General features: G+C 65.1%; 50 protein-coding genes and 1 pseudogene (2 of these 51 cut by a window edge). 18 read left to right on the forward strand and 33 right to left on the reverse strand.

The genetic code is table 11. The features are described from left to right. On the forward strand, positions 1-178 hold the end of the coding sequence (locus AAHK21_RS16840; protein ID WP_046854025.1) for an AI-2E family transporter. It extends 830 nt beyond the left edge of the window; only the last 178 of its 1008 coding nucleotides appear in the window; its start codon lies beyond the left edge, outside the window; the stop codon is at positions 176-178. Between the two features lie 122 nt (positions 179-300). Here AAHK21_RS16840 and AAHK21_RS16845 read toward each other — a convergent pair whose 3' ends face one another. Next, positions 301-1572: an Hsp70 family protein gene (locus tag AAHK21_RS16845; RefSeq protein ID WP_046854026.1), complete on the reverse strand. Its 1272-nt coding sequence runs from the start codon at positions 1570-1572 to the stop codon at positions 301-303. Positions 1573-1734: 162 nt separating this feature from the next. Here AAHK21_RS16845 and cbpA point away from each other — a divergent pair, with 162 nt between their 5' ends. The 3 genes from cbpA to AAHK21_RS16860 all read left to right on the forward strand — a co-directional run bounded on the left by cbpA (position 1735) and on the right by AAHK21_RS16860 (position 3422). Beyond that, positions 1735-2700, forward strand: coding sequence for a curved DNA-binding protein (gene cbpA, locus AAHK21_RS16850; protein WP_046854027.1), 966 nt, complete (start codon positions 1735-1737; stop codon positions 2698-2700). 2 nt (positions 2701-2702) lie between these two features. After that, positions 2703-3008, forward strand: a complete 306-nt coding sequence (locus tag AAHK21_RS16855; RefSeq protein WP_367857835.1) for a chaperone modulator CbpM — start codon at positions 2703-2705, stop codon at positions 3006-3008. An 84-nt stretch (positions 3009-3092) separates the two neighbouring features. Then, entirely contained in the window at positions 3093-3422 is a 330-nt protein-coding gene (locus tag AAHK21_RS16860) for a thioredoxin family protein (protein ID WP_367857836.1), read from the forward strand. Here AAHK21_RS16860 and AAHK21_RS16865 read toward each other — a convergent pair. The 7 genes and pseudogenes from AAHK21_RS16865 to urtA form a co-directional block, all read right to left on the reverse strand. Then, a pseudogene (locus AAHK21_RS16865) lies at positions 3374-3630 on the reverse strand (hypothetical protein); the annotation flags it as partial. The gene AAHK21_RS16860 and the pseudogene AAHK21_RS16865 overlap by 49 nt on opposite strands. Further along, complete coding sequence (locus AAHK21_RS16870) at positions 3630-4154, reverse strand: N-acetyltransferase family protein (RefSeq protein ID WP_367857837.1); 525 nt, start codon at positions 4152-4154, stop codon at positions 3630-3632. The pseudogene AAHK21_RS16865 and the gene AAHK21_RS16870, both read right to left, overlap by 1 nt. A gap of 31 nt (positions 4155-4185) precedes the next feature. Next, positions 4186-4884 carry an urea ABC transporter ATP-binding subunit UrtE gene (urtE, locus tag AAHK21_RS16875; RefSeq protein ID WP_367857838.1) on the reverse strand — a complete coding sequence of 233 codons (699 nt, stop codon included), beginning with the start codon at positions 4882-4884 and terminating at the stop codon, positions 4186-4188. A gap of 133 nt (positions 4885-5017) precedes the next feature. After that, positions 5018-5875, reverse strand: a complete 858-nt coding sequence (urtD, locus tag AAHK21_RS16880) for an urea ABC transporter ATP-binding protein UrtD (protein WP_367857839.1) — start codon at positions 5873-5875, stop codon at positions 5018-5020. Next, positions 5872-6951, reverse strand: coding sequence for an urea ABC transporter permease subunit UrtC (urtC, locus tag AAHK21_RS16885; RefSeq protein WP_367857840.1), 1080 nt, complete (start codon positions 6949-6951; stop codon positions 5872-5874). The genes urtD and urtC overlap by 4 nt, the downstream gene beginning before the upstream one ends. Continuing rightward, a complete protein-coding gene (gene urtB, locus AAHK21_RS16890; protein WP_367857841.1) occupies positions 6951-8438 on the reverse strand; it encodes an urea ABC transporter permease subunit UrtB in 1488 nt (495 codons plus the stop codon). Before urtB ends, urtC begins: the two co-directional genes overlap by 1 nt. 140 nt (positions 8439-8578) lie before the next feature. Continuing rightward, the gene (gene urtA / locus AAHK21_RS16895; protein WP_046854033.1) at positions 8579-9844 is read right to left on the reverse strand and encodes an urea ABC transporter substrate-binding protein; all 1266 of its coding nucleotides are present in this window, start codon (positions 9842-9844) and stop codon (positions 8579-8581) included. A gap of 516 nt (positions 9845-10360) precedes the next feature. Between urtA and AAHK21_RS16900 the strand changes: the two genes are divergently transcribed. Continuing rightward, on the forward strand, positions 10361-10660 hold the full coding sequence (locus AAHK21_RS16900) for a hypothetical protein (RefSeq protein WP_046854034.1): 300 nt from the start codon (positions 10361-10363) through the stop codon (positions 10658-10660). Positions 10661-10781: 121 nt separating this feature from the next. On the opposite strand, the gene cycA is transcribed toward AAHK21_RS16900, so the two are convergent. The 11 genes from cycA to cbiE all read right to left on the reverse strand — a co-directional run bounded on the left by cycA (position 10782) and on the right by cbiE (position 22033). Then, on the reverse strand, positions 10782-12197 hold the full coding sequence (cycA, locus tag AAHK21_RS16905) for a D-serine/D-alanine/glycine transporter (RefSeq protein WP_198755609.1): 1416 nt from the start codon (positions 12195-12197) through the stop codon (positions 10782-10784). A 246-nt stretch (positions 12198-12443) separates the two neighbouring features. Beyond that, positions 12444-13808: a PepSY-associated TM helix domain-containing protein gene (locus AAHK21_RS16910; protein WP_367857842.1), complete on the reverse strand. Its 1365-nt coding sequence runs from the start codon at positions 13806-13808 to the stop codon at positions 12444-12446. Between the two features lie 58 nt (positions 13809-13866). Next, the gene (locus tag AAHK21_RS16915) at positions 13867-15927 is read right to left on the reverse strand and encodes a TonB-dependent copper receptor (RefSeq protein ID WP_367857843.1); all 2061 of its coding nucleotides are present in this window, start codon (positions 15925-15927) and stop codon (positions 13867-13869) included. Positions 15928-15996: 69 nt separating this feature from the next. Continuing rightward, on the reverse strand, positions 15997-16428 hold the full coding sequence (locus AAHK21_RS16920; protein WP_367857844.1) for a DUF2946 domain-containing protein: 432 nt from the start codon (positions 16426-16428) through the stop codon (positions 15997-15999). 20 nt (positions 16429-16448) lie between these two features. Continuing rightward, the gene (locus AAHK21_RS16925) at positions 16449-16934 is read right to left on the reverse strand and encodes a copper chaperone PCu(A)C (RefSeq protein ID WP_046854039.1); all 486 of its coding nucleotides are present in this window, start codon (positions 16932-16934) and stop codon (positions 16449-16451) included. Between the two features lie 47 nt (positions 16935-16981). Further along, positions 16982-17371, reverse strand: a complete 390-nt coding sequence (locus AAHK21_RS16930; protein WP_367857845.1) for a DUF2946 domain-containing protein — start codon at positions 17369-17371, stop codon at positions 16982-16984. A 210-nt stretch (positions 17372-17581) separates the two neighbouring features. Beyond that, positions 17582-18436, reverse strand: a complete 855-nt coding sequence (locus AAHK21_RS16935) for an SPFH domain-containing protein (RefSeq protein ID WP_023631114.1) — start codon at positions 18434-18436, stop codon at positions 17582-17584. A 26-nt stretch (positions 18437-18462) separates the two neighbouring features. Continuing rightward, positions 18463-18900, reverse strand: a complete 438-nt coding sequence (locus AAHK21_RS16940) for an NfeD family protein (protein ID WP_102683977.1) — start codon at positions 18898-18900, stop codon at positions 18463-18465. Positions 18901-19018: 118 nt separating this feature from the next. Then, on the reverse strand, positions 19019-19738 hold the full coding sequence (locus tag AAHK21_RS16945; RefSeq protein ID WP_367857846.1) for a cobalt-precorrin-6A reductase: 720 nt from the start codon (positions 19736-19738) through the stop codon (positions 19019-19021). Further along, positions 19735-20829 (reverse strand): cobalt-precorrin-5B (C(1))-methyltransferase, encoded by a 1095-nt coding sequence (locus AAHK21_RS16950; RefSeq protein WP_367857847.1) that lies wholly within the window; start codon positions 20827-20829, stop codon positions 19735-19737. Before AAHK21_RS16950 ends, AAHK21_RS16945 begins: the two co-directional genes overlap by 4 nt. Then, the gene (gene cbiE / locus AAHK21_RS16955) at positions 20822-22033 is read right to left on the reverse strand and encodes a precorrin-6y C5,15-methyltransferase (decarboxylating) subunit CbiE (protein ID WP_367858999.1); all 1212 of its coding nucleotides are present in this window, start codon (positions 22031-22033) and stop codon (positions 20822-20824) included. Before cbiE ends, AAHK21_RS16950 begins: the two co-directional genes overlap by 8 nt. A gap of 111 nt (positions 22034-22144) precedes the next feature. On the opposite strand from cbiE, the gene cobG reads away from it, so the two are divergent. From cobG to cobJ, 4 genes are read left to right on the forward strand one after another with little or no spacing between them, the layout of a single operon-like run. Next, positions 22145-23470 (forward strand): precorrin-3B synthase, encoded by a 1326-nt coding sequence (cobG, locus tag AAHK21_RS16960; RefSeq protein WP_367857848.1) that lies wholly within the window; start codon positions 22145-22147, stop codon positions 23468-23470. Continuing rightward, positions 23463-24089: a precorrin-8X methylmutase gene (locus AAHK21_RS16965; RefSeq protein ID WP_046854044.1), complete on the forward strand. Its 627-nt coding sequence runs from the start codon at positions 23463-23465 to the stop codon at positions 24087-24089. The genes cobG and AAHK21_RS16965 overlap by 8 nt, the downstream gene beginning before the upstream one ends. Continuing rightward, a complete protein-coding gene (locus AAHK21_RS16970) occupies positions 24086-24820 on the forward strand; it encodes a precorrin-2 C(20)-methyltransferase (RefSeq protein ID WP_102683173.1) in 735 nt (244 codons plus the stop codon). Before AAHK21_RS16965 ends, AAHK21_RS16970 begins: the two co-directional genes overlap by 4 nt. Further along, positions 24808-26508 carry a precorrin-3B C(17)-methyltransferase gene (cobJ, locus tag AAHK21_RS16975; protein ID WP_367857849.1) on the forward strand — a complete coding sequence of 567 codons (1701 nt, stop codon included), beginning with the start codon at positions 24808-24810 and terminating at the stop codon, positions 26506-26508. The genes AAHK21_RS16970 and cobJ overlap by 13 nt, the downstream gene beginning before the upstream one ends. Before the next feature lie 12 nt (positions 26509-26520). Here the strand turns inward: cobJ and AAHK21_RS16980 are convergent, their stop codons facing one another. From AAHK21_RS16980 to AAHK21_RS17030, 11 genes are all read right to left on the reverse strand, one after another. Continuing rightward, positions 26521-27117, reverse strand: coding sequence for a MarC family protein (locus AAHK21_RS16980; RefSeq protein WP_023633040.1), 597 nt, complete (start codon positions 27115-27117; stop codon positions 26521-26523). Between the two features lie 129 nt (positions 27118-27246). Next, complete coding sequence (locus tag AAHK21_RS16985) at positions 27247-30021, reverse strand: hybrid sensor histidine kinase/response regulator (protein WP_046854048.1); 2775 nt, start codon at positions 30019-30021, stop codon at positions 27247-27249. 136 nt (positions 30022-30157) lie between these two features. Next, positions 30158-31450: a phosphoribosylamine--glycine ligase gene (gene purD / locus AAHK21_RS16990; protein ID WP_038706875.1), complete on the reverse strand. Its 1293-nt coding sequence runs from the start codon at positions 31448-31450 to the stop codon at positions 30158-30160. 181 nt (positions 31451-31631) lie between these two features. After that, positions 31632-33239 (reverse strand): bifunctional phosphoribosylaminoimidazolecarboxamide formyltransferase/IMP cyclohydrolase, encoded by a 1608-nt coding sequence (gene purH, locus AAHK21_RS16995; protein WP_367857850.1) that lies wholly within the window; start codon positions 33237-33239, stop codon positions 31632-31634. A 78-nt stretch (positions 33240-33317) separates the two neighbouring features. Beyond that, a complete protein-coding gene (gene fis, locus AAHK21_RS17000; RefSeq protein WP_011535876.1) occupies positions 33318-33638 on the reverse strand; it encodes a DNA-binding transcriptional regulator Fis in 321 nt (106 codons plus the stop codon). Continuing rightward, on the reverse strand, positions 33635-34648 hold the full coding sequence (gene dusB, locus AAHK21_RS17005; protein ID WP_217867308.1) for a tRNA dihydrouridine synthase DusB: 1014 nt from the start codon (positions 34646-34648) through the stop codon (positions 33635-33637). The genes fis and dusB overlap by 4 nt, the downstream gene beginning before the upstream one ends. Positions 34649-34853: 205 nt before the next feature. After that, positions 34854-36185 carry a DUF3426 domain-containing protein gene (locus AAHK21_RS17010; RefSeq protein ID WP_367857851.1) on the reverse strand — a complete coding sequence of 444 codons (1332 nt, stop codon included), beginning with the start codon at positions 36183-36185 and terminating at the stop codon, positions 34854-34856. A 43-nt stretch (positions 36186-36228) separates the two neighbouring features. After that, a complete protein-coding gene (gene prmA, locus AAHK21_RS17015; RefSeq protein WP_046854052.1) occupies positions 36229-37107 on the reverse strand; it encodes a 50S ribosomal protein L11 methyltransferase in 879 nt (292 codons plus the stop codon). A 256-nt stretch (positions 37108-37363) separates the two neighbouring features. Further along, positions 37364-40174, reverse strand: a complete 2811-nt coding sequence (locus AAHK21_RS17020; protein WP_367857852.1) for an FAD-binding and (Fe-S)-binding domain-containing protein — start codon at positions 40172-40174, stop codon at positions 37364-37366. 71 nt (positions 40175-40245) lie between these two features. Further along, positions 40246-41391, reverse strand: coding sequence for an FMN-dependent L-lactate dehydrogenase LldD (gene lldD, locus AAHK21_RS17025; protein WP_367857853.1), 1146 nt, complete (start codon positions 41389-41391; stop codon positions 40246-40248). Between the two features lie 63 nt (positions 41392-41454). Continuing rightward, positions 41455-43125 (reverse strand): lactate permease LctP family transporter, encoded by a 1671-nt coding sequence (locus AAHK21_RS17030; RefSeq protein WP_102683181.1) that lies wholly within the window; start codon positions 43123-43125, stop codon positions 41455-41457. A gap of 260 nt (positions 43126-43385) precedes the next feature. Between AAHK21_RS17030 and AAHK21_RS17035 the strand changes: the two genes are divergently transcribed. Next, positions 43386-44153 (forward strand): FCD domain-containing protein, encoded by a 768-nt coding sequence (locus AAHK21_RS17035; protein WP_367857854.1) that lies wholly within the window; start codon positions 43386-43388, stop codon positions 44151-44153. A gap of 98 nt (positions 44154-44251) precedes the next feature. Here the strand turns inward: AAHK21_RS17035 and smpB are convergent, their stop codons facing one another. Next, positions 44252-44734 carry an SsrA-binding protein SmpB gene (gene smpB / locus AAHK21_RS17040; RefSeq protein ID WP_023629355.1) on the reverse strand — a complete coding sequence of 161 codons (483 nt, stop codon included), beginning with the start codon at positions 44732-44734 and terminating at the stop codon, positions 44252-44254. 161 nt (positions 44735-44895) lie between these two features. Between smpB and AAHK21_RS17045 the strand changes: the two genes are divergently transcribed. Next, entirely contained in the window at positions 44896-45330 is a 435-nt protein-coding gene (locus tag AAHK21_RS17045) for a type II toxin-antitoxin system RatA family toxin (RefSeq protein WP_046854056.1), read from the forward strand. An 88-nt stretch (positions 45331-45418) separates the two neighbouring features. Here AAHK21_RS17045 and AAHK21_RS17050 read toward each other — a convergent pair whose 3' ends face one another. After that, a complete protein-coding gene (locus tag AAHK21_RS17050; RefSeq protein WP_046854057.1) occupies positions 45419-45937 on the reverse strand; it encodes an outer membrane protein assembly factor BamE in 519 nt (172 codons plus the stop codon). A 97-nt stretch (positions 45938-46034) separates the two neighbouring features. On the opposite strand from AAHK21_RS17050, the gene fur reads away from it, so the two are divergent. Further along, positions 46035-46439: a ferric iron uptake transcriptional regulator gene (gene fur, locus AAHK21_RS17055; protein WP_028691268.1), complete on the forward strand. Its 405-nt coding sequence runs from the start codon at positions 46035-46037 to the stop codon at positions 46437-46439. A gap of 77 nt (positions 46440-46516) precedes the next feature. Here fur and recN read toward each other — a convergent pair whose 3' ends face one another. Continuing rightward, positions 46517-48190: a DNA repair protein RecN gene (recN, locus tag AAHK21_RS17060; RefSeq protein WP_367857855.1), complete on the reverse strand. Its 1674-nt coding sequence runs from the start codon at positions 48188-48190 to the stop codon at positions 46517-46519. A gap of 183 nt (positions 48191-48373) precedes the next feature. Between recN and grpE the strand changes: the two genes are divergently transcribed. The 6 genes from grpE to carB form a co-directional block, all read left to right on the forward strand. After that, positions 48374-48928, forward strand: coding sequence for a nucleotide exchange factor GrpE (gene grpE / locus AAHK21_RS17065; RefSeq protein WP_023629352.1), 555 nt, complete (start codon positions 48374-48376; stop codon positions 48926-48928). Positions 48929-49029: 101 nt separating this feature from the next. After that, a complete protein-coding gene (gene dnaK / locus AAHK21_RS17070; protein WP_217867301.1) occupies positions 49030-50955 on the forward strand; it encodes a molecular chaperone DnaK in 1926 nt (641 codons plus the stop codon). 212 nt (positions 50956-51167) lie between these two features. Then, a complete protein-coding gene (gene dnaJ / locus AAHK21_RS17075; RefSeq protein ID WP_028691264.1) occupies positions 51168-52292 on the forward strand; it encodes a molecular chaperone DnaJ in 1125 nt (374 codons plus the stop codon). A 13-nt stretch (positions 52293-52305) separates the two neighbouring features. After that, positions 52306-53112 carry a 4-hydroxy-tetrahydrodipicolinate reductase gene (gene dapB, locus AAHK21_RS17080; RefSeq protein WP_038706867.1) on the forward strand — a complete coding sequence of 269 codons (807 nt, stop codon included), beginning with the start codon at positions 52306-52308 and terminating at the stop codon, positions 53110-53112. A 226-nt stretch (positions 53113-53338) separates the two neighbouring features. Continuing rightward, positions 53339-54475, forward strand: coding sequence for a glutamine-hydrolyzing carbamoyl-phosphate synthase small subunit (gene carA / locus AAHK21_RS17085; protein WP_023629348.1), 1137 nt, complete (start codon positions 53339-53341; stop codon positions 54473-54475). A 105-nt stretch (positions 54476-54580) separates the two neighbouring features. Next, positions 54581-56951, forward strand: the 5' portion of a protein-coding gene (gene carB, locus AAHK21_RS17090; protein ID WP_367857856.1) for a carbamoyl-phosphate synthase large subunit. Its footprint extends 851 nt past the window's final position; 2371 of the gene's 3222 nt are visible here — the first part of the coding sequence; it begins with the start codon at positions 54581-54583; its stop codon lies beyond the right edge, outside the window.

Consider the following 56951-nt stretch of genomic DNA (forward strand, 5'->3'; position numbering starts at 1 on the left):
CAAGGTCGAGTACTTCCTCAACGCGCGGATCGTCGGCGGGCAGATCAGTGCCAAGGCCTGGGAGCTGTTGCTGGCGATGCTGGTGTTCGAGGCGGCGTTCGGCCTGCCGGGGGTGGTGGCGGGGCCGATTTATTACGCCTACTTGAAGAGCGAGTTGAAGCGGGCTGAGCTGGTCTGAGGATCACCGGGGCCGCTTTGCGGCCCTTTCGCTGGCAAGCCAGCTCCCACAGGAGAGGTGCGTACCAGCTTTTGTGGGAGCCGGCTTGCCGGCGAAAGGGCCGCAAAGCGGCCCCAAATCGATCAGAGCACGCCGTAGCGCTTGCGCGCCTCGATCGCCAGGCCGCTACCAATGCTGCCGAAGATATTGCCTTCCACATGCCGCGCATTGGGCAGCATCGCCGCCACGCTGTTGCGCAGCGCCGGAATGCCGCTGGAACCGCCGGTGAAGAACACCGTGTCCACCTGGCTCTCGCTCACGCCGGCCTTGGCCAGCAGTTCGCTCACACTGCCGCGCACGCGCTCGAGCAGACCGTCAATTGCATCTTCGAACAGTGCCCGGGTCAGCTCGGCCGAGAGCTGCGGTTCGATCCGGCCAAAGTCGATGCTCCGGCTGTCGCGCTCGGTCAGCTCGATCTTGCTGGCTTCCACCTCCATCGCCAGCCAGTGCCCGGCGCGCTGCTCGATCAGCTTGAACAGGCGGTCGATGCCGAGGGTGTCCTCGATGTCGTAGCGCATGCTGCCCAGGGCCAGCTGCGACTTCTGCGCATACAGGGCGTTAATGGTGTGCCAGGTGGCCAGGTTGAGGTGATAGCTGGTGGGCATCAACGCGCCGCTCTTCATCCGGCTGCCGTAGCCGAACAGTGGCATCACGCCCTGCAGGCTCAGCTGCTTGTCGAAGTCGGTACCGCCGATGTGCACGCCGCCGGTGGCGAGGATGTCGTCCTGGCGCTCGGCCACCAGGTGGCGCTCGGGCGACAGGCGGATCAGGGTAAAGTCCGAGGTACCACCGCCGATATCGACAATCAGTACCAGCTCTTCACGGCTGATGCCCGACTCGTAGTCGAAGGCCGCGGCGATCGGTTCGTACTGGAACGACACGTCCTTGAAGCCGATCTTGCGCGCAACTTCCGCCAGGGTATCCTCGGCTTCCTGGTCGGCGGCCGGGTCTTCGTCGACGAAGAATACCGGGCGGCCCAGCACCACCTGGTCGAATTCACGGCCGGCATCGGCTTCGGCGCGCTTTTTCAGTTCGCCGATGAACATGCCCAGCAGGTCCTTGAACGGCAGGGCACTGCCCAGCACGCTGGTGTCGTGCTTGATCAGCTTGGAGCCCAGCAGGCTCTTGAGCGAGCGCATCAGGCGGCCTTCGTAGCCCTCCAGGTACTCGTGCAGGGCCAGGCGGCCATACACTGGGCGACGTTCCTCGATGTTGAAGAAGACCACCGACGGCAGGGTGATCTTGCCGTCTTCCAGGGCGATCAGCGATTCGGCGCCAGGGCGGTGCCAGCCGACCGTGGAGTTGGAGGTGCCGAAGTCGATGCCGAGGGCACGGGCCGGGGATACGTCAGACATGGAGAAAGCTTCCGGAGGCAAAACGGCCGCGCAGTTTATGCCGTTCTGCGGCTAAATCAAGACCGGTCGTCTGCGATAGCTCAACCCCGGATGAACCTTGAAAGGCTATGCTTGACCCCAATCTTCAGTAGCAATACGTACATTCACATCGGTGATCCATAGATGGACTTCAAAGACTATTACAAGATACTCGGCGTCGAGGCGAGCGCGGACGAGAAGGCGATCAAGGCCGCGTACCGCAAGCTCGCGCGCAAGTATCACCCCGACGTCAGCAAGGAGCGTGACGCCGAGGACAAGTTCAAGGAGGCCAACGAGGCCTACGAAGTGCTTGGCGACAAGGACAAGCGCGCCGAGTACGACGAGATCCGCAAGTATGGCGGCCAGCATGGCCGGCCGTTCCAGGCACCGCCTGGCTGGCAGTCCCGTGGCGGCAATGGCGGCGGCGGTGGCTTCGAGGGCGGCGATTTTTCCGATTTCTTCAGCTCGATCTTCGGCGCCCGGGGTGGCAACCCCTTCGGTGGCGGCGGTGGCCGGCAACAACGCAGTGCCGGCAGGCGAGGGCAGGACGTGGAACTGGAACTGGCGGTGTTCCTCGAGGAAACCCTGAACAAGGAATCCAAGCAGATCAGCTTCCAGGTGCCGCAGACCAACGCTGCCGGCCAGCGCACCGGGTTCACCACCAAGACCCTGAACGTGAAGATCCCTGCTGGGGTGACCGACGGCGAGCGCATCCGTCTCAAGGGCCAGGGCGCGCCGGGCGTGGGCGGTGGCGCCAATGGCGACCTGTTCCTGACCATCCGCATGGCACCGCACCCGCTGTTCGATGTCGAAGGTCATGACCTGATCATCACCGTGCCGCTGGCACCGTGGGAGGCAGCGCTCGGCGCCAAGGTGGCCGTGCCGACCCTGACCGGCAAGATCAACCTGACCATCCGCCCCGACAGCCAGAGCGGCCAGCGCCTGCGGGTCAAGGGCATGGGCCTGCTGAACAAGCAGGGCGAGCGCGGCGACCTGTACGCCCAGCTCAAAGTCGTGATGCCCGCCCAATCCGATGACGCAACGCGCGCACTGTGGACCCAGCTCTCCGAGAAAGCCGCGTTCAATCCGAGGACTCAATGGAGTAAGTGATCATGAGCAGCACCCTGATCGTTCAACTGGACATGCGTACCCTTTGCCAGGAAGCCGACCTCACGGCCGATTGTGTGATCGAGATCGTCGAGCACGGCATTGTTGAACCTTCGGGGCGAACGCCGGAGGAATGGGTGTTCGACGACCGCGCGCCGGTCACCCTCAAGCGCGCGGTGAAGCTGCATGATCAGCTGGAGCTCGAATGGGAAGGGGTGGCCCTGGCGCTGGAGTTGCTGGACGAAGTGCAGCAGTTGCGCAGCGAGAACCACATGCTGCGCCAACGGTTGGGGAGGTTCGTGCAGGGGTGACGCCAACCTGACCTGGTAATTTTGCCAGTAGACGCTGTTTGGTGAGCGCTCTAGCTGCGGATCCACCTATGCAGGAGCGTCGACATGGCTGTGCAGCAAATCACCGAGGCGCAATTCGAGGAAAAGGTCCTGAAGGCTAAGAAGCCTGTGGTAGTCGAGTTCTTCAAGTACAAGCCCGACGGTAGCGAGAACGCTAGCAAGCGTATGAGCAAGGTGCTGGATGGCTGGGCATCCTCGGAGGCAGGTGCGGAATTCTTCCGCATGCCTTTGGCTGATAGCCCGGAGGTGGCTGGAAAGTACGACGTGCAATCTGCTCCGACTCTGTTGTATTTCTCCAAGGGCAGCAAAGTTGAAGAACTCATCGGTTACAGCGAGGAACGCCCCAAGACCTTGCTGGCACGCCATTTGTCATGAGACGTGGCGCACTCGAGCGCTAGCCTGAACTTGTAGTACAACGCCGTGGCCCGGTAGTTTGCTTCCGGGCCGCAGGCATAGTCAGGAAACTCGCCTGCCGTGCTGTACCCCAGCGACTGATAGAGGGCCTCGGCTCCAGCCCACGCCGCTGCGCATCGCTGTGCGCCAGCAGCTTTTGCACCTTCGCCCGGTTCAGCCCATTGGGCTTCAGTTCCTTGAAGGGGGGAGGGTGTCTTCATCCAGATAAAGCTGCATGAAGGTCAGGTCCAACCAGCGTCCGAATTTCACGCCCACCTGCGGCATCTGCCCGGTGATGCTAAAGCCCAGCCGTTCGTGCAGGCGGATCGACGCGGCATTGCCGCTCTCGATGGCGGCGACCATCACATGTTTGTCGCAAAGACGCGCTCGTTCGATCAGCGCTTCCATAAGGACGGGCCCTAGGCCCTTGCCGCGCTGGCCACCACGGATGTACACCGAATGCTCGACGGTATGGCGAAAGCCCTCGAATGGCCGCCAGTCGCCGAACGAGGCATAACCCAGCACGCCGCTGTCATCCACCGCCACCAGGATTGGATAGCCCTGCTGCGCGCGGGCCTCGAACCAGGCCAGGCGATTGGCCAGGTCCACCGGGGTTTCGTTCCAGATCGCCGTGGTGTTGGCCACGGCGTCGTTGTAGATGTCGAGGATGCCCGGCACGTCGTCGATCAGGGCGTCGCGGATCTGGTAACTCATGACAGCGTCTCGCAAGGGAAGTGGTTGCAGATTAAATGGTAACCAGGCCGCGCACACCTTCGGCCTGCATGTTTTCGCCGCGTCCGCGCTGGACGATCTCGCCGCGGGCCATGACCAGGTACTGGTCGGCCAGTTCCTCGGCGAAGTCGTAGAACTGCTCCACCAGCAGGATGGCCATGTCGCCCCGGCCGGCGAGCTTGCGGATCACCGCGCCGATCTCCTTGATCACCGACGGCTGGATGCCTTCGGTGGGTTCGTCGAGGATCAGCAGGCGCGGGCGGCTGGCCAAGGCGCGGCCGATGGCCAGCTGTTGCTGCTGGCCGCCCGAGAGGTCGCCCCCTCGGCGTTGTTTCATCTGCTCCAGCACCGGGAACAGTTCGTAGATGAATGCCGGCACATCCCGTGCCTCGCGGGCGGGGAAGCGCGACAGGCCCATCAGCAGGTTTTCCTCCACGGTCAGGCGCGGGAAGATCTCGCGGCCCTGGGGTACGTAGGCGATGCCGGCCTGCACTCGTTGTTGTGGCTTGAGTGTGGTGATCGCTTTGCCTTCCCATTCCACACGACCCTCGCGGGCCGGCAGCAGGCCCATCAGGCAGCGCAGCAGGGTGGTCTTGCCCACGCCGTTGCGGCCCAGCAGGCAGGTGACCTCGCCGACTTTGGCCTCGAAGGACAGGCCGCGCAGGATGTGACTGCCGCCGTAGTATTGGTGCAGGGTGTCGATCTTGAGCATGTGTTGTCCTTGTCGAATCGGCTTTGTGTGTTCGGGCCTCATCGCCGGCAAGCCGGCTGCCACAGGATTTGTGCAACTACCGCCCTTGTGGGAGCCGGCTTGCCGGCGATGAGGCCGGTGCAGATAACGAAGATCAGCGGCCCAGATAAACCTCGACCACCCGCTCATCCTCCTGCACCTGCTCCAGCGATCCTTCCGCCAGCACTCTCCCCTGATGCAGCACCGTCACATGGTCGGCAATGCTGCCCACAAAGCCCATGTCATGCTCCACCACCATCAGCGAATGCCTGCCCGCCAACGAGCGGAACAGCTCGGCGGTGAACTCGGTCTCGGCATCGGTCATCCCCGCCACCGGCTCATCGAGCAGCAGCAGCTTCGGCTCCTGCACCAGCAGCATGCCGATCTCCAGAAACTGCTTCTGCCCGTGGGACAACAACCCCGCCTGGCGCTGGGCCAGGGGCAGCAGCCGCAAGGTGGTCAGCACCTCATCGATGCGCTGGCGCTGCTCGCCGCTCAACCGCGCCAACAGGCTGGCCCACACCGACTTGTCGGCCTTGAGCGCCAGCTCCAGGTTCTCGAACACCGTCAACGCCTCGAACACCGTGGGCTTCTGGAACTTGCGGCCGATGCCGGCCTGGGCGATCTGGCATTCGCTCATGCGGGTCAGGTCGAGGGTGTCGCCGAAAAACGCGGCACCCGAATCGGGGCGGGTCTTGCCGGTGATCACGTCCATCATCGTGGTCTTGCCGGCGCCGTTGGGGCCAATGATGCAGCGCAGCTCGCCGACGCCGATGTACAGGTTCAGGTCGTTGAGCGCCTTGAAGCCATCGAAACTGACACTGATCCCTTCCAGGCTCAGCACCGTGCCGTGGCGGGTGTCGAGCCCGGCCTCGCGACGCCGGCCCAGGCCGATGGCCTCGCGACCGCTGCCGACCTGGTCGAAGATCGGTTCGAGCATGAATTCCGGATGCACCGGGGGCACGCTTCTCATGGCTGGCTCCTTTTCTTCACAAGGCCGACCACGCCCTTGGGCAGGTACAGGGTGACGAGGATGAACAGCGCGCCGAGGAAGAACAGCCAGAACTCGGGAAACGCCACGGTGAACCAGCTCTTCATGCCATTGACCAAGCCGGCGCCCAGCAGCGGGCCGATCAGCGTGCCGCGGCCGCCCAAGGCCACCCATACGGCGGCCTCGATGGAGTTGGTCGGTGACATCTCGCTGGGGTTGATGATGCCCACCTGCGGCACGTACAGCGCCCCGGCCAGGCCGCACAGCACGGCGCTGAGCACCCACACCAGCAGCTTGAAGCCGCGTGGGTCGTAGCCGCAGAACATCAGCCTGTTCTCGGCGTCGCGCACGGCGGTGAGCAGGCGCCCGAACTTGCTCTGGGTCAGGCGCCAGCACAGGAACAGGCTGCCCAGCAGCAGGCTCACCGTGAGCAGGAACAGCACGGCCCGGGTGCCCTGGGCGGTGATGTCGAAACCTAGGATGGTGCGGAAATTGGTGAAGCCGTTGTTGCCGCCAAAGCCCGTTTCGTTGCGGAAGAACAGCAGCATCCCGGCGAAGGTCAGGGCCTGGGTCATGATCGAGAAATACACGCCCTTGATCCGCGAGCGGAAGGCGAAGAAGCCGAACACCAGCGCCAGCAACCCCGGCGCCAGCACCACCAGGCACAGCGCCCAGGCGAAGTGCTGGGTGCCGGCCCAGTACCAGGGCAGCTCGCTCCACGACAGAAAGGTCATGAAGCCCGGCAGGCCGTCACCGGCCGCCTGGCGCATCAGGTACATGCCCATGGCATAGCCGCCAAGGGCGAAGAACAGGCCGTGGCCCAGCGACAGCAACCCGGCGTAGCCCCACACCAGGTCCAGGGCCAGGGCGACGATGGCGTAGCAGAGGATCTTGCCGACCAGGGTCAGGGTATAGGCCGAGACCTGTAGCCTGTGCCCATCGGGCAGCAGTGACAGCAGCGGCAGGGCCAGCAGCACCAGGACGACAACGGCGCCGACGGCCAGCGACACCCGGGTGCCGGCCTTGCGCGTGGCAGTGACAATCAATGGCTGGTTCATCAGTCGATTACCCGTCCCTTGAGGGCGAACAGGCCTTGCGGGCGCTTCTGGATGAACAGAATGATCAGCGCAAGGATGAGGATCTTGCCCAGCACCGCACCGATCTGCGGCTCCAGCAGTTTGTTGGCGATGCCCAGCCCGAAGGCCGCCCACAGGCTGCCGGCCAACTGCCCGACGCCGCCGAGCACCACCACCAGGAACGAGTCGATGATGTAGCTCTGGCCCAGGTCCGGGCCGACGTTGCCGACCTGGCTCAAGGCCACGCCACCAAGCCCGGCGATGCCCGAGCCGAGGCCGAAGGCGAGCATGTCGACGCGCCCGGTGGACACCCCGCAGCAGGCCGCCATGTTGCGGTTCTGGGTGACCGCGCGCACGTTCAGGCCCAGCCGCGTGCGGTTGAGCAGTAGCCAGGTGAGCAGCACCACGGCGAGGACGAAGCCGATGATCACCAGGCGGTTGTACGGCAGCACCAGGTTGGGCAGCACCTGGATGCCGCCGGACAGCCAGGCCGGGTTGCTTACCTCGACGTTCTGCGCGCCGAAGAGCAGGCGCACGGCCTGGATCAGGATCAGGCTGATGCCCCAGGTGGCCAGCAGGGTTTCCAGCGGGCGGCCATACAGATGGCGGATCACCGTGCGCTCCAGGGCCATGCCGACCCCGGCGCTGACGGCGAAGGCCACCGGCAGGGCAATCAGCGGGTAGAGCTCGATGGCGCCCGGGGCGTAGCGCTGCAGCAGCACCTGGACCATGTAGGTGCTGTAGGCGCCGAGCATCAGCATCTCGCCGTGGGCCATGTTGATCACCCCGAGCAGGCCGAAGGTGATCGCCAGGCCCAGTGCCGCCAGCAGCAGGATCGAGCCCAGCGACAGGCCGCTAAAGGCCTGGCCGAGCAGCTCGCCGACCAGCAGCTTGCGCTGCACCTGGGCCAGGCTGGTTTCGGCGGCGGTGCGCACGGCGGCGTCGGTTTCGGCGTCGGGTTGTAGTAGCGCTTCAAGGCGGGTGCGGGCCAGCGGGTCGCCGGTTTCGCCGAGCAGGCGCACGGCGGCGAGGCGTACTGCGGGGTCGTTGGCGCCCAGTTGCAGGTTGGCCAGGGCCAGGCCGAGGGCGGCGTGCACGGCGGCGTCGGGTTCGGCGGCGAAACGCCGGTCGAGGAAGGCCATCTGCGCCGGCTGGGCGCTTTTCTGCAACTGCTGGGCGGCGGCCAGGCGGGTTGCGCTGTTGTCGCTGAGCAGCTGGTGGCTGGCCAGGGCGTTGTCGATCAGGCCGCGCAGGCGGTTGTTCAGGCGCAGTTTGCGGCTGTCGCTTTCGGCGATGCGGCCCTGGCGCAGGTTGTCCAGTAGCGGCAGGCGGGCGGCATCGGGTTGCGCGGCCCAGGTTTCGAGCAGGCGCGCCTGTTCGGCGGGCTTGGCGCTAAGGAAGAATTCGCCTTCGCTGGCTTGGGTTGCCAGGGGCAGCAACAGGAGGAGGGTGAGCAGGAATCTGAACATGCGGGCAGTCCTGAAAAATCGGCGGTGGATTCATCGCCGGCAAGCCGGCTCCCACAGGTCCAACAAAGAATTCGGAAGCTGTGCTGTACCTGTGGGAGCTGGCTTGCCAGCGATAGGGCTGCGCAGCAGCCCCAGTGCACTCAGTTACCCTTCACCGCATAATCCGGCCGCTTGTCATTACCCGGAATGAACGGGCTCCACGGCTGCGCCCGCAGCGGCTGCTCGGTTTCCCATACCACACTGAACTGCCCGTCATCCTGGATCTCGCCGATCATTACCGGCTTGTGCAGGTGGTGGTTGCTCTTGTCCATGGTCAGGGTGAAGCCCGACGGTGCCTTGAAGCTCTGCCCGGCTAATGCTTCACGCACTTTGTCGACGTCTGTGGACTTGGCTTTCTCGGCGGCCTGCGCCCACATGTGAATGCCTACATAGGTGGCCTCCATCGGGTCATTGGTCACCGCCTTGTCGGCGCCCGGCAGGCCCTTGGCCTTGGCGTAGGCCTTCCAGTCCGCGACGAACTTCTGGTTCACCGGGTTATCCACCGACTCGAAGTAGTTCCACGCCGCCAGGTGCCCCACCAGCGGCTTGGTGTCGATGCCGCGCAGCTCTTCTTCACCCACCGAGAAGGCCACCACCGGTACATCGGTGGCCTTCAGCCCCTGGTTGGCCAGTTCCTTGTAGAACGGCACGTTGGAGTCGCCGTTGACCGTGGAGATCACCGCCGTCTTGCCGCCCGCCGAGAATTTCTTGATGTTGGCGACGATGGTCTGGTAATCGCTGTGGCCGAACGGCGTGTACACCTCCTCGATATCCTTGTCGGCCACGCCCTTGCTGTGCAGGAAGGCGCGCAGGATCTTGTTGGTGGTGCGCGGGTAGACGTAGTCGGTGCCCAGCAGGAAGAAGCGCTTGGCGCCGCCACCGTCCTCGCTCATCAGGTATTCCACCGCAGGGATCGCCTGCTGGTTGGGCGCCGCGCCGGTGTAGAACACGTTCGGCGACATTTCTTCACCTTCGTATTGCACCGGGTAGAACAGCAGCCCGTTGAGTTCCTCGAACACCGGCAGCACCGACTTGCGCGACACCGAGGTCCAGCAGCCGAACACCACCGCCACCTTGTCCTGGGTCAGCAGCTGGCGGCTCTTCTCGGCGAACAGCGGCCAGTTGGACGCCGGGTCCACCACCACCGCCTCGAGCTGCTTGCCGTTGACCCCGCCCTTGGCGTTGATCTCGTCGATGGTCATCAGCGCCATGTCCTTGAGCGAGGTCTCGGAAATGGCCATGGTCCCGGACAGCGAATGCAGGATGCCGACCTTGATGGTCTCGGCGGCCTGGATGCTCCAGCTCAGGCCCATCGCCGCAATCGATGCGCTGAGGGTGAAGGCCTTGATCAGACTGCGTCGCTTCATGTGCTCACTCCGATGTGATGGTGGGTGTTGGCCATATCGGAGATTGCAAAGGCTGTGCCGGGCGTTGGAATGTGCGTGATAGAGCGGTTGTGCGACGAATCGGGGCGCGGGGTGGAGCCAGGATGGTGCTTGCTGCACAGGCCTGCACAGGATTGGGGCCGGGGGCGATGAACACTTTTGACACATAAGCGGTACTTGAGTACCGTGCCGCACCGCAGTAGTTTCTGCGGTTCGGGATTGGCGTCCCGCTGTCAGAACCGGGCACATCGCACTTGCGATAGCGTGTCCTGCATGGTTGCACCCGTTATGGGCGGAGCCGTGTGTGGGAGCCTTCGGGCTCACCGGACCTTCTGACCGGCAACGCCAACCCGCACGGCTCCGTCCACCCATATTGGCGTATGGGCACGGAGATACACTTCAGAAGGCTGCAAGGAGTAGCACCATGCTCAAGAAGATCGTTCCCGATCCACCGTTCGCATTTATCGAGATCGCCACCTTTCATCGAGAGGTGCAGCCATGAACCAGGAATCGCTGGTCAACCTCACCCCGCGCAAATCACGTCCGGTCACCGCCAGTTCCCACTTTGGCACCTGCAATCACGCCCATGCGCCGATGCTCTCGGTGCAGGCCGGGGTCGATAGCGAGGATGCGCTGGTGTGCGCCGTGGCGGCGTTGAAGGCAGCCTATGAGACCAATGCCGCAGCATTGGAGAAGGCCGGGGAGCCGTTACGCAGTTTGCTGACGGCGACGGAGAATTCGCTGGAGAAGGGGTTGGCGTTGGCTGAGGCTGTGCTTGAAGGGTTGGAGCACGGCTGACAATCGCCGGGGCCGCTGTGCGGCCCAATCGCCGGCAAGCCGGCTCCCACAGGTACTGCGCAATCCTGACCCTGTGGGAGCTGGCTTGCCAGCGAAAGGGCTGCGCAGCAGCCCCCTGCGATCAGCGGCTCGACGCGCCTCTCACCGCATTGCGCGGCTGGCGCCTGCTACGCACGAACTGATAGGTCACCGCCAGGATCACAAACCAGATCGGCGTCACCACCAGCGCCGAGCGCGTATCGGCCTCCAGGCTCAACAGCACCAGGATGCCGGCGAAGAACACCAGGCACACGTAGCACATGAAGCGCCCGCCGGGCATCTTGTAGGTGGATTGCTCATGCAGCGCCGCACGTTGCTTGCGGTAGCTCAGGTACGACAGCAGGATCAGTGTCCAGACGAACATGAACAGCACCGCCGACACCGTCGTCACCAGGGTGAAGGCTTCGATCACATTGGGTACCAGGTAGATCAGCACCGCGCCCAGCAGCAGGCAGGTGCAGGAGAAGTACAGGCCGTTGGCCGGCACCGCGCGGCGCGAGAGTTTCTCGAACGCCTTGGGCGCATCGCCCTCCTGGGCCAGGCCGAACAGCATGCGGCTGGTGGAGAACACGCCGCTGTTGGCCGACGAGGCCGCCGAGGTCAGTACCACGAAGTTGATGATGCTCGCCGCCGCCGGCAGGCCGGCCAGCACGAACAGCTCGACGAACGGGCTCTTGCCCGGCACCACGTCGCGCCATGGGGTCACGGCCATGATGGCGATCAGCGCCAGTACGTAGAACACGATTATACGGATCGGGATCGAGTTGATCGCCCGCGGCAGGGTGCGCTCGGGGTTCTTCGCTTCGGCGGCGGTGGTGCCGACTAGTTCGATGCCGACGAAGGCGAATACGGCGATCTGGAAGCCGGCGAAGAAGCCCAGCAGGCCGTTGGGGAACATGCCGCCGTCATTCCACAGGTTGGTCAAGGTGGCGGTGTGCCCACTCGGCGACTGGAAGCCGGTGATGACCATGTACAGGCCGGTGGCGACCAGGCCCATGATGGCGATGATCTTGATCAGGGCGAACCAGAACTCCATCTCGCCGAACATCTTCACCGTGACCAGGTTCAGCGACAGCAGCAGGGCCACGCAGCTCAGCGCCGGTATCCACTGCGGAAGGTCGGGGAACCAGAATTGTGTGTAGGCGGCAATCGCCACCACGTCGGCGATGCCGGTGACCACCCAGCAGAACCAGTAGGTCCAGCCGGTGAAGTAGCCGGCCCAGGGGCCGAGCAGGTCGGCGGAGAAATCGATGAACGACTTGTAGTTGAGGTTCGACAGCAGCAGCTCGCCCATGGCGCGCATGACGAAGAACAGCATGAAGCCGATGATCATGTAGACGAAGATGATCGACGGGCCGGCCAGGCTGATGGTCTTGCCCGAGCCCATGAACAGGCCGGTGCCGATGGCGCCGCCAATGGCGATGAGCTGGATGTGACGGTTGGTCAGGTTGCGTTGCAGGTGCTGCTCTTCGGAGGGTGTCTGGGAGGTCCGGGTCATAGGCTGCATTCCATTGAGGGTCAGTCTTTTTGTGAGCGAAAGCCGCGTAGGCTATCACGTCGCGTTCCAATCGCGGGTGTGGCAGATCGGCACGATCTTGGCGGTACAGCGCGGTGCTCGACATGACTGGAGTCAATGGTTGCATGGGCTGGCCTCATCGCCGGCAAGCCGGCTCCCACAGGGATCGCATCCACCTTTGTGGGAGCCGGCTCGCCGGCGATCAGGCCGGAACAGCCAAGCAAGGTCTCAGGCCCGGGCCAAGGCCCGCTGCCGCACCACCAGGCTATCCACCACCCACATCACCACCATGGACAACCCCACCAGCGGGAAGGCGATGCCCAGCACCAGCATCACCGCCACTGCTGTCTTCCAGCGCGGCAGGTCATGACGCAGTGGCGGCACTCCGAGCCCACCGGCCGGCTTGCGCTTCCACCACATCACCAGCCCGCTCACCGAACCCAGCAGGATCATCAGGCACACCAGCAGGATGACGAGCTGGTTCAACGCCCCGAACATCTTGCCTTCGTGCAGCATCACCCCCAGCTCCGTGGCGCGGGCCACCGGGCTGTAGTCCTGCCAGCGCACGTCGGCCAGCACCTGCCCGGTGTACTGGTCGACATGCAGGGTGGCGTCGTTGCGCGGGTCGTCGGCGAACACCGCGATGGTGAACACGCCCTCGGCACTGGTCGGCAGGGTGATGCTGTAGCCCGGCTCGACCTTGCGCAGGGTGGCGACGTCCTCGACCTGCTGCAGGCTCACCTGCGGCGCGGCTGGTGCGTGATCCATCATGTGGTGCCCGGCATGCTCGGCATGGGCGCCGGACACTGGCATCGGCGTGTTCTCCATGGCCCAGGGCACGGTCTGGCGATGGGCGCTGTTGAGGTCGCGCGCTTCTTTATCGGACTTGGGCACATCGTTCCACATGGCCGCCGGGAAGCGGTTCCACAGGTCGGCGTACTGCTTGCCCCACAGCCCGGTCCAGGTCATGCCGCTGAGCAGCATCAACAGCAGCAGGGCCGAGCCCCAGAAACCGGTGACGGCATGCAGGTCGCGCCACAGCAAGCGGCCGCGCGCGCTGAAACGTGGCCACAGCACGCCCGCGCTGCTGCGCCCGCGTGGCCACCAGAGATAGAGCCCGGACACCACCAGGACAATGCCCCAGCCCGCCGCCAGTTCCACCAGTCGGTCACCGACCGTGCCGACCATCAGTTCGCCATGCAGGGAGCGGGCGATGGCCTGCAGGTTCTGCTTGCCATCCTGCTCGCCCAGCACCTTGCCGCTGTACGGGTCGATGAAGACATTCAGCTCGCGACCGCCGTCATATACCACGAACTGCGCGCTACGCTCGGCGCTGATCGCGGGCAGGTACTGGCCCACCTGCCCCTGTGGATAAGCTTGGCGCACGTTGGCCAGCAGGGTGTCGGCGCTTTGCCGGTGATGACCGGCCTCGACCACCATCAGTTCGCGGTACATCAATGGGTCGAGCTGCGGCTTGAACAGGTAGACGATCCCGGTAAGCGCCAGCAGGATCATGAACGGCGCCACGAACAGCCCGGCATAGAAATGCCAGCGCCACGCCAGGTTGTAGAAGGAAACGTTTGGTTTGCTCATGGGAGCCTCCCGTAGACCTTGTGTGGGCGCGGTCAGGCCCCGCGCCCGTTTGTTGTTGTCAGAAGCTGAAGTCGACCTTGGTCCAGAAGGTCCTGCCTGGCTCGTTCACCGGCTGGGTACTGTTGGCCGGGTAGCCGAACCCGGCGTTCCCGGCCAGGTTCAGGTGCTCGGCGTAGGCCTTGTCGAACAGGTTGTCGACGCCCGCGCTGAGCTTGAGGTTGTTGTTCACCTTGTAGGCACCGTTGAGCGAGAACACACCGAAGCCGGCACTTTTGTCGTAGTCCTTGCCGACCACGTTGCCCTGGTTCTGGGCGATGCGGTTCTGCTCGGCCACCAGGCGCCATAGGGCACCGACGCTCCAGGTGTCGCGGCTGTAGGTCAGGCCCAGGCGGCTTTCCAGCGGTGGCATTTGCGGTAGCGCCTTGCCATCACTGCTGTTCTTGCCCCAAGCGTAGGCGAGCGTGGCGTCGGCCTTCCAGTTCTCGGTCAGCTTGTAGGCCGCGCCCAGTTCGCCGCCCATGATGCGGGCGTCGATGTTCTGCGCCTGGGAAACGAGTCGGCTGCCCATACCGCCCATGCCAGGCACGTAGTCGAACAGGATGTAGTCGCGGATCTGGCCGACGTAGCCCGAAGCCCAGGCCTCCAGGCGTTCGTCGCGGTACTGGATGCCGAAGTCGAGCTGGGTGGTCTTCTCCGGCTTGATACCGTCGAAGGCGTTCACCGAACCGGTTGGGGCCAGGGTGGGCGAGAACAGCTCCCAGTAGTCCGGGAAGCGCTGAGTGTGGCCAAGGCCTATGTAGGTGGTGGCCGGTACGGCGGCCAGGTCGTGCTCATAGCGCACAAAGCCACTGGGCAAGGTATCGGCCCGGGTGTCACCGCTGGTGGCGATGTCCTTGCGGAAATCGCGGGCTGAGGCCCGGTCCAGGCGCGCACCAGTGATCAATCGGTCCTCGCCGGTGGCGTACCAGGTCAGTTCACCGAAAACGCCGTAGTTGTGGAAGTCGGCGTCCTTGTCCCAGGGCTTGGCCTTGTACGTGTCGATACCCATGCCATTGCGCTTGCGGTGCTCGTTGGTTTGCGCATCGATGCCGCTGATCAGCTGTACATCGGCCCAGCGCCAGGTCGCCTTGATCCGTGCGCCGAGGGTGCGGCGATCGACGTTGCTGGCCATCGGCATCCCGACGGTCGAGCGCAGGGTGTAGTTGTCCATCACGTGGTCGGCGTAGTTGTAGTAGACCTGCGCCTCGACCTTGTCGAGCACTTCACCGAGGTTGGACTTCTCGAAGCGCAGCCCTAGGCTTTCACGCTTGAACTGCGAACCGTCCATGCCACGCCCGGCGGAGCGTGCCTCGCCATCGCCCTTGCCGGCGGTCAGTTCGAGCAGGGTGTCGGCGTCCGGGGTCCAGCCGAGGCTGACATCGCCGTTCCACTTGTCCCAGCGCGACGGCACGGTGTCACCGTTGCCGTCTTCGAAGTCATCCGAGTGCGACTGGTTGCCGACGAAGCGCACATAGCCGAGCTGGTTGCCGGCGGCAGCGTCGAGCACCTTGTCGAAGCGGCCGTTGGAGCCGGCCAGCACGCTGCCGTTGACCCGGCTGCCGAGCTCGCCGAATTTCTCCGGGTCACGCTCGAAGAGGATGGTGCCAGCCGAACCGCCCGGGCCCCAGATCACGCTCTGCGGGCCCTTGATCACGGTGAGGCGGTCGTAGGTTTCCGGGGAGATGTACGAGGTCGGGGCGTCCATGCGGCCCGGGCAGGCGCCGAGCATCATGCCGCCGTTGGTGAGGATGTTCAGCCGCGAGCCGAACATGCCGCGCAGTACCGGGTCGCCGTTGGTGCCGCCAGCGCGGATCACCGAGAACCCAGGGATAGTCTTGAGGTAGTCGCCGCCGTCGCTGGCTGGCGCGGGCTGGCGCGGGTCCTTGGGGTTGGTGACCACGGTCAGCGGCGAGCTCGGGGCGATGGCGGTGATCACCGTCGGGCTCAGCTCGGCAGTGTCGTGGATGTGGCCTTCGTGGCCGGTTTCGGCGGCAAAGGCCAGTGGCGCGAGCAGCGAGCCGCACAGTACGGCGATGGTCCCACGCAGGGAAAGGGCAAAAACAGGGGTGCAGCCGGACATAATGATTCCAGTCGATCAGTCATGAGTCAGCGCGAAGCCTCCTGGCTTCGGGCGTTTATCGCGTTGTGTTCAGGCGACGATCGAACGGGGTGGCGCGCGGCTGCGGGCGCCGGGGAATACAGCCTGCCGGGCATGGCCCTGGCGCGTGGCATTGGCCAGGTGGACAGGGGGGATCTGGCTGCCCGCAGTCAGCGGGCTGAGGGTCTGGGGCAGGGCGGGGCAGTTGAACAGCAGGCTGCAATAGCCGCACTTCTCCCACATGACATGCAGCTGGCCATCGTTGCCGTGGCCATGGTGCTCGTCGTGAGCGTGGGCCATGGGCATGCTCATCGACATGTCCATGGGCATGGCCATGCCGGCGTGGTGCTCCATCGGCATCGACTGGGAAACCAGCGGGCCGATGAAGATCATCCACATGGCGAACAGGCTCAGCCAGCCTCCACCGACGCGCCTGCGATCAGGGCGGGTGCTGCGGGCGGAGCTGTAGCGCGGCAGGCTCATGGCGAGCGCCTGTCAGTCGGTCAGTGCGTGTGTTCGTGCGCTGCGGCTTGTTCGGCCGGCGGCTGCTTCTGCACCGCGACGTCGACCGTGACGTCACCGGCTTTCTCGAAGTGCAGGGTCAGCGGGAAGCGCTTGCCGTCGGTGAGCAGGCTGCGGTCCTTGGGCTGCATGATCATCACGTGGTAGGCGCTGGGGGCGAATACCACATCCTTGCCGGCCGGGACCAACACGCTAGGTACATGTTGCATCTTCATGGCGCCGGCGGCGCTCATCACATGCTCGTGCAACTGGGCGTCGTCGGTGATGGGGCTTTTCACCGAAAGCAGGCGGTCATCGGCCTTGCCGTTGTTGTGCACGACAAAGTAGGCCGCCACGTTAGGCGCGTTCGGCGGCAGCTCCAGCGACCAGGGGTGGGCGATGTGCAGGTCGCCGACGCTGTACTCGTGGGCGTTGGCGTAGGCGCCGGGCAGCAGCAGGGCGGCCAGGACGAGGGCTTGCTTGAGCATGGGTGAGTCTCCGGTCTGTTCAGGTTCTGAAGGACAGCGTAGTGAACTCAGACCAGCGGAGAGGCACGGGGATTGAGCGCGGGCCAGAGCTGGCGCGGCGTGGGTTGGTAGTCGGCGAGGTGCGGCAGGTGCCCGGCGATCAGAAGCGGCGGGTTGTGCAACTGGGGCGGGTAGCTGGGCAAGGCCAGCAGTGGCGCTGCACCCAGGCAGCACCAGCAGTTCATCATGCTGGCGCTGTCGTCGCTTTGCGGCCCCAGGTCGATCTTGGCCAGGGCCTGGACATCGACCTTGGCCTTGTTGGCCATGCTGGAGCAGAAAGCCCCCCACAGCAGCTGCTCGGCCGGGCCCTTGGGCGCGGCAGAAGACAGCGGCATGGCCAGCAGGTTGAACAGCACTGCAAGGCAGGCTATCCAGGCAATGTGCCGACGTGGGGGCATGGAGAGATCCGGTCAGGAATCGTGATGGCTATTGTACGGCGGAGTATAGGTAAAAAAGCCGGGGTGCGGTGAAGTGCCGCACCTGGGGCTGCACAGCAGCCCTTTCGCTGGCAAGCCAGCTCCCACAGGTGTTGCGGCGAACCCTGTGGGAGCTGGCTTGTCGTGGCGACGAACCGCAGCGAAAGAGGCGCAAAGCACCCCCCGACGATATCAAGCCTTGCCGCGGCCCATCAGGCCGCGCACGGTTTCCTGCAGGTCCGCCGGCAGTACCACGACTTTCGAGTTGTCGCTGGCCGCCAGGTTCTCCATCGCGCCAATGTAACGCTCACCCAGCAGGTACATGGCCGGCACGGTCTCGCTGCCCACCGCTTCCTTGACCAGGGTGATCGCCCGCGCCGACGCTTCGGCCAGGTTCACCTGGGCCTCGGCATCCAGCTTGGCCGCCTGCAGCCGCGCTTCGGCCTCGAGAATCGCCGCCTGCTTGTTGCCTTCGGCACGGGTCACATCGGCTTTACGCTCACGCTCGGCGGCCGCCTGGCGCTCCATGGCGGTCTGCATGCTCGGCGATGGCTTGATGTCCTGGATCTCCACCGAGCGCACGGTCACGCCCCAGTCTTCGGTCTGCTCGGACATCGCCTCGCGCAGACGTGCCTTGATCTGCTCGCGGCTGGACAGCGCCTCGTCCAGGTCCATGGCGCCGACGATGGCGCGCAGCGAGGTCATGGTCAGGCTGGTGACGGCGAACGAGAAGTTCTGCACGCCGTACGAGGCCTTCTGCGGATCGACCACCTTGGCGAAGCACAGGGCGTTGGCGACGATCACCGCGTTGTCCTTGGTGATGATTTCCTGCTGCTGCACGTCGAGGATGATGTCCTTGGTCGGCAGGCGGTAGGCGACCACGTCCATGTACGGAATGACGATGTTCAGGCCCGGCTTGAGGGTGCTGTGGTAGCGGCCCAGGCGCTCGACGATCCATTCCTCGCCCTGGGGCACGATGCGCACGCCCTTGAACACGGTGATGAGGACGAATACAGCGAGGGTGGCGACGACGATGAGGCTGGTCATGGTGCGAACTTCCTTTTAGTGCGGATTCAGGCCCGGGTAACCCGGGCGGTGTTGCCTTCGATGGCGGCCAGGCGCACACGCTCGCCGGCGGGGATGTCGCTGTCGGCGACGCAGGTCCATTCCTCGTTGCCGAGGATCGGCTTCTGGAAGCGCACGCGGCCTTTCTGGAACTGCGACACGGCGCTGGTCAGCAGGCCGACCTCACCGATCACGCTGTCGGCGGTCCAGCGCACGTCCGGCTTCTTGCGCCGGAACACCTTGAACCAGAGGGCGGTGGTAATCGATGAGAGCACCACCCACAGCAGGCCCTGCATATCGAGTTGCAGGCCGGGAGCAAGCAGCGAAATGAACGACACCAGTACGGCACCGATGCCGAACCAGAGAATGAAGAAGGTGGGGAGCACCAGTTCCAGCAGGATCAGGGCCACGCCGAAGACGAGCCAGATCCACCATTGCATTTCCATATGAGCAGGGCCTTCCAGGGGGAGGGGTCAGAGTTTACGGCAGTGGAGAGGCAAATGGCCATTTGGTGAGAAGGTTGAAGCGTCTGAGACTCCGGTCAGGCCAAGGGGACCATCGAAGTCAGCGCGTAAGTGCCGATACCAGTTCAGTCACAGAGCTGAACAACCGATCGACCTCGGGAAGCTCGGGGCGTTTGAGAATCAACACCGGAGTACCTCGCTCCCTTGCCACTTCCAGCTTCGGCTCGGTGGCCGTGCTGCCACTGTTCTTGCTCACCAGCACATCGATCCGTCGACGTTCGAACAGGGTACGCTCATCGTCGATGAGGAATGGTCCGCGCGCACCGATCACCTCGCAGCGTTCATTGCCTGGACACGCTTCGAGGGCGCGCAGGGTCCAGAACTGGTGTGGGGGGATTTCGTCCAGATGTTGCAGGGGTTCGCGGCCAAGGGTGAACAAGGGGCGCTCGAACGGGGCCAGCGCCTCGATCAGCCCGGCCCAGTCCTCGACTTCGCGCCAGTCATCGCCAGGCTGTGCCTGCCATGCCGGGCGGCGCAGGGCCCAGCAGGGAATGCCAGCGCTGCGTGCGGCGAGGGCGGCGTTGCGGCTGATCTGCGCGGCATAGGGATGGGTGGCGTCGATCAGCAGGTCGATGCCTTCGACACGCAGGTACTCGGCCAGGCCTTCGGCGCCGCCATAGCCGCCGACCCGTACCTGGCAGGCCAGGTCCTGGGGAATACGGCCGATGCCGGCGAGGCTGTAGACATGCTGCGGCCCGAGTGTACGGGCGATGGCCAGGGCCTCGGTAACGCCGCCCAGCAGCAGGATGCGCCCGTTCATTGCACACCCGCCTTGCCGACGATACCGCCCTGGCGGTCGATGGCGAACACCTCCACCTGGACCTGGGCCGGCACCACGCTACGGGCGAAGTTCAGCGCATGGCGGCAGACTTCGTCGCCCAAGGCGATACCGGCGGCATGGGCCAGGGCGAGGGCCTGCTGGCTGGTGTTGGCGCCGACGATCGCCGCTTGCAACGCTGAGTCGGCGCCAATGTCGGCAGCCCAGCCCGCCAGCTGCGGCAGGTCGATGCTCGAATGGCGGCTGTGCAGGTCCATGTGCCCGGCCGCCAGCTTGCTGATCTTGCCGAAGCCACCGCATAGCGTGAGGCGCGGCACCGGCACCTTGCGCAGGTGCTTGAGCACGGCGCCGACGAAGTCGCCCATCTCGATCAGGGCGATCTCCGGCAGGCCGTAGACCCGGCGCATGGTGTCTTCGCTGGCGTTGCCGGTGCAGGCGGCGATGTGCGTGTAGCCATTGGTGTGGGCGACGTCGATGCCCTGGTGGATCGAGGCGATGTAGGCCGAGCAGGAAAACGGCCGGACGATGCCGCTGGTACCGAGGATCGACAGCCCGCCGAGGATGCCCAGGCGCGGGTTCATGGTCTTCAGGGCCAGCGACTCGCCGTCCTGGACATTGACCGTGACTTCAAAACCGCCGCCATAGCCGCATTCGCTGGCCAACTGTTGCAAGTGGTCGCCGATCATCCTGCGCGGTACCGGGTTGATCGCCGGCTCGCCGACGCCCAGCACCAGCCCCGGGCGGGTAACGGTCCCCACGCCTTGCCCGGCGACAAAGCGAATGCCGGGCTCGGCCAGCAGGCGCACCTGGCTGTAGAGCAGGGCGCCATGGGTGACATCGGGGTCGTCGCCGGCATCTTTCAGGGTGCCGGCTTCGGCGGCTTCGCCTTTGAGATGGCAGAACTCCAGGCGCATCTCTACCACCTTGCCCTTGGGCAGGGTGATGTGCACCGCGTCATTGTGCTGGCCGGTCAGCAGCAGGCGCGCCGCCGCCAGGCTGGTGGCGGTGGCGCAGCTGCCGGTGGTCAGGCCGCTGCGCAGGGGCGCGGGCTGTTCGCGGGTTTCTTCACGCATCGACGGGTTTCACCACGTCGAGCAACGTGATCGGCAGGGCCTGGCGCCAGGTGTCGAAACTGCCCAGCGGCTGGGTGTGGGCGATATGGATACGGGTCAGCTCGCCGCCATGCTGGTCGCGAAACTGCGCCAGGGCGACCTCGCTTTGCAGCGTGACGGCGTTGGCAACCAGGCGCCCGCCCGGCAGCAGGCGCTCCCAGCACAGGTTGAGCACGCCTTCGCGGGTGACGCCACCGCCGATGAAGATCACGTCCGGACGTTCCAGCCCAGCCAACGCCTCGGGTGCCTTGCCGCGGATCAGTTGCAGGCCGGGCACGCCGAGGGTGTCGCGGTTGTGTTCGATATAGCCCTGGCGGCCTTCGTCTGCCTCGATCGCAAGGGTGCGGCAGCTGGGGTGGGCGCGCATCCATTCGATGCCGATGGAGCCGCAACCGGCGCCTACGTCCCACAGCAGTTCGCCCGGTTGCGGTGCCAGGCGGGCCAGGGTAATCGCTCGCACGTCGCGCTTGGTCAGCTGGCCGTCGTGACGGAAGGCGCTGTCGGGCAGGCCGGCCACGCGAGGCAGGCGCGGCGCATCAAGCGAGGCCTGGCATTCGATGGCGACCAGGTTGAGCGGGGCGATGTCGGTGTGTGGCCAGTCGTCGGCGGTGCCGCTCAGCGTTCTTTCCTGCGGGCCGCCGAGGTGTTCGAACACCTGGAGACGGCTGGGGCCGAAGCCACGTTCGCGCAGTTGCGCGGCAATGGCCGCCGGGCTGCTTTCGTCGTTGCTCAGCACCAGCAGGCGCATGCCGCTGTACAGGTGGGCATTGAGCGCCGCCAGCGGGCGGGCGACCACCGAGACCACCTGCACGTCCTGCAGCGGCCAACCCAGGCGGGCGGCGGCCAGGGCGCAGGAGGAGGGCATCGACAGCACCTGCAGTTCCTCGGCGGGCAGCTGGCGCGCCAGGCTGGCGCCGACGCCGTAGAACATCGGATCGCCGCTGGCCAATACGCATACCGGCTCGCCGCGCAGGGCCAGCACCGGGGCCAGGGAGAAGGGGCTGGGCCAGTGCAGTTGCTCGGCGGTGACGCAGCGGGGCAGCAGGGCCAGCTGGCGCGGGGCACCGATGATGCGCGTGGCCGCTAGCAGGGCGCGCCGGGCCTGTTTGCCCAGGCCGCTGAAGCCGTCTTCGCCGATGCCTATTACTGTCAGCCAGGGGGCCATCTGTTCCTCGTACCGTTCATTGATCGCGGGGCGTTCGACCACCGGTTTTTCATGCCGCCGGACAAAGCAGGCATAATACCGCGCCTTCTACACTGAAGCGCACTTTCACGATTGCCGGATGCCCCCTTGACGCCGCCCCTGCCCCCCGAAGTTTCGCCCCGTCCCTCGGCCTGCCCGGGGTTGTGGCGCATCGTCGCCGCGCGCGATGGCGGCATCTGCCGGATCAAGCTGCCCGGTGGCCTGCTGCTGGCCGACCAGGCCGATGCCGTGGCCGACGCCGGCGAGCGTTTTGCCGGAGGCGTGATCGAGGCGACCAACCGGGCCAATCTGCAGATTCGCGGCATCGGTGATGATCACCGGGGCCTGGTCGAGCATCTGCTGGCTGCCGGGCTCGGCCCGCGTGACGCGGCCGGTGATGATGTGCGCAACCTCATGGTCAGCCCATTGGCTGGGCTCGATCCGGCCATGGTGTTCGACACCCGACCGTTGGCCGGGCAGATTCTCAACCTGCTGGAAAGTACACCCAGGTTCCACAAGCTGTCGGCCAAGTTCGCCGTGCAACTCGATGGCGGCGAAGCGCTGGCGATGCTCGAGCACGCCCATGACCTGTGGCTGTCCGCGATGCAACGCGAAGGACGCATCTGGTTGCGGTTCGGGCTCGCCAGCAGCCTGTCGACTGGCCAGGCGCTGGGCGCGGTGCCGGTGGAGCAGGGGCTGGCGTTGGTGCGTGCAGTGCTGGAGCGCTTCCTCGACCTGGCGACGCCCGAGCAGTCGCGCATGCGTCAATTGCTGCAGGTGTGCCCGGTGGAGCACTTCCTTGAAGGGCTGCCCCTGCAAATCGACACCTCATCGCTGGCTTGGCAGCGCCCGGCAACGACAAGTGCCTGGCTTGGCGTGCTGCCCCAGCGCCAGGGCGTGGCCCTCGGCGTCGCGCCACCCCTTGGTCGCCTGACCTCGGCCATGCTGCGCGGCGCCGCCCATGTCGTCCGCCAATGGGGCGATGGCAGCTTGCGCCTGACGCCTTGGCAGAGCCTGGTACTGACCAACCTGAACCCGGCCCATGTGCAGCCTGCCCGCGAACACCTTGCAGCCATGGGCCTGCTGTGTCACAGCGAGCACCCGCTGGCGCGGGTCGTCGCCTGCACCGGCTCCAGCGGCTGCGCCAAGGGCCAGGCCGACACCAAGGCCGATGCCGTGACCCTGGCCGGCTTGCTGCACCACGGCGCCCCAGGCAGCGTGCACCTGTCCGCCTGCCCACGTTCCTGTGCCATGGCCCACACGGCCCCGGCCACCCTGCTGGCCCGCGCCCCGGGCCGCTATGACCTTTACTTGCGCGATGCGCGCCAGCCGGGCTTCGGCAGGCTGCGCGGCGCCGACCTCACCCCAGAAGAAGCAGGCGCCATGCTCGACCTGCCGACGGAGCACCTTGATGATTGACTACATCCGCGATGGTCAGGAGATCTATCGCAATTCCTTCCGCATCATCCGCGAGGAAGCCCGGCTCGAGCGGATCCCCGCCGATCTTGAAAAGCTCGCCGTGCGCGTGATCCATGCCTGCGGCATGGTCGAGGCCATCGATGGCCTGCAGTTCTCCGAAGGCGCCGGCAGTGCCGGTCGCGAGGCCCTGGCCAAGGGCGCGCCGATTCTTTGCGACGCGCACATGGTCGCCGAAGGCATCACCCGCGCCCGTCTGCCGGCCAACAACCCGGTGATCTGCACCCTGCGCGACCCGAGCGTGCCGGACCTGGCCAAGGCCGAAGGCAACACCCGTTCCGCCGTGGCCCTGGAGCTGTGGCGTCCGCACCTGGAAGGCAGCGTGGTGGTGATCGGCAACGCGCCGACCGCGCTGTTCTACCTGCTGGAAATGCTCGATGCCGGCGCACCGAAGCCGGCGTTGATCCTCGGCTTCCCGGTCGGCTTCGTCGGCGCCGCCGAATCCAAGGCGATGCTCGCCGCCGACAGCCGCGGCGTGCCGTTCGTGATCATGCAGGGCCGCTTGGGCGGCAGCGCGATGGCCGCCGCGGCAGTCAACGCCCTGGCCACGGAGGTGGAATGATGCAGGCACGCGGACGACTGCTGGGCCTGGGCGTGGGCCCGGGCGACCCTGAGCTGATAACGGTCAAGGCCTTGCGCCTGCTGCGCGAGGCGCCGGTGGTGGCGTACTTCGTCGCCAAGGGCAAGCGCGGCAATGCCTTCGGCATCATCGAAGCGCACCTGCAAGCCGAACAGACCCTGTTGCCGCTGGTGTACCCGGTGACCACCGAGGCGCTGCCGGCACCGCTGTCCTATGAACAGGTGATCAGCGACTTCTACGACGAAGCCAGCGTGCAGGTGGCCGAACACCTGGATGCCGGCCGTGACGTGGCGGTGATCTGCGAGGGCGACCCGTTCTTCTACGGCTCATACATGTACCTGCACGACCGCCTGGCCTCGCGCTACGAGGCCCAGGTGATCCCGGGCGTGTGCTCGATGCTCGGCGGCGCCTCGGTGCTCGGCGCGCCGCTGGTGTATCGCAACCAGACCCTCACCGTGCTATCCGGTGTGTTGCCCCATGAGGAGCTCAAGCGCCGTCTGGCCGATGCCGACGCCGCAGTGATCATGAAACTGGGACGCAACTTCCCCAAGGTGCGCCAGGTGCTCGCCGAGCTGGGCATGGATAGCCGTGCGCTGTACGTGGAGCGGGCGACCATGGCCAACCAGAAGATCGTCGCGCTGGACGAGGTCGACCCACAGTCCTCGCCATACTTCTCGCTGATCATCGTGCCGGGTGAGAAATGGCAGGGATGAACAAGGCTCCGGCAATCGTCATTCTCGGCCCGGGCAGCCTGGCCACCGCGCGGCGTATCCAGGCCTGTTATCCACAGGCGCTGATCCATGGCCTGGAAGGGCGCGTGGAAGGGGCCGAGCGATACTACGCAGCATTTGGCGACACCCTGCGTGCGCTGTACCAGCAGGACACGCCGATCATCGCCCTGTGCGCGGCGGGTATCGTCATTCGCACCCTGGCGCCGCTGTTGAGCGAAAAAGGCGTCGAGCCACCGGTACTGGTGGTGGCCGAGGACGGCAGCGCCGTGGTGCCGCTGCTCGGTGGCCTGGGTGGGGTCAATGTCATGGCCCGAGAGATCGGCGAGGCGCTGGGTGTGAGCGCGGCGATCACCACCAGTGGCGAGCTGCGCTTTGGCACCTGCCTGCTCAACCCGCCCGAGGGTTACGCACTGGCGGACCTGGAGCAGGGCAAGCGCTTCGTCTCCGACCTGCTGGCGGGCGAGACGGTGCGTGTCGAAGGCGACGCGCCGTGGCTCGAACACGCGCAGTTGCCCGCCAGTGACGAGGCGCAACGCACTATCCACGTGGGCAGCGCACTGCGTCCGGCCAGCCGTGACGAACTGCTGATCCATGCGCGTTGCGTGGTGGTGGCGGTCACGGCTGGTAGCGCCGACCTGGTGCACCAAATACGCGAGGAACTGCTGCGGGCGAACATCGCCGAGCCCGCGCTGGCCTGCCTGCTGGCGAGCGAAACCGAGATGGCGGAGCCGACCCTGCACGAAGCTGCACGGGCATTGAATGTCGCCCTGCGCTTCGCCCCGGCTGCCGAAAGCCTGGAACGGATGCTGGCTGATGCAGTGCCGCAAGCGCGGGTAGGTTCGGCCGTGGGGCTCGCCCATGCCGTTTGCCCGGCACCTGTCGACATCGACCGCATTGGCCGGCGCCGTGGTCGCCTGGCCGTGATCGGCCTGGGCCCTGGTGCCGCCGAGCTGATGGTGCCGGCGGTCAAGGCGGAGCTGGCGTGTGCGCAGGATGTGCTGGGTTACGAAACCTACGTGCGCATGGCCGGCCCCTTCCGCGACGACCAGGTGCTGCACTGCACCGACAACCGTGAAGAGATGCAGCGCGCCCGCCATGCCTTCGAGCTGGCGGCGCAAGGGCGTTCGGTGGTGGTGGTGTCGTCGGGCGATCCGGGCGTGTTCGCTATGGCCGCCGCAGTGCTCGAAGCGCTCCACGAATCCAGTGACCCGGCCTGGCAGCGCGTCGAGCTGGAGATCCTGCCCGGCGTCTCGGCCTCGCTGGCTACCGCCGCTCAGGCGGGGGCGCCAATGGGCCACGACTTCTGCGTGATGTCGCTGTCGGACAACCTCAAGCCCTGGTCGATCATCGAGAAACGCCTCGACCTGGCGGCCCAGGCAGATCTGGTGCTGGCGTTCTACAACCCGATCTCCAAGTCCCGGCCGCATCAGCTGGGCGTGGCGCTGGAGGTGGTACGCCGCCATCGCGACGCAGGCACCCCCGTGGTGCTGGGCCGTGATATCGGCCGGCCGGGGCAGACCCTGCGGGTGGTGACCTTGGGCGAGCTGCTGCCGGAGATGGTCGACATGCGCACCATGGTGCTGGTCGGCTCCTCGACCACCTGCACCTTCCCCCGTGCCGATGGCGGCCAGTGGGTGTACACGCCGCGCTGGTACCCCGCCAAGCCCTGAGCGCAGCCGGGGTCAGGGCAGCAGGTAACCCTTGATCCCGGTGAAGATGATCTGCGCCGCCAGGGCGCAGACGAACAGCCCCATCAGGCGGCTGACGATCTGCAGGCCCTGGTCGCCGAGGATCCGTTCGATACGGTGCGAGAGGTACAGCACCAGGCCCACGGTGAAGCTGGCCAGGGCGATGCTGACGATGGCCAGCAGCTTGTCGTCCCAGTGCGGTTGGCCCACGCCCATCACCAGCAACGCACCGATGGTGCCGGGGCCGACGGTGAGCGGAATGGTCAGCGGCACGATGGTCACGTCCTGCTGCACGTTGTCGGTCTGCACCGCCGACTTGCCCTGAGCCATGCCCAGCGCCGAGATGAACAGCACCGAGCCTGCGCCGATGCGGAAGGCGTCGGCGGTGATGCCGAATACCCCGAAGATCACCCGCCCGAACAGGTACAGCAGCACGCTGGCGACCAGCGTGGCAATGGCTACCCGCCAGGCCAGTTGCTTGCGCTCCTTGCTGGAGTGGCCGCGGGTCAGGCCGATGAAACATGAGAGTACGAAGAACGGGCTGTAGAGCACGAGCATCTTCAGGTAGACGCTGAACAACTCATGGAGCATGGCGCTGGGTCCGCGGCGGGAATGGGTGGCACCTGTATAGCACGGAACCTGCAGGAGCGGCTTCAGCCGCGATCACCCGCGAAGCGGGTATCAGTTTCTGTGGTGGCTGCCTCGCAGCTGAGGTAGCGCCTACAGGATCTGCGTGGTGTCGTCGGACACCACCTGCCGCTGGCCCGCCCAGAACTGCACCAGCTCGCGCAACTGCGACAGCTCCACCGGCTTGGCCATGTGCCCGTCCATGCCGGCCAGGCGCGCGCGCTCCTTGTGCTCGTTGAGGATATGCGCGGTCAATGCCACCACCGGAGTGCGCGGACGCTGGTTGGCGGTCTCCCAGGCGCGCAGCTGCTGGGTAGCGGAGAAGCCATCGAGCACTGGCATCTCGCAGTCCATCAGCACCAGGTCGTAGTGCTTGGCCTTCATCGCCTGCAGGGCCTCTTCGCCGTTGCTGGCGGTGTCCGGCTCGAGGTTGAGCTTGCCGAGCATGCCGCGGATGACCTTGGTCGAGATGCTGTTGTCCTCGGCCACCAGGATGCGGAAGTCGCCGGGCAGGTCCAGCGGCACCGGGGTACCGACCGGCAGTGGCGGTGCGGCCTGCTCGCGGCCGCGCAGGGCGAGTTCCTCGGCAAGGGTGGTCTTGAGCGTGTAGCCGGCTACCGGCTTGGCGAGGATGCGCTTGACCCCGGCGTTGCGGGCGATGATCTTGCTCGGCGCGTTGCTGATGCCGGTGAGCATGACCACCAGGATGTCGTGGTTCAGGCTCGGGTCTTCCTTGATCTTGGCCGCCAACTGCATGCCGGTCATGCCGGGCATGTTCTGGTCGAGCAGCACCGCGTCGAAATAGTCGCGCAGGTGCGCCTTGGTGCGCAGCAAGGCCAGCGCCTCCTTGCCCGACGGCACCGCGCTGACGTTCATGCCCCAGGCGCTGCATTGCTGCACCAGTACCTTGCGGCAGGTGTCGTTGTCGTCCACCACCAGTACCCGGGCGTCGCGCAGCGGGCCGTCGAGGTCGGTGGGCGGCTGCTCCAGGCGCAGCGGGTCGAGCGGCAGGGTCAGCCACAGGGTGTTGCCCATGCTGGTGCTGGTCTTGATGCCGAACTCGCCCTGCATCAGGCCGATCAGTTGCTTGGCGATCACCAGGCCCAGGTGGCCACCGAGCTTGTTGCTGGAGAGGAAGTGGCGGCTGTGCAGCTCGGCCTGCAGCAAGGCGTCGCGCTCGGCCGGCGGCATGGGCTCGCCGCTGTCCTGCACGGCGATGCGCAGGCGCGGGCTGTCGCCACGCTGGTCGAGGGCCACCACCAGCAGGATCTCGCCCTGGGTGGTGTTCTTCAGGGCGTTGTCCAGCAGGCTCGACAAGGCCTGGCGCAGGCGCGTCGGGTCGCCGCTGACCACCCGCGGCACCTGTGGCTGGGTGAAGCTGATCAGTTCGATGTTCTGCTGCTCGGCCTTGGCCCGGAAGATGTTCAGGCAGTCCTCGATCAGGGCATTGAGGTCGAACTGTACGTCGTCCAGCTCGATCTGCCGCGACTCGAGCTTGGAGATGTCGAGGATTTCGTTGATCAGGGTGAGCAGTTCGTTGCCGGCGCTGTGGATGGTCTGCACATAGTCGCGCTGCTTGACCGACAGCGGCGTGCCGAGCAGCAGCTCGGTCATGCCCAGCACGCCGTTCATGGGGGTGCGGATCTCATGGCTGATCTTGGCCAGGAACTCGGCCTTGGCGTTGATCTCGGCGTCGCTGGCGGCCAGGGCGCGGCTGGCGCGGAAGCGCTCCTCGCTGATCCGGCGCAGGCGCTCGCTGACCGCGAGGTTGAGCAGCAGGCCGCTGACCACGGTCAGCGCCATGAGGATGCACAGCAACCAGGGCGTGGAGGTGCGGGTGAGGCCCAGCAGGGCCGGCAGCAGCACCAGGCCGCCGAGGTTGAACACCAGCATCGCCACGGCGAACAGGCGCGCCGGGCCATACCCCTTGTACCAGTGATAGCCGCTGACCAGCAGCATGCTCACGCTGCCCAGGGCGAGCAGGGCGTAGGTCATCAGGTTCAGCGGCAGGGTGTCGACGAACAGCAGCACCAGGCCGCTGACCGCGGCCACCAGCATCTCCATGTGCAGCAGGCGATTCAGCCGCGCCGAACTGCAGGGGGAGAAGAAGTGCAGGGTGAAGTACAACCCGGCCAGGCCTGCCAGTACCAGCGTCAGGTAGGCCGCCGGGGTTTGCGCGCTGTGCCACAGCTGCCCCCAGGGCCCAGTGAGGTTGAGCAGGATCAGCGCGCTGAGCATCATCAGGCCGTGGTACAGCGCCAGTACCAGCGTGGTGCTGGAGCGTGTGTAACCGAAGCGGATCAGGTTGTGCAGGATCAGCATCACCAGGCCACCGAACAACAGGCCGAACAGCAGCGACTGGCGTTGGTCGGCGGCGGCGTGGGCGGTGGTCTCGACCGTGATGGCCGGGCGCAACTGGTGTTCGGAAACCAGCCGCAGGTAGATATCCAGCGGTTGGTTGCTGTGCGGCAGTGGCAGCACGTGATCCCTGCCGCGCAGGGTCGGGCTGAGGCCGTCGCCCTGCCGGCCATGGTGCAACTGGCGCAGCAATTTGCCGCCTTCCAGGGCGTAGAGGTCAAGGCGTGACAGGTCGGGGGCGAAAATGCGTACCAGTTGTTCCTGGTCGCTCGGATCCAGGCGGTAGTGCAACCACAGGGCCTGGTCGGGGAGGGCGGCATCCAGTTCTTCGAGGGCCAATGGGCTGAACTGGTTGCGGTAGCGTTCGGAGCGCACGTCGGACAGCTGCAGGTTGGCCTGTTCATCGAGCAGCGCCGACCAGCCTGCAGCCTGTTCGGCGTGTGCCGGGAGCAGGCAGAGCAGGGTCAGCAGGCTGACGATCAGGGCTATGGCAATCCGAAGCCGACGCACGACGAAATCCCTTCTTAGCTAATGTGCCGGATAACCACTATGCGCGGCGCGCCAAGGCGAAGGCAAGGCCCCGACGGGGCCTTGACGACGAGCCGAAGGTCGTGCGCCGGGAGCGGCACGACCGTTGGCTGCACTTTTACTGCTGCTCACCGCGCTCGCGGGCGATGGCCCGGTAGCCGATGTCGTTGCGGTAGAAGCTGGCGTCCCACTTGACCTGCTCGGCCAGGCGGTAGGCCTGCTGCTGGGCGGCTTCGACGGTGTCGCCCATGGCGGTGGCGCACAGTACGCGGCCACCGGCGGTGACCACCTGGCCGTCCTTCAGCGCGGTACCGGCGTGGAACACCTTGCCTTCAAGCTTGGCGGCGGCGTCCAGGCCGCTGATCACGGCGCCCTTGGCGTAGTCGCCCGGGTAGCCACCGGCGGCCAGCACCACGCCCAGGCTCGGGCGCGGGTCCCATTGCGCTTCGACCTTGTCCAGGGCCTTGGCGAAGGCGGCTTCGATCAGCAGCACCAGGCTCGACTCCAGGCGCAGCATGACCGGCTGGGTTTCCGGGTCGCCGAAGCGGCAGTTGAACTCGATGACCTTGGGGTTGCCCGCCTTGTCGATCATCAGGCCGGCATACAGGAAGCCGGTGTAGACGTTGCCTTCCTCGGCCATGCCGCGCACGGTCGGCCAGATCACCTGGTCCATCACGCGCTGGTGCACGTCGGCAGTGACCACGGGGGCAGGGGAGTAGGCACCCATGCCGCCGGTGTTCGGGCCGGTATCCTGGTTGCCGACACGCTTGTGGTCCTGGCTGGTGGCCATTGGCAGCACGTTGTGGCCGTCGACCATGACGATGAAGCTGGCTTCTTCGCCGTCGAGGAACTCTTCGATCACCACGCGCGAACCGGCTTCACCGAAGGCGTTGCCGGCGAGCATGTCGCGCACGGCGTCTTCGGCTTCCTGCAGGGTCATGGCGACGATCACGCCTTTACCGGCGGCCAGGCCGTCGGCCTTGATCACGATCGGCGCGCCTTTCTCACGCAGGTAGGCCAGGGCCGGCTCGATCTCGGTGAAGTTCTGGTAGTCGGCAGTCGGGATCTTGTGGCGGGCCAGGAAGTCCTTGGTGAAGGCCTTGGAGCCTTCCAGCTGGGCCGCGCCCTTGGTCGGGCCGAAGCAGTCCAGGCCACGGCTGCGGAACAGGTCCACGACACCGATGACCAGCGGCGCTTCCGGGCCGACGATGGTCAGGTCGACGTTCTTCTCGGCGAAGTCGGCCAGTTGCTCCAGGGCAGTGACGTCGATGGCGACGTTCTCGCACTTGGCTTCGCTGGCGGTACCGGCGTTACCCGGCGCCACGAAGATTTTCTCGACCCGTGGGTCCTGGGCGACTTTCCAGGCCAGGGCGTGTTCGCGACCGCCGCTGCCGATGATCAAAACTTTCATGTCAAAACCTCGAAATCTGTCGAACGAGAGGCAGCACCCCTCGCTGTACGAGGTCGCAATGAAGCAGGTAGATGCAAGGCGGGGACGGTTCCGATGAGCGCAGTTGCCTTATGGCAATGAGCATCAGCGGAACCGGCCCCAACGCAGCAGATGCCTGCTTCAGTGCGGCCGATTGCCATAATCAGTGGCGGAAGTGGCGCATGCCGGTGAATACCATGGCGATACCGGCTTCGTCGGCGGCGGCAATCACCTCGGCATCACGCATCGAACCACCCGGCTGGATCACCGCGCTGATACCCACTTTAGCCGCGTTGTCGATGCCATCACGGAACGGGAAGAACGCATCCGAGGCCATTACCGCGCCCTGCACCTGCAGGCCGGCATGTTCGGCCTTGATCGCGGCGATGCGCGCGGAGTTGACGCGGCTCATCTGGCCGGCGCCGACGCCGATGGTCTGGCGCTGCTTGGCGTAGACGATGGCGTTGGACTTGACGAACTTGGCCACTTTCCAGGCAAACACCAGGTCGTGGATTTCCTGCTCGGTCGGCGCACGCTTGGTGACGATCTTCAGGTCGTCGGCAGTGATCATGCCGATATCGCGGCTCTGCACCAGCAGGCCACCGTTGACGCGCTTGAAGTCCCAACCGGCGGTGCGCTCGGCTGGCCACTCGCCGCATTCCAGCAGACGCACGTTCTGCTTGGCGGCCACGACTTCGCGGGCGGCCTGGGAGATTTTCGGGGCGATGATCACTTCGACGAACTGGCGCTCGACGATGGCTTTGGCGGTTTCGCCGTCCAGCTCGCGGTTGAAGGCGATGATGCCGCCGAACGCCGACTCGGTGTCGGTGGCGTAGGCCAGGTCGTAGGCCTTGCGGATACCGCCTTCGTCCTCAGGCACCACGGCCACGCCGCACGGGTTGGCGTGCTTGACGATCACGCAGGCCGGCTTGACGAAGCTCTTCACGCACTCCAGCGCGGCGTCGGTGTCGGCCACGTTGTTGAACGACAGCTCCTTGCCTTGCAGCTGGATGGCGGTGGAAATGCTGACCTCGCCCTTCTTGGCCTCGACATAGAACGCCGCGCTCTGGTGCGGGTTCTCGCCGTAGCGCATTTCCTGGGCCTTGACGAACTGGCTGTTGAAGGTGCGCGGGAACTCGCTGCGGTCTTCGGTGGACAGGGTGTCCTTGGCCTGGTCGATGGTGCCCATGTAGTTGGCGATCATGCCGTCGTAGGCGGCGGTGTGCTCGAAGGCCTTGAGCATCAGGTCGAAGCGCTGGGCGTAGGTCAGGCCGCCGGCTTTCAGGCCTTCGACAATGCCGGCGTAATCGCTGGCGTTGACCACGATGGCCACGTCCTTGTGGTTTTTCGCCGCGGAACGGACCATGGTCGGGCCGCCGATGTCGATGTTCTCGATGGCGGTCGGCAGGTCGCAGCCCGGCTTGCTGATGGTGGCTTCGAACGGGTACAGGTTGACCGCGACCAGGTCGATCGGCTTGATGCCATGCTCGTTCATGATGGCGTCGTCGGTGCCGCGACGGCCCAGGATGCCGCCGTGGATCTTCGGATGCAGGGTCTTGACCCGGCCGTCCATCATTTCGGCGAAGCCGGTGTAGTCGGCCACTTCCACCGCGTTGACGCCGTTGTCCTTGAGCAGCTTGTAGGTGCCGCCGGTGGACAGGATCTCGACACCGAGCTGTTGCAGCTCACGGGCGAATTCGAGGATACCGGTCTTGTCGGAGACGCTGATCAGGGCGCGGCGGATCGGCAGGCGGGTAGTCTGGTCGGTCATTTCAGATTCCATAACGCGGTGGAGTCAGCAAAAAAGGCGCCTCTTTGCATGAGCGCCTTTTTGGTTGGGGTTCTGGCCTTACAACAGATCGTACTGCTTGAGCTTCTTGCGCAGCGTGCCTCGGTTGAGCCCGAGCATTTCGCTGGCCTTGGTCTGGTTGCCCTTGACGTAGTTCATCACGCATTCGAGCAGCGGCGCCTCGACTTCCGAGAGCACCAGGTTGTACACGTCCGTGACGGTAGCGCCTTCCAGGTGGGCGAAGTAGTTGTGCAGTGCCTTCTCGACGCTGTCGCGCAGGGTCTGGCCCTCTTCGCTCGGCGTGTTCAGGTGCTGCTTGAGGTTGGCGTTGTCGCTCACGGGCGTTGTTCCACTCACTAATGTCTCGGTCATCATCGTCATGCGGCCACCCCTTGTTCGTCCTCTGTCCCAAGGCTCTGTCGACGTTCGGCGAAAAACGCCTGAACGTTGGCGCACTGCGCTTGTGTGTCTTGCAAAGCGTTGAACTGGCTGCGGAACTCCTTGCCGCCAGGTCGGGTTGCCAGGTACCAGCCAACGTGCTTGCGGGCGATCCGCACGCCCATCACATCGCCATAGAAGGCATGCAGCGCGGCCAGGTGCTCCAGCAGAATGCGTTCCACTTCGTCCAGCGCCGGGGCGGGCAGGTGCTCGCCCGTGCGCAGGTAATGCTCGATCTCGCGGAAAATCCACGGCCGCCCCTGGGCGGCACGGCCGATCAGCAGGCCGTCGGCGCCGGTGGCGTGTAAAACCGCCCGGGCCTTTTCCGGCGAGGTGATATCGCCGTTGGCGAATACCGGGATCGACACCGCCTGCTTGATCGCGGCGATGGTGTCGTACTCGGCGTCACCGGTGTACAGGTCGGCGCGTGTGCGGCCATGCACCGCCAGCGCCTGGATGCCGGCCTGTTCGGCGATCTTCGCCACGTTCAGGCCGTTCTTGCTCGCCCGGTCCCAGCCGGTGCGGATCTTCAGCGTCACCGGCACGTCCACGGCGCCGACGACGGCATGGAGGATTTCGGTGACCAAGGCTTCATCTCTCAATAAAGCAGAGCCTGCGGCCTTGTTGCAGACTTTTTTCGCCGGGCAGCCCATGTTGATATCGATGATCTGCGCGCCGGCTTCGACGTTGGCCCGGGCCGCCTCGGCCATCATCTGCGCGTCGCCACCGGCGATCTGCACCGAGCGTGGCTCGGGATCACCTTCGTGGATGCGGCGCAGGCTCGACTTGCGGCTGTTCCACAGGCGCATGTCGCTGGAGACCATCTCCGATACCACCATGCCCGCCCCCAGGCGTTTGCACAGTGTTCGGAAAGGCTGGTCCGTGACGCCGGCCATGGGGGCCAGGATCAGGTTGTTCTGCAGTGTGTAAGGGCCGATGCGTACCGCCGACATAGGTGTTCCCTGTTGTGGGGCCGAATCATTGGAGTTCGAAAAAGGGATGGCATGATACCCGCTCTCGATGACCGGATAAAGATGAATCTGGATAAAATCTGAACAGTTGCGGCGTTATGACACCCAGTGCCAAGCGGCAAGCTTCAAGCTGCAAGAGGCCTGCAGACAGGCTTTTACCTGCGGTTTGAAGCTTGCCGCCTGTCGCTTACTCCGGCGAACGGAAGCTCAGGCTGTAGTTCACCGCCTTCGGCCCAGGGTCGAGGATGTCCAGGGCGATGTGGATCGGCGTCTGGCTGGGCATCTCGCCGCGCCCGGCCAGCTCGCCCGACAGGTACTCGCTGGGCTTGAAGCGCCGGCTGGCGATCAACTGGCCGTTGAGGTCGGCGAAACGCAATTCGAGAAGGGGGAAGGGCTGGGCGAAGGGCGCGCGGTTGTAGATGATCGCGTCGACGATCAGCGCCCCTTTGAAGTCCGGGTGGCTGCGCACCACCAGGTTGCTGCTCTTGATCCGCGAGATGTCGACGCGGGTTGGCACCTGGCAGCCGAACATCGGGCACAGCTGCTGGAACCACGGGCGGTACTGATCCTGGCGGGCCATTTCGTCGAAGTGGAACCAGACGTACTGGAATGCCAGCAAGCCCGCGGCCAGCAGGGTCAGGAAACCCCACAGCAGGCGCTTGCCCCAGTTCGGGGCGGGCTTTTCCCAGCCCAGCTGCAACGGGTCGTCGACCACGTCGACCAGCGGCTCCTTGCGCGAGCGTTCGGGCTTGGCGGCCAGGCTCGGTTCCAGGCGCTGCCCGGGATGTTCGTCGGGGTCATCGTCGCGGGCCGAGAACGGTGCGCTGTGCACCTCGTCGTCCAGCGCCGAAAAGCCTTTCTCCGGCACCGGTTCGTCATGGTTGGGCAGCTGTCGCGAGGGTTCGTCGAGGTCGTCGTCGAGTGGCCGATCGCGCACTTGCGGTTCATCGTCCAGATCGAGGCTGGTGGCGCCGAGGGTAGGCTCGGTGCGCTCGTCGTCGGCCGGTGCCAGGTCCAGCGGCTCCTGCTCGACCAGCATCGGTGCGTCCTCGCGCTCCTGCGCAGGCTCACGGTCGCCGTCAGTGGCGGTGCCGAACGGTTCATCGCCAGGCCCATCGCCGGGCTGATCGTCGCGGCGGGCCTGGAGCATGCCCTTGGCCGGGGCTGCGCGCCGATCACCCGGGCTGCGCCGTTCAAGGCGCGCCAGTTCCTGGTCGAGGTCGAGGGCATCCAGTTCCTCGGCCGTGACCGTCCAGTTGTCCTCGCTCGGTGCCGGTGGGGCGGCCTCCGGTTGCTCGGCTGCGGGCGCTGGCACGGCCGGCTCGGCTGCCGGCGCCGGCGCACGGGTGTCGCCTTCGCCAGCCGCGGCGCGATTCTGCTCCAGCAGTTGTTTCGCCGCGTTGAACACCTGCAGGCATTGGCCGCAGCGCACCACGCCGCGGGCCACGCTCAACTGGTGATGGGTGACGCGAAAGCTGGTCTGGCAATGCGGGCACTGGGTGACGAAACTGTCGGTCATGCGGCTGTCCGGGAAGCTGTGCAGGAGATGAGTCTAGGCGCGCTTAGCGGCGGCGACCACTGATACGTACCCAGCCGTCGCGCACGACGATCGGGTCCAGGTCGAAGTCGGCGGCATAGGCGGCGGCCACTTCCTCACCCTGTTCGGCGAGGATGCCCGACAGCGCCAGCAGGCCGCCGGGGCGCACCAGGCCGGACAGCTGCGGCGCCAGCGATACCAGCGGGCCGGCCAGGATGTTGGCGACCAGCACGTCGGCCTGCATGGCCGGCATCTGCTCGGGCAGGTACAGGTCGAACGTGTCGTCGGCAATACCGTTGCGCTGGGCGTTGTCACGCGAGGCCTCGATAGCCTGCACGTCGATGTCGGTGCCGACCGCGTGGCGGGCGCCGAGCAGCAGCGCGGCAATGGCCAGGATGCCCGAGCCGCAGCCGAAGTCGAGCACTTGCGTGCCTTGCAGCTGTTGGCCGTCGAGCCATTCCAGGCACAGCGCGGTGGTCGGGTGGGTACCCGTGCCAAAGGCCAGGCCCGGGTCGAGCAGCAGGTTGACCGCGTCCTTTTCCGGGGCTTCGTGCCAGCTCGGCACGATCCACAGGCGCTGGCCGAAACGCATCGGCTGGAAGTTGTCCATCCAGCTGCGCTCCCAGTCCTGATCCTCGATCACCTCGGCGTGGTACTCGGGCAGCTCGGCGCCGGTCAGCAGGCGCAGGTGGGCGAACACTTGCTCGGGCTCGGCATCGGCCTCGAACAGCGCCAGCAGGTGCGTGTGCGACCACAGCGGAGTGGTGTTGAGGTCCGGTTCGAAGATCGGCTGGTCTTCGGCGTCCATGAAAGTCACCGAGACGGCGCCCACTTCAAGCAGGGCGTCTTCGTAGGTTTCGGCTTGTTCCGGGCTGATGGCCAGGCGTACTTGCAGCCAGGGCATGGCGGGCACCTTTGGTAAATCGACAGGGGCAGCCCGAGGCTGCGCGAAAAGGCCGCCAGTTTACTTGAGTGCGTGGGGTTTGTGCAGAAGTCGCATGCCGGCATGCGCCATACCTGTGGGAGCAACTGGCTTGTTTGCCTGCACCGGCCTCTCGCCGGCAAGCCGGCTCCCACAGGATGGCGCATTGCTTTGGGCTAGCGCGGTCGGTGTGGGAGCCGGCTTGCCGGCGAGAGGCCGGTGCGAGAAAGCCCAGCCTTCAGAGACTGCGCGCCCGTGTCACCCGGTCCACCAGGTAGACCAGTCCGTGATAATCGATGCCACTGTGGCTCGACAGGCCGATCTCGCAGGTGCGGCTGGTGGAGATCCCCTCGCTGCAATACTGCACCGCGTCCTTGAGTGTGCGCAGCGAATGGGCGTTGAGCTCCGGTGTGGTGAAGCCCTTGTCGCCGGCGAAGCCGCAGCAATGGATGCCTTCGGGGATCACCACCTGCTTGCTGCAGCGCCGCGCCAGGTCGATCAGCGCCTGGCTTTCGCCCAGGTGCTGGGTGCTGCAGGTCACGTGCACCGCCACGGGCTCGTCCTGGGGGGTGAACTCCAGCTTGTCGACCAGGTGGGTGCGGATGAAGCGCACCGGGTCGTACAGGTCCAGCCGCGATTCGCCCAGGTCCTGGACCAGGCGCAGGGTGCAGGGGCTGGTGTCGCAGTAGATCGGGTCAAGGCCGCCACGGCTGGCGTGCAGCAGCGCGTTGATCAGTTCCTGGCGTTTATGCTCGGCCTGCTCGGGGTAGCCCTTGGAGGCGAACGGCTGGCCGCAGCACAGGCTGTCGGCGTTGTCCGGGAACACTACCTGGTAGCCGGCCTTTTCCAGCAGGGCACGGGTCTTGTCCAGCAGCGAACTCTGCTCGCGGTCGGCATAGGCCGGGCCCATGACCCGCGATACGCAGGCGGCCAGGTAGACCACGCGAGGGCGGGCGTCGTGGCTCGCGGTGCTGAACTCGACGGCTCGCAGCGGCTGCGGCATGGCGGGGGTCCACTGCGGCAGGCGGCCTTTGCTGGCCTTGCTCAGGCGGGCGCTGAGCCGGCTCATGCGCGGGGCGCCGAGCAGCTTGCGCGCGCCATTGGCGGCGGCCAGCGTAAAGCGCGCGCCGCGCAGGGTGGCGTGGAAATGCTCGGCCAGCCAGTCGGCGGCCTTGCCGTGCTCGGCCGCCTGACCACGCAGCTTCTTCACCAGCTCGCCGGTGTTGATGCCCACCGGGCAGCGCTGGGCGCACAGGCCGGTGGCGGCGCAGGTGTCGATGCCCTGGTACTGGTAGGTGCGCAGCAGTTCGCGGGTATCAACGCCGGCGCGTTTCTTCGCCTGGATGTCGCGCCACATGACGATGCGCTGGCGCGGGCTCAAGGTAAGGCCTTTCGACGGACACACCGGCTCGCAGAAACCGCACTCGATGCACTTGTCGACGATCTCGTCGGCGGCCGGCAGCGGCTTGAGGTTCTTCAGGTGGATGTCGGGGTCCTCGCTCAGCACCACATCGGGGTTGAGGATGCCGTTGGGGTCGAGCAGGCGCTTGAGCTTCCACATCAGCTGGTAGGCGTCATGCCCCCATTCCAGCTCGACGAAGGGCGCCATGTTGCGCCCGGTGCCGTGCTCGGCCTTGAGCGAGCCGCCGAACTCCACTGCCACCAGCTGCGCCACGTCGTCCATAAAGGCCTGGTAGCGAGCCACTTCCTCAGCGCTGTTGAAGCCCTGGGTGAAGACGAAGTGCAGGTTGCCTTCCAGGGCGTGGCCGAAAATGATCGCCTCGTCGTAGCGGTGCTTGTCGAACAGCTGGATCAGGCGGTTGACGCCTTCGGCCAGTTGCTCGATGGGGAAGGTCACGTCCTCGATGATCACCGTGGTGCCGGTCTGGCGCACGGCGCCGACAGCGGGGAAGGTGTCCTTGCGGATCTTCCACAGCTGGTTGTACACCGCCGGGTCTTCGCTGAACGCGACTTTCTGCTCCAGCGGGTAGTCGTCGATGGACGCCATCACCTGCTCGAGCTGCTCGTGCAGCAGGCTCTGGCTGGCGGCGCGGCACTCGATCAGCAGGGCGCAGGCGTTTGCCGACAGGTCCTTGACCCATGCCGGCATGCCCGGCATCTCCTGCACCGAGCGCAGGCTGCGGCGGTCGAGCAGCTCCACGGCGGAGACTGGCTGGCGCTTGAGCATGGTCACGGCGCGGCAGCAGCTTTCAACGCTGGGGAACACCAGCAGCGCGCTGGCCTTGTGCGGGTGGTCGGGCACGGTGTTGTAGGTGACGGCGCTGATGAAACCAAGGGTGCCTTCGGAGCCGACCAGCAGGTGCTGCAGGATATCGAGCGGCTGGTCGTAGTCCACCAGTGCGTTGAGTGAGAGCCCCGTGGTGTTTTTCAGCCGGTACTTGTGCCGGATGCGTTCAGCCAGCGCGGTGTTGGCGCGGGTCTCGCGGCCAAGGCGGGCCAGCTCGTCCAGCAGGCCGGCGTGGCTGTGCTCGAAGGCGGCGACGCTGGTTGGGTCCTCGCTGTCCAGGCGGGTGCCGTCGGCCAGCACCAGGCGCAGACCAGCGAGGGTGTGGTAGGTGTTCTGCGCGGTGCCGCAGCACATGCCACTGGCATTGTTGGCGACGATACCGCCGATCTTGCAGGCGTTGATCGACGCCGGGTCCGGGCCGATCTTGCGCCCATAGGGGGCCAGCCAGGCATTGGCCTGGGCGCCGATCACGCCGGGCTGCAGGCGGATCTGCCCGCCCTGGTGGCGAATCTCCCGACCATTCCAGTTGTCGCCGAGCACGATCAGCACCGAGTCGCTGATGGCCTGGCCGGACAGGCTGGTGCCGGCGGCGCGGAAGGTCACCGGCACCCGGTCGCGCTGGGCCAGCTGGATCAGCGCGACCACTTCGTCCTCGGACTCCACGCGCAGCACCAGCTTGGGGATCAGCCGGTAGAAGCTGGCGTCGGTGCCGAAGGCCAGGGTCGAGGTCGGGTCGTCGAAGCGGCGTTCGGCGGGGATCAGGCGCTCGGCATCACGCAGGAACGCGGCGGGCAGGCTCATGCAGTCTCCTCGCGGGGCCGCGGCGTCTGGCGCGCGGCGTGCCCCGGGTATTCAGGCGTTGGCGGGCGCGCTCAGGCGCCCAGTTCGCGGACCAGCGAGTCTTTGCTGATCTCGCCGATGGACTTGGCGCCGGTCAGCACCATGGCCACGCGCATCTCTTTCTCGAACAGCTCCAGCAGGTTCTTCACTCCGGCCTCGCCATGGGTGGCCAGGGCATAGAGGAAGGCGCGGCCGATCAGCACGCTGTCGGCGCCCAGGGCGATCATGCGCACCACATCGAGGCCGCTGCGGATGCCGGAGTCGGCGAGGATCTTGATATCGCCCTTCACCGCGTCGGCGATGGCCGGCAGGGCGCGGGCGCTGGACAGCACGCCATCGAGCTGGCGGCCGCCGTGGTTGGAGACGACGATGCCGTCGGCGCCGAACTTGACCGCGTCGCGGGCGTCATCGGCGTCGAGGATGCCCTTGATGATCATCGGGCCGTCCCAGAATTCGCGGATCCACTCCAGGTCTTTCCAGGAGATGGACGGGTCGAAGTTGTTGCCCAGCCAGCCGATGTAGTCGGCCAGGCCCGTGGGGTTGCCGCGGTAGGCGGAGATATTGCCCAAGTCGTGCGGGCGGCCCATCACGCCGACGTCCCAGGCCCATTGTGGGTGGGTCATGGCTTGCAGCACGCGGCGCAGCGGGCCGTTGGCGCCGCTCATGCCGGAGTGGGCATCGCGGTAGCGGGCGCCGGGCACGGGCATGTCGACGGTGAACACCAGGGTCTTCACGCCGGCGGCCTTGGCGCGCTCCAGGGCGTTGCGCATGAAGCCGCGGTCCTTGAGCACATACAGCTGGAACCACATCGGCCGGTCGATGGCCGGGGCCACTTCTTCGATCGGGCACACCGATACCGTCGACATCGTGAACGGAATGCCGTGTGCCGCCGCTGCGCGTGCCGCCTGCACTTCGCCACGGCGGGCGTACATGCCGGTGAGGCCGACCGGGGCGAGGGCCACGGGCATGCTCAGGGTTTCGTCGAACAGCCGCGTCTGCAAGCTCAGCTCGGACATGTTCTTCAGCACGCGCTGGCGCAGGGCAATGCCGGCCAGGTCCGAGACGTTGTGGCGCAGGGTGTGTTCGGCGTAGGCGCCGCCGTCGGCGTAGTGGAACAGGAAGGGGGGCAGCTTGCGTTGGGCCGCGGCGCGATAGTCGGTGGAGGCGGAAATGATCATGGATTCTCGCAGCGTTGCTTGTGGGGAATGCCGGGCGCGTCAAGGCGCCCGGCCCCTGTCACTTTAGTGATGAACCAGCATGCCAGTGAGCCAGTAGGCCTGGACCAGAGTGATCAGGCCGACGATGGTGGCGAAGAACAGGCTGTGCTTGACGGTGAAGCGGAACAGGTCGGATTCCTTGCCGACCAGGCCGGTGGCCGCGCAGGCCACGGCGATCGATTGCGGCGAGATCATCTTGCCGGTCACGCCGCCGCTGGTATTGGCCGCCACCAGCAGGGTGTCGCTGACGCCGATCTGGTGCGCGGTGGTGGCCTGCAGCGAGCTGAACAGGGCGTTGGACGAGGTGTCCGAGCCGGTCAGGAACACGCCCAGCCAGCCGAGGAACGGCGAGAAGAACGGGAACGCCGCGCCGGTGCCGGCCAGCACCAGGGCCATGGTCGAGGACATGCCCGAGTAGTTGGTGACGAAGGCGAAAGCCAGCACCATGCCGATCGACAGGATCGGCCAGCGCAGTTCCCAGAAGGTCTCTTTGAAAGTGGTCAGACCAGTTTTGAAGTTGATCTTCAACACCCACATCGAGATCAGTGCCGAGAGGAAGATCGCGGTGCCGGTGGCGGAGATCGGGTCGAGCTTGAACACCGCCGGCATGGCGGTGGGCGCTGTGACGATTGGTGCGGTCTTGACCACCAGCTGGTCGAGGTGCGGGATGGCGAAGTTGAACACGAAGTTGTACATCGCGCCGCCTGGAGCGAAGGCCGCCTTGAACGGTTTCAGGGTCCAGATGGTCACCAGCACGGTGAGGATCAGGAAGGGCGACCAGGCCTTGAAGATCTCGCCAAAGCTGTACGGGCTCGGTTGGCTGCCGCTCGACTGCACGACGGCGGCGCCGACACTGCCCTTGGCCTCGGCGAACGCGCGCTTGGGCTGCCAGACCTTGAGGAACAGGGTCAGGGCGATCAGGCTGGCCAGGGCCGAGGTGATGTCGGGCAGCTCCGGGCCGATGAAGTTGGAGGTGAAGTACTGGGTGACGGCGAAGCTCAGGCCGGCCACCAGGGCGGCAGGCCAGGTCTCTTTCACGCCGCGCACGCCGTCCATCATGAACACCAGCCAGAACGGCACGAACAGCGACAGCAGCGGCAGCTGGCGACCGGTCATGGCGCCGATGTGGAAGGCGTCGATGCCAGTCACCTGGCCGGCGACGATGATCGGGATGCCCAGGGCGCCGAAGGCCACCGGGGCGGTATTGGCGATCAGGCACAGGCCGGCGGCGTACAGCGGGTTGAAGCCAAGGCCGACCAGCAGCGCGGCGGTGATCGCCACCGGGGCGCCGAAGCCGGCCGCGCCTTCGAGGAAGGCACCGAAGCAGAAGCCGATCAGCAGTACCTGCAGGCGCTGGTCGTCGGTGATCGACAGTACCGAGCTGCGGATGACTTCGAACTGGCCACTCTTGACCGTGAGTTTGTAGAGGAACACCGCGGCGACGATGATCCAGGCAATCGGCCACAGGCCGTAGAGGAAGCCATAGCCCGCAGCGGCCAGCGCCATGTCGACAGGCATCTGGAAGGCGAAGATGGCCACCAGGATCGACAGTGCCAGGGTGATGCTGCCGGCGACGTGGCCCTTGAGGCGGAACACGGCGAGGGCGAGGAAGAAGAACACGATTGGGATGACCGCCGCCAGCGCGGACAGGCCAAGGCTACCAAGCGGGGTATAGAGTTGTTGCCAGGTTTGCATATGGGGTGGCCCCTAATTGTTGTTGGTCAAGGCACTGGCATTGGATAATTGGTAAGACCAATTTACAATGGCTGGTCGCTAGGTTAAGAGCGCCACGCAGGGTGTGTCAATTTGTCCTGTGGGAAACTTTGGTCGGATGCCGATGAGCGGGCATCTGCTTGGCTGGGAAAAACGCCGCCTGACGGCTGTCGGCGCAAGCCGGATAGGCGCAGAATAGGCGCCCCCGGATTCGCATCCCCGGGGTTCGTGGAGAGCATGTGATGGTTTTTGATCAGGTCCGCCAGCGGCGCCTGTCCGACGACATCGTCGATCGGTTGGAAGGGATGATTCTCGAAGGCACCCTCACCTCGGGTCAGCGCCTGCCGGCCGAGCGCGCCCTGGCCGAGCAGTTCGGCGTGTCGCGGCCGTCGTTGCGCGAGGCGATCCAGAAGCTGGTGGCCAAGGGCTTGCTGGTCAGTCGCCAGGGCGGCGGCAACTATGTGGCCGAGTCATTGGGCTCGACCTTCAGCGACCCCTTGCTGAAGCTGCTCGAGTCCAGTCCCGAGGCGCAGCGTGACCTGCTGGAGTTTCGTCACACGCTGGAGGCGTCCTGCGCCTACTACGCGGCGCAGCGCGCCACCGAGCCGGATCGTGAGCGGCTGAAGACTGCCTTCGATGCGTTGCAGGACTGCTACAACCGTGTCGGTGAAGTGGACCGGGCGGAGGAGGGGGCCGCCGATGCTCGCTTCCATCTGGCCATTGCCGAGGCCAGCCACAATGCCGTGTTGTTGCACACCATTCGCGGGTTGTTCGACCTGCTCAAGCGCAATGTGGTGACCAACATTGGCGGCATGTACCAGCAACGCACTGAGACCCGCGACATGCTGATCAGCCAGCATCGCGAGTTGTATCTGGCGATTGTCGAGGGGCGTGCGGAGGACGCGCGGGAGGTGTCCAGCCGGCACATCCTGTATGTGCAGGAGGTGCTGCAGGAGGCGCAGCAGGAGGCACAGCGGGTGGCGCGGGCGGAGCGGCGCACCGGGCGCTGAGTATCGTGGCTTATCGCGGATGAATCCGCTCCTACAGGAGGTGAAACTTGTAGGAGCGGATTCATTCGCGAGGCAGGCGCCGCAATGCGAAGGGCTGCTTACTCTTCCTTGCCCTTGTTGCGCATCGTGCGCTGCAGCTCGCGGTTGGAGTCGCGCTCGCGCACGGTATCGCGCTTGTCGAACTCCTTCTTGCCCTTGCCGAGTGCGATCTCGCACTTGATCAGGTGCTTGCTCCAGTACAGCGACATCGCCACGCAGGTGTAGCCCTTCTGCGCCACGGCCGCTTCCAGGCGCTCGAGCTCGCGCTTGTTCAGCAGCAGCTTGCGGGTGCGGATGGGGTCGGCAATGACGTGGGTGCTGGCGGTGTTCAGCGGGGTGATGTGGCTGCCGAACAGCCAGGCTTCGCCATCCTTGAGCAGCACGTAGCTGTCGGTCAGGTGCGCCTTGCCGGCCCGCAGGCTTTTTACTTCCCAACCGGACAGGACCAGCCCGGCCTCGAACTTGTGTTCGATGAAGTAATCGTGTCGCGCTTTCTTGTTCTGCGCGATGGTCCCGGTCGGATGCTTCTTTTGTTTAGCCATAGGGGCGGCATTATAGGCAGTCGCCGCGTCCTCGGCTACGGGGTTTAGCTGCGCTTGAGCCTGTTGTGTGAATCCCGGACAATGCAACCCACGCTCTGCCGCGCAGAGCCGTTTTCAAGGCGCTGACAAGCGCTGCCGCCCAGTTTGGAAGTGACGCCTGGATGACTACCCATATTCAACGCTCCGCTCTGCTGCCGTACCCTGCCCAGGCGCTCTACGACCTGGTCAACGATGTGGCGAGCTACCCGGAGTTCCTGCCCTGGTGCTCGGCGTCCACGGTGCTCGAGACCAGTGACACGCACATGCGGGCCAGGCTGGAAGTGGCCAAGGGTGGCATGAGCCAGCAGTTCATCACGCGCAATGTGCTGGTGCCGGGGCAGTCGATCGAGATGAACCTGGAAGAGGGGCCGTTCACCCAGTTGCATGGGCTGTGGGTGTTCAAGCCGCTGGGAGAAAAGGCCTGCAAGATCAGCCTCGACCTGTCGTTCGACTATGCCGGTGCCCTGGTGCGGGCCACCTTGGGGCCACTGTTCAACCAGGCGGCCAACACCATGGTCGATGCCTTCTGCCAGCGGGCCAAGCAGCTCAATGGTTGAGGGTGCGCGTGGCGGGTGAGCAAGCCCCGCCATTCATGCAGGCAATAAAAAGCCCGGACAAGATCCGGGCTTTTTAGTATCGGCGCATTTACTGCGGCGAAGTTTCCAGCGGTGCTGGTGTTGGCACCGGGGTGGTCTCGACGTTGTCGATTTCCTTTTGCAGCGAGTCTTCCAGCGAGCCTGGCTTGGCTGGCTTCTCCGGTTGGCTCGGCTGCTTGTCCGGGTTGACCGTGGTGTCGCCGCTGCCACCGAGGATTTCCTGGTCGCGGCTGACGCCTGGCATGAAGTCGCCGGAGAGGTTGACCAACTGGTCGTTCTCGTTGAAGAAGATGCTCATGCGCTCTTGCTGGCGCTGGCCGCCGCCAGGCTGCAGGCTGTAGAGATAATCCCAGCGATTGGTGTGGAAGGTGTCCTGCAGCAGGGGGTTGCCCATGATAAACCTTACTTGTCGGCGGGTCATTCCCGGGCGCAATTGGTCTATCATATCCTGCGTGACGACATTGCCCTGCTGGATGTCGATTTTGTAAACCCCGGGAAACGAGCAACCGGCGAGTGCGAGCAGTCCCACTAGGGTGAGGCTGGTTAGCAAGAGCTTGGTGTTTTGCATCGGTGGGCGACTTCCACTATCTTGGCTGGACAACGTAAACCCCGATCATACCCGTATTAAGAGAAGCTGCGAAGCAGCATCGGCGAGAAAGCTGACCATGGTTGAAAATAGCGAATTGCGCAAAGCGGGCCTCAAGGTAACCCTGCCTCGAGTAAAGATTCTTCAGATGCTCGACTCCGCCGAGCAGCGTCACATGAGTGCCGAGGATGTGTACAAGGCGCTGATGGAAGCTGGCGAAGATGTCGGCCTGGCGACCGTGTACCGCGTGCTGACCCAATTCGAAGCGGCGGGCCTGGTGGAGCGCCACAACTTTGATGGCGGCCACGCGGTGTTCGAGCTGGCGGATGGCAAGCACCACGATCACATGGTCAACGTGGACAGCGGTGAAGTCATTGAATTCTTCGATGCCGAAATCGAGAAGCGCCAGAAAGAGATCGTTGCCGAGCATGGCTTCGAGCTGGTGGACCACAATCTGGTGCTGTACGTGCGTAAAAAGAAGTAACGATTTAATCGTTATTGACGACAAAGGCGACCTTCGGGTCGCCTTTGTGCTTTCTGGGTTGGGCTCGCTTCGGCCGCTCAGGCCTTGCCGCTCACCACCATCTTGCGCGCATGGGCCAGCGACTCCTTGGTGAGGTCGATGCCGCCCAGCATTCGCGCCACTTCCTCGACTCGCTCGCGCTTGCCCAGGCTGGCCACGGCGGTGTGTGTGGTGTCGCTGTTGCGCACCTTGTGCACGAACAGGTGGTGATGCCCTTGGGCGGCTACCTGTGGCAAGTGGGTCACGGTCAGCACCTGGCCGCGTTCGCCGAGGCGGCGAAGCAGTTGGCCGACGATCTCGGCGGTCGGGCCGCCGATACCCACGTCGACTTCATCGAATACCAGGGTCGGAATGCGTGAAGTCTGTGCGGTGATCACCTGGATCGCCAGGCTGATACGTGACAGCTCGCCGCCCGAGGCCACCTTGGCCAGGCCCTTGAGTGGCTGGCCGGGGTTGGCGCTGACCAGCAGCTCGATCTGCTCCAGGCCGTGCGGCGAGAGGTCCGTGCTTTCGAAAGGGGTGAGTTCGATGCAGAAGCGCCCGCCGGGCATGCCCAGGCGCTGAATTTCCTGCTCCACGGCGGTGGCCAGCTGTTTGGCCGCCTGCTGGCGCAGGGCGCTGAGCTCAATGGCCTTCTCTTTATAGTGCTGGGCGAAGGCCGCGAGCTCCTCGCCCAGCCGCTCGATCGATTCGTCGCTGGCATTCAGGCCTTCCAGCTCCTCCATCAGGCGCTGTTGCAGGTGCGGCAGTTCGGTGGGGTGCACGCGGTGTTTGCGCGCGAGGGTATAGATAGTGTCCAGGCGTTCTTCGAGGGTCTGCAGGCGCATCGGGTCGGCATCGAAGTTGTCGAGGAAGCGGTTGAGTTCGCCGACGGCCTCCTCCACCTGGATCTGCGCGCTGGCAATCAGGTTGACTGCCTCGCCCAGTGCCTTGGGTGCATTGCCTACCGCGCCGAGGCGATTGAGGCTCATGGTCAGGGCGCTCAGTACGTTGCCCGAATCGCTTTCGCTGCACTGCTCGATGACCTGGCGGCAGATGCCGAAGAGTGCCTCGGCGTTGGTCAGGTTCTTGTGCTCCTGCTCCAGCTGCTCCAGCTCGTTTTCGCCAAGGCCGAGGTTGTCGAGTTCCTCCAGCTGGTAGCTGAGCAACTGGTGGCGCGCCCGCTGCTCGTCGCCGGAGTTGCTCAGGCGCTCCAGCTCCTGGCGCGTCTGGTTCCAGCGCTTGGCGGCCAGCTGTACCTGGCGGGCCAGGTCGGTGGCGCCGGCGTACTCGTCCACCAGGCGGCGGTGGGTATCGGTTTTCAGTAGCGACTGGTGTTCGTGCTGGCTGTGGATGTCGATCAGCAGCTCGCCCAGGGCCTTGAGGTCGCCCAGCGGGCAGGGGGTGCCATTGATGTAGCCGCGGCTGCGGCCCTCGGCAGTGATCACTCGGCGCAGGATGCAGGGGCCGTCGCTTTCCAGGTCGCGCTCGGCGAGCCAGGCGTGCGCTTCGGGGATGTCGACCAGGTCGAAGGTGGCGAGGATGTCCGCCTTGTCGGTGCCCGGACGCACCACGCCACTGTCGGCGCGATCGCCAAGGGCCAGGCCGAGGGCGTCGAGCATGATCGACTTGCCGGCCCCGGTCTCGCCGGTGATGACGGACATGCCGCGGGCGATCTCGAGGTCGAGGTGTTCGACGATGGCGTAGTTGTGGATGGACAGGTGCACCAGCATTGGGGCGGCTCCCGAGGGGTCGTGTCTGGATATTTATACAGTGCTTTTCGCGAGTCTGCCAATAGCCGGTCGACGAATGTGGAAAAGCACCTGCCCCCTTGAACCTGGTTTTTCCGACCCCATATAGCCGGCAAGACATGGCGAGCCTGGCTCGCACGACAGAAATCGTGGAGGAGAAACCCAATGGCTGACGAACAGCTGGATGAGAAGAACCTGAATTCCGAAGAAGCCGGTGCAGCAACCGCCGACGCGCGCGTTCTGGAGCTCGAAGAGCAGCTGGCCGCCGCCAAGGACCAATCCCTGCGCGCCGCCGCCGACCTGCAGAACATCCGTCGCCGTGCCGAGCAGGACGTCGAGAAGGCGCACAAGTTCGCCCTGGAGAAATTCTCCTCCGACCTGCTGCCGGTGATCGACAGCCTGGAGCTGGCCCTGGCGCACTCCAGCGCTGAAGACGAGAACGTCAAGAAGATCCGTGAAGGTGTCGAGCTGACCCTGAAGATGTTCCAGGACACCCTCAAGCGCTACAACCTTGAAGCCGTCGATCCGCACGGTCAGCCGTTCAACGCCGAACACCACCAGGCGATGGCCATGCAGGAAAGCGCCGATGTCGAGCCGAACAGCGTGATCAACGTGTTCCAGAAGGGCTACCTGCTCAACGGCCGCCTGCTGCGCCCCGCCATGGTGGTGGTCAGCAAGGCGCCGAGCGCTGCGCAGCCTTCGATCAATGAAAAGGCTTGAAATCTTTCCGGGCGCCCCCATCTAGGTGTCAAGCCTTCAAGTATTAGTGCAGATGGCCAAAGCAGTCACTGCTACCAAATTCAAGTTTCGGGAGAATCATCATGGGTAAAATCATCGGTATCGACCTGGGGACCACCAACTCCTGCGTCTCCGTGCTGGAAAACGGCACTGCCAAGGTCATCGAGAACGCCGAAGGCGCGCGCACCACGCCTTCGATCATCGCCTACGCCAACGACGGCGAAATCCTGGTTGGCCAGTCGGCCAAGCGCCAGGCGGTCACCAACCCGCACAACACCCTGTTCGCGGTGAAGCGCCTGATCGGCCGCCGCTTCGAAGAAGACGTCGTCCAGAAAGACATCAAGCTGGTGCCTTACAAGATCGTCAAGGCCAACAACGGTGATGCCTGGGTCGAGGCTTCGGGCAAGGAAATGGCGCCGCCGCAGATCAGCGCCGAAGTCCTGAAAAAAATGAAGAAGACCGCCGAAGACTACCTCGGCGAGCCTGTCACCGAAGCGGTCATCACCGTGCCGGCCTACTTCAACGACAGCCAGCGCCAGGCGACCAAGGACGCCGGCCGCATCGCTGGCCTGGACGTCAAGCGCATCATCAACGAACCGACTGCCGCCGCGCTGGCCTACGGCATGGACAAGGGCAAGGGCGACCACACCGTCATCGTCTATGACCTGGGTGGCGGTACCTTCGACGTATCGGTCATCGAAATCGCCGAAGTCGACGGTGAGCACCAGTTCGAAGTACTGGCTACCAACGGCGACACCTTCCTGGGTGGCGAAGACTTCGACATGCGCCTGATCGACTACCTTGTCGACGAGTTCAAGAAAGAGTCCGGCATGGACCTGAAGAACGATCCCCTGGCCCTGCAGCGCCTGAAAGAAGCCGCTGAAAAAGCCAAGATCGAGCTGTCCTCGGCCCAGTCGACCGACGTCAACCTGCCGTACATCACTGCAGATGCAACCGGTCCGAAGCACCTGAACGTGAAGATCTCCCGCGCCAAGCTGGAGTCGCTGGTCGAAGACCTGGTCAACCGCACCATCGAGCCATGCCGCATCGCCCTGAAGGACGCCGGCATCGATGCCAGCAAGATCGACGACGTGATCCTGGTCGGTGGCCAGACCCGTATGCCGATGGTGCAGAAAGCCGTTGCCGACTTCTTCGGTAAAGAAGCACGCAAAGACGTCAACCCGGACGAAGCCGTTGCCATGGGTGCCGCCATCCAGGGCGCCGTTCTGGCCGGTGACGTGAAGGACGTACTGCTGCTGGACGTCAGCCCGCTGACCCTGGGTATCGAAACCATGGGTGGCGTGATGACCGCGCTGATCGAGAAGAACACCACCATCCCGACCAAGAAGTCGCAGGTGTTCTCGACCGCCGACGACAACCAGGGCGCCGTGACCATCCACGTGCTGCAGGGCGAGCGCAAGCAAGCTTCGCAGAACAAGTCGCTGGGCAAGTTCGACCTGGCCGATATTCCGCCAGCACCACGTGGCGTGCCGCAGATCGAAGTGACCTTCGACATCGACGCCAACGGCATCCTGCACGTCGGTGCGAAGGACAAGGCCACCGGCAAGGCGCAGTCGATCGTGATCAAGGCCAACTCCGGCCTGTCCGACGAAGAAATCGAGAAAATGGTGCGTGACGCCGAGGCCAATGCCGAGGAAGACCGCAAGTTCGAAGAGCTGGCCGCCGCCCGTAACCAGGGTGACGCGCTGGTCCACTCGACTCGCAAGATGGTCACTGAAGCGGGTGACAAGGTCACCGCCGAAGAGAAGACTGCCATCGAGGCCGCCGTGGTTGCCCTGGAAGCTGCCGTCAAGGGCGACGACAAGGCTGCCATCGACGCCAAGGTCGAGGAGCTGTCCAAGGTTTCGGCCCCTGTTGCCCAGAAGATGTATGCCGAACAACAGGCCGAGCAACCGCAGGGCGGCGCCCAGCAGGCCGAGCCGGAAGCCAAGCACGACGACGTGGTTGACGCCGAGTTCGAAGAAGTAAAAGACAACAACAAGCAGTAAATCCTGCATGTTGTCGCCCAGTTCACCGTCGTTTGCCGGTGAGCTGGTAGGATGTCGCCGCGCGGGGGCTTGCTCCCGCGTTGGCGTGTCTGGAACACGAGAATTATTTACAGCATCTGTCTGGGCGCATTCGCGTATGGCGGCAGGTGCTGACGGCATGGCGCACCGATGCGCAGAGGTATGCCGAACGCCCCCAAGAGTGCAAATGACCTATGGCAAAGCGTGATTTTTATGAAGTCCTGGGTGTCGAGCGTGGCGCCAGTGAAGGTGATCTGAAGAAGGCCTACCGCCGTCTGGCGATGAAGTACCACCCTGACCGCAACCCGGGTGATAAAGAGTCCGAAGACCTGTTCAAGGAGGCCAACGAGGCCTACGAAGTGCTGTCGGATGCCAGCAAGCGTGCGGCGTACGACCAGTACGGCCATGCCGGCGTCGATCCGAGCATGGGCGGCGGCGGTGCCGGCTTCGGTGGTGCCAACTTCTCCGATATCTTCGGCGATGTCTTCAGTGATTTCTTCGGCGGTGGCCGTGGTGGTGGTCGTGGCGGCGCCCAGCGTGGCAGCGACCTGCGCTACACCCTCGAGCTCAATCTCGAAGAGGCGGTGCGCGGTACCACGGTCAATATCCGCGTCCCCACGCTGGTCAACTGCAAGCCGTGCGACGGCTCTGGCGCCAAGAAGGGCTCGACCCCGTCGACCTGCCCGACCTGTGGCGGTATCGGCCAGGTACGCATGCAGCAGGGCTTCTTCGCGGTGCAGCAGACCTGCCCGCGCTGCCATGGCCAGGGCAAGATCATCACCGACCCTTGCGGCTCGTGTCACGGCGAAGGCCGTGTCGAGGAATACAAGACCCTGTCGGTCAAGGTGCCGGCTGGCGTCGATACCGGCGATCGCATCCGCCTGTCCGGCGAAGGCGAGGCGGGTGCCCATGGCGGCCCGACCGGTGACCTGTACGTGGTCGTCAACGTGCGCGAGCACCCGATCTTCCAGCGCGACGGCAAGCACCTCTACTGCGAAGTGCCGATCAGCTATACCGATGCCGCCCTGGGTGGCGAGCTGGAAGTGCCGACCCTCGATGGTCGCGTGAAGCTGAAGATCCCTGAAGGTACCCAGACCGGCAAGCAGTTCCGCTTGCGCGGCAAGGGCGTGGCGCCGGTGCGCGGTGGCGCGGCAGGCGACCTGCTGTGCCGGGTGGCGGTGGAAACGCCGGTCAACCTCAGCCGTCGCCAGCGCGAGCTGCTCGAAGAGCTGCGCGATTCGCTGGAAGGCGACAGCTCCCATTCGCCCAAGGCCAGCGGCTGGTTCGAGGGTGTGAAGCGCTTCTTCGGTGATCTCTGAGAAGGAACAGGCTATGCGACGTATTGCGGTAATGGGCGCGGCGGGGCGGATGGGCAAGACCCTCGTCGAGGCTGTGCAGCAGCAGGCGCCCCAGACCGGGCTGACAGCGGCGATCGATCGCCCGGACAGCTCGCTGGTCGGGGCCGATGCCGGTGAACTGGCGGCCCTGGGGCGGATCGGCGTGCCGATCTGCGATGACCTGGCCAAGGTCGCCGACGAGTTCGATGTGCTGATCGACTTCACGCATCCTTCGGTGACCCTGAAGAACCTGGCGTTCTGCCGCAAGGCGGGCAAGGCCATGGTCATCGGCACCACCGGTTTCACGCCGGAAGAGAAAGAGCTGCTGGCGGAGGCGGGCAAGGAGATCCCGATCGTCTTCGCCGCGAACTTCAGCGTGGGAGTGAACCTCAGCCTCAAGCTGCTGGACATGGCGGCCCGGGTGCTGGGCGATGATGTGGATATCGAGATCATCGAGGCCCATCACCGGCACAAGGTCGACGCGCCGTCGGGGACCGCGCTGCGCATGGGTGAAGTGGTTGCCAATGCGTTGGGGCGCGACCTGCAGGAAGTGGCGGTTTACGGTCGTGAAGGCCAGACCGGTGCCCGTGATCGCAAGACCATCGGTTTCGCCACCGTGCGTGCCGGTGATGTGGTCGGTGACCACACCGTGCTGTTCGCCGCCGAAGGCGAGCGCCTGGAGATCACCCACAAGGCCTCCAGCCGCATGACGTTCGCCAAGGGCGCCGTGCGCGCCGCGCTGTGGCTGGAAGGGCGCGAGCCTGGCCTGTACGACATGCAGGACGTGCTCGAGCTGCGTTGATGCCGTGGGGCTGCCTGGCAGCCCCTTGTCGCATTGGTGTGTTTTAGAGACACATCTACGGTAGACCGAAAACGCACTTTTCTGTAAGCTACAGCTTTAGTGTGTCCACTAAAAGCGCGCAGCGAATTGAATTCAGCACTTAAAAGCGGGGTGACGTGTCCATACGTCACTCCGCTTTTTTGCAACCTGCGATCGCCCTTTCATGCTTGATTTACGGGAGGTCTTCTTGACAAAGCCAGCCATACTCGCCCTTGCCGACGGCAGTATTTTTCGCGGTGAAGCCATTGGTGCCGACGGTCAGACCGTTGGCGAGGTGGTATTCAACACCGCTATGACCGGCTACCAGGAAATCCTTACAGACCCTTCCTACTCGCAGCAAATCGTCACCCTGACCTACCCGCACATCGGCAATACCGGCACCACCCCGGAAGACGCCGAATCCAACCGCGTCTGGTCCGCCGGCCTGGTCATCCGCGACCTGCCGCTGCTGGCCAGCAACTGGCGTAACACCCAGTCGCTGCCTGAGTACCTCAAGGCCAACAACGTTGTCGCCATCGCCGGTATCGATACCCGTCGCCTGACCCGTATCCTGCGTGAAAAGGGCGCCCAGAACGGCTGCATCCTCGCCGGTGACAACATCACCGAAGAGCAGGCCATCGCCGCTGCCCGCGCCTTCCCGGGCCTGAAGGGCATGGACCTGGCCAAGGTCGTCTCCACCAAGGAGCGCTACGAGTGGCGTTCCAGCGTGTGGGAACTGAAGACCGACAGCCACCCGACCATCGACGCTGCCGACCTGCCGTACCACGTGGTTGCCTTCGACTACGGCGTCAAGCTGAACATCCTGCGCATGCTGGTGGCGCGTGGTTGCCGCGTGACCGTGGTGCCTGCCCAGACCCCGGCCAGCGAAGTGCTCGCGCTCAACCCCGATGGTGTGTTCCTGTCCAACGGCCCTGGTGATCCGGAGCCATGCGACTACGCCATCCAGGCGATCAAGGAAATCCTCGAAACCGAGATTCCGGTCTTCGGCATCTGCCTCGGCCACCAGCTGCTGGCCCTGGCCTCCGGCGCCAAGACCGTGAAGATGGGCCATGGCCACCACGGTGCCAACCACCCGGTCCAGGACCTGGATACCGGCGTGGTCATGATCACCAGCCAGAACCACGGCTTTGCCGTCGACGAAGCCACCTTGCCGGCTAACGTACGCGCCATCCACAAGTCGCTGTTCGACGGCACCCTGCAGGGTATCGAGCGCACCGACAAGAGCGCGTTCAGCTTCCAGGGCCACCCTGAAGCGAGCCCGGGCCCGACCGACGTCGCGCCACTGTTCGATCGTTTCACCGATGCCATGGCCAAGCGCCGCTGAGCATCCTGCTTCAAGGCCCCGGGCCGGCTTGTGCCGCGCCCGGAAGCGCCTGACCCAGATTGTTCAAAGCGGCTTGCCGACTGACCCCGGATTTGAGTGACCACCATGCCAAAACGTACAGACATCAAAAGCATCCTGATTCTCGGCGCTGGCCCGATCGTGATCGGCCAGGCCTGTGAGTTCGACTATTCCGGCGCCCAGGCCTGCAAGGCCCTGCGCGAGGAAGGTTTCCGCGTCATCCTGGTGAACTCCAACCCAGCCACCATCATGACCGACCCGGCCATGGCCGACGCCACCTACATCGAGCCGATCAAATGGCAATCGGTGGCCAAGATCATCGAGAAAGAGCGCCCGGACGCCGTCCTGCCGACCATGGGCGGCCAGACCGCGCTGAACTGCGCCCTGGACCTGGAGCGCCATGGCGTTCTGGAAAAATTCGGCGTAGAGATGATCGGTGCCAACGCCGACACCATCGACAAGGCCGAAGACCGCTCGCGCTTCGACAAGGCCATGAAGGACATCGGCCTTGAGTGCCCGCGCTCGGGTATCGCCCACAGCATGGAAGAGGCCAATGCGGTCCTCGAGAAGCTCGGCTTCCCATGCATCATTCGCCCGTCCTTCACCATGGGCGGCACCGGTGGCGGTATTGCCTACAACCGTGAAGAATTCGAAGAAATCTGCACCCGTGGTCTGGACCTGTCGCCGACCAAGGAACTGCTGATCGACGAATCGCTGATCGGCTGGAAGGAATACGAGATGGAGGTGGTCCGCGACAAGAAGGACAACTGCATCATCGTCTGCTCCATCGAAAACTTCGACCCGATGGGCGTGCACACCGGTGACTCGATCACCGTGGCTCCGGCACAGACCTTGACCGACAAGGAATACCAGATCATGCGCAATGCCTCGCTGGCGGTGCTGCGTGAAATCGGTGTCGAGACCGGCGGTTCCAACGTGCAGTTCGGCATCTGCCCGGACACCGGCCGCATGGTCGTGATCGAGATGAACCCGCGTGTTTCGCGTTCGTCCGCCCTGGCCTCCAAGGCCACCGGCTTCCCGATCGCCAAGATCGCCGCCAAGCTGGCCATCGGCTACACCCTCGACGAACTGCAGAACGACATCACCGGTGGCCGTACCCCGGCGTCCTTCGAGCCGTCGATCGACTACGTCGTCACCAAGCTGCCGCGCTTCGCCTTCGAGAAATTCCCCAAGGCCGACGCCCGCCTGACCACCCAGATGAAGTCTGTCGGTGAAGTCATGGCCATCGGCCGTACCTTCCAGGAATCCCTGCAGAAAGCCCTGCGTGGCCTGGAAGTCGGCGCCTGCGGCCTCGACCCGAAAGTCGACCTGGCCAGCCCGGAAGCCGCCAGCATCCTCAAGCGCGAACTGACCGTGCCGGGTGCCGAGCGTATCTGGTACGTCGCCGACGCCATGCGTTCGGGCATGACCATCGAGGAAATCTTCCAGCTGACCGGCATCGACCTGTGGTTCCTGGTGCAGATGGAAGACCTGATCAAGGAAGAAGAGAAGGTCAAGACCCTGGCCCTGTCGGCGATCGACAAGGACTACATGCTGCGCCTCAAGCGCAAGGGCTTCTCGGACCAGCGCCTGGCCAAGCTGCTCGGCATCACCGACAAGAACCTGCGTCGTCACCGCCACAAGCTGGAAGTGTTCCCGGTGTACAAGCGCGTCGACACCTGCGCCGCCGAGTTCGCCACCGACACCGCCTACCTGTACTCGACCTACGAGGAAGAGTGCGAGGCCAACCCGTCGACCCGCGACAAGATCATGATCCTGGGCGGTGGCCCGAACCGTATCGGCCAAGGCATCGAGTTCGACTACTGCTGCGTGCACGCAGCGCTCGCCCTGCGTGAAGACGGTTACGAGACCATCATGGTCAACTGCAACCCGGAAACCGTCTCCACCGACTACGACACCTCCGACCGTCTGTACTTCGAGCCGCTGACCCTGGAAGACGTGTTGGAAGTCTGCCGCGTCGAGAAGCCGAAGGGCGTGATCGTCCACTACGGCGGCCAGACCCCGCTGAAACTGGCCCGTGCCCTGGAAGAAGCCGGCGTGCCAATCATCGGCACCAGCCCGGACGCCATCGACCGCGCCGAAGACCGCGAGCGTTTCCAGCAGATGGTTCAGCGCCTGAACCTGCTGCAGCCGCCAAACGCCACCGTGCGCAGCGAAGACGAAGCCATCAAGGCGGCCGGCACTATCGGCTACCCGCTGGTGGTGCGCCCGTCCTACGTACTGGGCGGCCGTGCGATGGAGATCGTCTACGAGTTGGACGAGCTCAAGCGCTACCTGCGTGAAGCGGTGCAAGTGTCCAACGACAGCCCAGTGCTGCTCGACCACTTCCTCAACTGCGCCATCGAGATGGACGTGGATGCGGTCTGTGACGGCACCGACGTGGTGATCGGCGCGATCATGCAGCACATCGAGCAGGCCGGCGTTCACTCCGGTGACT

Source organism: Pseudomonas sp. TE50-2, from assembly GCF_040813665.1.
Classification (GTDB): domain Bacteria; phylum Pseudomonadota; class Gammaproteobacteria; order Pseudomonadales; family Pseudomonadaceae; genus Aquipseudomonas; species Aquipseudomonas soli.

Bases quoted from the DNA above. Each gene is read 5' to 3' on its own strand.
- dnaK (WP_217867301.1), top strand. From the start codon at position 49,030: ATGGGTAAAATCATCGGTATCGACCTGGGGACCACCAACTCCTGCGTC.
- AAHK21_RS17035 (WP_367857854.1), top strand. From the start codon at position 43,386: ATGGTTTTTGATCAGGTCCGCCAGCGGCGCCTGTCCGACGACATCGTC.
- cycA (WP_198755609.1), bottom strand. From the start codon at position 12,197: ATGACCCGGACCTCCCAGACACCCTCCGAAGAGCAGCACCTGCAACGC.
- AAHK21_RS16920 (WP_367857844.1), bottom strand. From the start codon at position 16,428: ATGAGCCTGCCGCGCTACAGCTCCGCCCGCAGCACCCGCCCTGATCGC.
- urtA (WP_046854033.1), bottom strand. From the start codon at position 9,844: ATGAAGCGACGCAGTCTGATCAAGGCCTTCACCCTCAGCGCATCGATT.
- AAHK21_RS16870 (WP_367857837.1), bottom strand. From the start codon at position 4,154: ATGAGTTACCAGATCCGCGACGCCCTGATCGACGACGTGCCGGGCATC.
- cbiE (WP_367858999.1), bottom strand. From the start codon at position 22,033: ATGGCCCCCTGGCTGACAGTAATAGGCATCGGCGAAGACGGCTTCAGC.
- urtB (WP_367857841.1), bottom strand. From the start codon at position 8,438: ATGTTCAGATTCCTGCTCACCCTCCTCCTGTTGCTGCCCCTGGCAACC.
- AAHK21_RS17045 (WP_046854056.1), top strand. From the start codon at position 44,896: ATGACTACCCATATTCAACGCTCCGCTCTGCTGCCGTACCCTGCCCAG.
- lldD (WP_367857853.1), bottom strand. From the start codon at position 41,391: ATGATCATTTCCGCCTCCACCGACTATCGCGCCGCGGCCCAACGCAAG.
- AAHK21_RS16860 (WP_367857836.1), top strand. From the start codon at position 3,093: ATGGCTGTGCAGCAAATCACCGAGGCGCAATTCGAGGAAAAGGTCCTG.
- AAHK21_RS16970 (WP_102683173.1), top strand. From the start codon at position 24,086: ATGATGCAGGCACGCGGACGACTGCTGGGCCTGGGCGTGGGCCCGGGC.
- AAHK21_RS17020 (WP_367857852.1), bottom strand. From the start codon at position 40,174: ATGAGCCTGCCCGCCGCGTTCCTGCGTGATGCCGAGCGCCTGATCCCC.
- dusB (WP_217867308.1), bottom strand. From the start codon at position 34,648: ATGTCGGCGGTACGCATCGGCCCTTACACACTGCAGAACAACCTGATC.
- AAHK21_RS16900 (WP_046854034.1), top strand. From the start codon at position 10,361: ATGAACCAGGAATCGCTGGTCAACCTCACCCCGCGCAAATCACGTCCG.
- prmA (WP_046854052.1), bottom strand. From the start codon at position 37,107: ATGCCCTGGCTGCAAGTACGCCTGGCCATCAGCCCGGAACAAGCCGAA.
- fur (WP_028691268.1), top strand. From the start codon at position 46,035: ATGGTTGAAAATAGCGAATTGCGCAAAGCGGGCCTCAAGGTAACCCTG.
- AAHK21_RS16965 (WP_046854044.1), top strand. From the start codon at position 23,463: ATGATTGACTACATCCGCGATGGTCAGGAGATCTATCGCAATTCCTTC.
- cbpA (WP_046854027.1), top strand. From the start codon at position 1,735: ATGGACTTCAAAGACTATTACAAGATACTCGGCGTCGAGGCGAGCGCG.
- AAHK21_RS16930 (WP_367857845.1), bottom strand. From the start codon at position 17,371: ATGCCCCCACGTCGGCACATTGCCTGGATAGCCTGCCTTGCAGTGCTG.
- urtD (WP_367857839.1), bottom strand. From the start codon at position 5,875: ATGAGAAGCGTGCCCCCGGTGCATCCGGAATTCATGCTCGAACCGATC.
- recN (WP_367857855.1), bottom strand. From the start codon at position 48,190: ATGCTGGTGCACCTGTCCATCCACAACTACGCCATCGTCGAACACCTC.
- urtE (WP_367857838.1), bottom strand. From the start codon at position 4,884: ATGCTCAAGATCGACACCCTGCACCAATACTACGGCGGCAGTCACATC.
- AAHK21_RS16925 (WP_046854039.1), bottom strand. From the start codon at position 16,934: ATGCTCAAGCAAGCCCTCGTCCTGGCCGCCCTGCTGCTGCCCGGCGCC.
- smpB (WP_023629355.1), bottom strand. From the start codon at position 44,734: ATGGCTAAACAAAAGAAGCATCCGACCGGGACCATCGCGCAGAACAAG.
- fis (WP_011535876.1), bottom strand. From the start codon at position 33,638: ATGACGATGATGACCGAGACATTAGTGAGTGGAACAACGCCCGTGAGC.
- AAHK21_RS16980 (WP_023633040.1), bottom strand. From the start codon at position 27,117: ATGCTCCATGAGTTGTTCAGCGTCTACCTGAAGATGCTCGTGCTCTAC.
- grpE (WP_023629352.1), top strand. From the start codon at position 48,374: ATGGCTGACGAACAGCTGGATGAGAAGAACCTGAATTCCGAAGAAGCC.
- purD (WP_038706875.1), bottom strand. From the start codon at position 31,450: ATGAAAGTTTTGATCATCGGCAGCGGCGGTCGCGAACACGCCCTGGCC.
- AAHK21_RS16855 (WP_367857835.1), top strand. From the start codon at position 2,703: ATGAGCAGCACCCTGATCGTTCAACTGGACATGCGTACCCTTTGCCAG.
- dnaJ (WP_028691264.1), top strand. From the start codon at position 51,168: ATGGCAAAGCGTGATTTTTATGAAGTCCTGGGTGTCGAGCGTGGCGCC.
- AAHK21_RS17050 (WP_046854057.1), bottom strand. From the start codon at position 45,937: ATGCAAAACACCAAGCTCTTGCTAACCAGCCTCACCCTAGTGGGACTG.
- cobJ (WP_367857849.1), top strand. From the start codon at position 24,808: ATGGCAGGGATGAACAAGGCTCCGGCAATCGTCATTCTCGGCCCGGGC.
- dapB (WP_038706867.1), top strand. From the start codon at position 52,306: ATGCGACGTATTGCGGTAATGGGCGCGGCGGGGCGGATGGGCAAGACC.
- AAHK21_RS16915 (WP_367857843.1), bottom strand. From the start codon at position 15,927: ATGTCCGGCTGCACCCCTGTTTTTGCCCTTTCCCTGCGTGGGACCATC.
- AAHK21_RS16935 (WP_023631114.1), bottom strand. From the start codon at position 18,436: ATGACCAGCCTCATCGTCGTCGCCACCCTCGCTGTATTCGTCCTCATC.
- AAHK21_RS16945 (WP_367857846.1), bottom strand. From the start codon at position 19,738: ATGAACGGGCGCATCCTGCTGCTGGGCGGCGTTACCGAGGCCCTGGCC.
- AAHK21_RS17010 (WP_367857851.1), bottom strand. From the start codon at position 36,185: ATGACCGACAGTTTCGTCACCCAGTGCCCGCATTGCCAGACCAGCTTT.
- AAHK21_RS17030 (WP_102683181.1), bottom strand. From the start codon at position 43,125: ATGCAAACCTGGCAACAACTCTATACCCCGCTTGGTAGCCTTGGCCTG.
- AAHK21_RS16950 (WP_367857847.1), bottom strand. From the start codon at position 20,829: ATGCGTGAAGAAACCCGCGAACAGCCCGCGCCCCTGCGCAGCGGCCTG.
- AAHK21_RS16940 (WP_102683977.1), bottom strand. From the start codon at position 18,900: ATGGAAATGCAATGGTGGATCTGGCTCGTCTTCGGCGTGGCCCTGATC.
- urtC (WP_367857840.1), bottom strand. From the start codon at position 6,951: ATGAACCAGCCATTGATTGTCACTGCCACGCGCAAGGCCGGCACCCGG.
- AAHK21_RS16845 (WP_046854026.1), bottom strand. From the start codon at position 1,572: ATGTCTGACGTATCCCCGGCCCGTGCCCTCGGCATCGACTTCGGCACC.
- AAHK21_RS16910 (WP_367857842.1), bottom strand. From the start codon at position 13,808: ATGAGCAAACCAAACGTTTCCTTCTACAACCTGGCGTGGCGCTGGCAT.
- purH (WP_367857850.1), bottom strand. From the start codon at position 33,239: ATGACCGACCAGACTACCCGCCTGCCGATCCGCCGCGCCCTGATCAGC.